The sequence below is a fragment of the Arthrobacter sp. 3Tela_A genome (assembly GCF_049311025.1).
Lineage (GTDB): Bacteria > Actinomycetota > Actinomycetes > Actinomycetales > Micrococcaceae > Arthrobacter_B.
The window spans coordinates 1-48,292 of the sequence record NZ_JAXIOM010000026.1 but is presented as its reverse complement, the minus strand read 5'-3'; the positions used below and the strand labels follow the sequence as shown (position 1 = coordinate 48,292).

The window sequence follows — 48,292 nt, the reverse complement described above, 5'->3', positions numbered from 1 at the left end:
GGGTGGGACCGTTGGGATCGCCGGGGGACACGTTGAAGCTGGGGGCGTTGGGGTAGAGCAGCGCCTGGTTTGCGATCTCGCCGGCTGCGGTGACCTCGGCCGTGAGGATCACCTGGACCTCGGACGTGTGGTTCGCGGCAAGTACCGTGCGGCCGGCGGCGGTGAATTCCACGGTCACCTGGTTGGTGGCCGTGTTGTGCGCCACCGTGTAATGCGTTCCCTCGGTGATGGCGGTTCCGTTGGTCAGGCTGACGTGCGCCCGGACGTACTGCAGCTTGGAGTCCAGTGCATCAACGATCTTGTAGCCGTCAATGACGGTCTCGTTGGGGATGTCGCCCGTGATGGTGAAATCGACCTCGTCCCCAACCTTGGTGTCCGCGTTGTCAGTCACTGTCTTGGACAGTGTGGACACGGAGTTCTTCGGGTACACATGCACGTCGTAAAGCCAGCCGTCCCGCTGGTTGGGGTCCGTCAGCGGAACGGTGACCAGGAACGGGGCAGCGGGGGTGACGCCCGCCGGGTAGGACGTCTCCGTGACCAGGTACAGGCCCAGGTCCAGGTTGTCGAAGAAGGCAGAGCCGGTGCCGTCCGTCACGGCAGCCACGGGCGCACCGAGCGTGTAGGAGGCAGCAGTGATGGACCCGGCCGGGTTGGCCGGGTCGAAGACCTTGCTGACGTCTTCGGCCGCCTGCCAGCCGGCGTTCGAGGCCAGGTTCACCGGGTTCACCTGCTCAATCGTGAACTCCACGCCAGCCAGCGGCGTGAGGCTGTCCAGCCCGCTGGTCACTTCGGTTCCGTTGCCGGGCAGCCCGGTGGCGGTGTCCGGCTTGTGGAACTTGTGGACTGTCAGCGAACCCTGCTGTGTGGCGTCCACGACGGGTGATGCATGAGCCGGTGCCGAGACGCCGAGCAGGGCTGTCAGCACGCCGGCGGTCAACGCCGCAGCGCTGCGCCAGCGGAGTCCCCTCTGCTTTGTTTCCAAGGTAATGCTCCTCATGTTGGGTGCCCTCACGGATGGGAGAGGCGGGTGGATTGTTGGACTAGGTGTTCTGCCGGCGGCGCGGCAGGAACCGCGGCAGGAACCGCGGCAGGAAAAGGGACAGGGCTGCTGCTGCCAGCAGCAGGCCACCCGCGATCAGGAAGGACACCGTTCCGCGTCCGCCTGAGTCGGGCAGTTCCAGGGCAGGGACGTCCCGAACCGTGATCTGGTAGCTGCCTGTTCCCGGATCCAACGCTGCGGAGGCAACACCGTTGCCGGCACCGCTGAGAATTGCCACGGTGCCGTCCGCTGCGACGGAGAACTGCACTGGCTCGGCCAGGAGGTTGAAGCCGGCGGGTGCCCGGGTTTCCTCCAGCCAGTAGGTTCCTGCCGGGATGCTTGCGGCCCGGAAAGCACCGGTTTTTCCGGAGACTGCGCTCAGCTGGCTCCCGGGGAGTTCACGCCCCGGTTCGCCGGCGTCGTCCTGCCGGAGCGTCCAGGCGGAGCCGTCCATCGGGACCCAGCCGGCGCCGGCGGATTCACCCATCTTCTGGACCAGGAGCGCAGGATTCGTGGTGTGTGTGGTGGTGCAGACACCACACCGTACGGCGCCGTCGACGCTGCTGGTGCCGGTGACGACGTTTCGCAGTGTGGCCGCCAGAGCGTCCTCCCTGACCGTGACCGAGTAGGTGAGCTCGGCGCTGCTGCCGGCGGGCAGGGAGACTGGACCTGCGGTGAGGATCCCGTTCGCTGCTGGATCCGGAACCGGGACAGCAGCGGCACCGGCCACGGAAAAGCGCGCGGACCCGGGGACGAACACGGCGTTGTCGAGGACGTCGCTGAGGTCGTCGCTGATCACCACGCCGCTGGCCGCCCCTGCCTGGTTTTGGGCGGTGACGGTGTAGCTGATGGTGTCGCCGGGAAGGACGGTTGAGCCAGTGGCCGGCACGGCGGCCTTGGAGAGCAGCACGTCCGTTACGGGGTGGGTGGTGCACAGAGAATTCCCCGGCTGGCAGTCCGCGGGCGGCGGGTTATCCCGCCGGCCGACGGCGTTGGCCAGCAGGGCGTCGCCGAATCCGTTTTCCCGTACCTTCACCCGGTAGCTCACCTGGGCCTGGGACTTTGCTGCCAGGGTTCCGGTGAGCCGCAGGGTCTGGGCGGCCGAATCGAAGACCGCGGAGATGCCTGCCGGGACGGCGATGGAGGACTCATCGAGGACGGCGTCGTCCAGCACGGATCCCAGGTGGTCGGTAAAATCCACTGCGGCTTCGCGGTCCGCGGTGTTGGACAGCGCCAAGGTGTAGGTCACGTCGCTGCCGGGCAGCACGGCGGTGCCGCTGGCAGGATTGGCGCTCTTGGCCAGGGTTGCCTCCGGGGTGACCGGCAGCAGGTGGTCCTCCACCTCGCCGGTAGCTGCGGCACCGGTGGGGAGGGAGATTTCACCGGCATCCGCTGCGATGCGGAAACGGGATCCGACGGCGGTGGAGCCGGTTGCAGGGGCAACTCCGGTCCAGGTCAGAGTGGCCTTGCCTCCGGTGACCGTCGCCTGGGCGCGTTCGGCGGCGTCGAAAACGCCGTTGTTGTTCCAGTCGATCCAGGCTGAGACCGTTTTGCCCTCGGCCCTGCCGGCATCGACGGTGACGGAATAGTCCTGGGCACCGCTGACGATTCCCGGCGGGGCGGACTCGCCTGTGAGCTGGGCCCATCCTTCGTCCCCCATCGCGGTCTTGGAGGTTCCCAAGCCGCAGGGGCCGGTACTTTCCGCGTTCCCCGAACCGGAGGTGTCATCCCCGGCCCAGGGCGCACGGTTGTCGCGGCCCTGCAGCGGGTCGTGGTCGGGGTCGCCCGGGACGCAACCGAGGTAGGGATTGCCGAGGGCGGTGTTGAAGGCAACACCGGGGGCTCCGGGCTGGCCGGTGAAGGCCATTGGATTGGTTCCGACCGCTGTCCAGTCGGTGAGGTGGACGGCTGGTCCGTAACTGGCGGGGGCATCGCCGAAGTCCATTGGCAGCATGACGCCGACCATCACGTTCTGCATCCCGGTGGCCGTGATGTCCGCCCGGATTTGGGTGGCACCGCGGGAGACTCCGATCGGTGCAGTCCCGCGGGTGCCGCCTCCCCACTCGGTGTACCAGGGGCCCATGGTCCGTGTTCCGAAACCGCCGTTGGCTACGGATGAAGTCCACATCCCGGCTCCGGCCCGGCTGGAGTTGTCGATGTTCTGCCAAGGCGCACCGTTGGTGGTGAGGACGTTGCGCTCCTTGTCCCAGTGGCCCGCACTTTCGCCGTCGGTAACCACTACGTCCACGGCGACGGGCTGACCGCGGAATGTCGCGGAGAGATCGAGTGTGAAGGAAACGGTGCTGTTGTCATCGCTGGGGGTGATGACGCTGTACTGGGTCCCGGTGTCGTATCCGTTGTTCTTGAGCTCGGCCCACTGAGGATCCTGACTGGTGACGTGCACGGCACGGGTGCCCGAACTTCCGCTGCGGGGGCCCGCAGTGATTTGTCCGAAGGTCGCAGAGATTTCAAAGTCCTGAGCGGGTTTCTCAACGACCTTGGTTCCAGTCTTTGCCTTGAAATACGGGCGGCCGCGGAAGATACCTGAGCCATCGGTGCTCCCGGGAACGGCCTTGGACCAGTCCAGCCAGTAGATGGAACTGGTATACCGGCCGCCGCCGGACGCGGTGGCGGCATCGGCCTGGCCGGGAACTACGAGCGGCAAAGCGGCAACGCACAGGAGCACAAGGATGCCGGCGATGCCTGCGCTGAGCCGGCTGCGTATGCGGGACAAAAGGGTTCCTCGATCTCTGCTGGGAGCATGCGGATGCCGGCACATCCGGGTGGACGCACCGTGCGGAAAAGGTAGGGGATCAGGGTCCATTCAACGCGCGCGTATCGGCCGTCCCGTGCCGGGAATAGGTTGAGGAGGGGCGGTTCACCCTCTTTTTAACCCAATAACCATTGACAGCCTGCTTAGCACATGGCAACATTTGCGCACTTTTTGAGGTTGCCGTTGCCTGTACATGACGCCAAACCCGTAAGCTGGCAGGAAATGAGCACGATAATTGACCGGACCAGCCCCGTATGGGAACGGGTTTCGGCCAGCTTGGATCCGGCGGCCCGGCTGCTGGTGGTCATCGGGCCCAGGGGGTCCGGACGGCGGCGGATAGCTAGTTCCTGGCTGGAAGGCGCAGGCCAGCTGGTGGACTTCAGCGAGATGCCCCCGGGCACCACTCCGGCGGACGCCGTCCGCCGGGTGCTCACAGTGTTGGAGGGCTCAGGTCCGGCCCGGATTGCGGCGATTCTTCCCCCGGTGCCGCAGGCCTTCGAGCTGGCCCTGCGGCCAGACGCACAGCTGCTGCGCGGACCGGATCTCTTCCTGACCGTGCCCGAAGTTGAACGGCTCGCAAGGGAGCTGGGCACCGGGACGGCGCTGTCCGGAACCCGGGTGCCGGGACCGGCAGCGAAAACACCGGAGCAGCTGTGGCGGCTGACCGGCGGCTGGCTCTACGGGGTGGAGACACTCCTGAAAGATCCTGCCGCCGAGACGCAGGTGGCTAACGTCCTGGGCCGCGCCATCGCACCATGGGTCGCGTACCTTGACCCAGAGGGGCTGCTGCCTGAAGCGGCGTTCCTGCCCTTTTTTAGCGACGACATGCTGCAGGCGTTCTATGCCCAGCGGGCTGACCGGGTTCCCGGGGCCGCGCAGCTGGTGGAAGCCTGCCTCATCCACCGTTCCCCGGATGGGGACTGGATGATGCCTGAGCTGGCCCGCAGCGAGCTGCGGGCGTCCCTGCAGCGGCGCAGCCCTGACCGGGCGGAGCAGCTGGATGCGCTCGCGGTGTCAGCGCTCGCTGAGGTCAGCGAGCCGGGCGCCGCCGTCCTCGCCGCCGTCGAACGGCGGGCGTGGCGGGGTCTGTGGTCCGTGCTGGAAGAGCATTGGGTGGACATGTTCATGTCCAACCCGCGGATGCTGCGCTACGCCGCTCAAAAGATGCCTGCGCGTTTCGCCCGGAGCGACCTTTTCACGGCTGCACTCAAGATTCTGGCCGCTGCCGGCAAAGACCGCATGAACGTTCCGTTTCCCGCCGCGGCGCCGGTTTACGGGCAAGACCGGACGGCCCAGAATCTCCGCAGGCTGACGGAGCAGCAGTTCCGGCGGCCGAACGCGTTCGCAGTGACGGCGGGACTGGTGGAACTTAGCTTTCTGCGGATACAGGGACATTACGAGGAGTCCGGGCAGTGTGGAGAACGCCTGCGGCGGGTGGTTTCAGAGGTCGCTGCAGCGGAGCGGGTGCGGCCCGTTATGGCCGGGATGGCCGAACTGCACTGCGGTATCTCGCTGCATATCGCTGATCGGTTGATTGAAGCCGCGAATGCCTATGAGGCAGCCATGCACTGGGGTGCCTGCGCCGACAATGCGTTTGTGCAGGCAAATGCTGCCGCCAACCTCGCCCTTGTTCACGCGCAGGCGGGAAACACCCAGTCGGCCCGTGACTGGGCTGACCGCGCGGATACGTTCCTGCCCCGCACCAAGTGGGGAACCAAGATGGTGGGCCGGGGCGCCCAGCTGGCCCGGGTGTACATCGCCTGGCATGAACTGGACCGGGCAAAGATGGAGGCTGCGCTCAAGCTGCTGCCCCCGGAACCGGACCATGACGAGTTCTGGCCGGTCCACGCGGAGCTCCTCACACTGTGGGAGAGGTACTTCGGTTCGGCCGACGCCGGGTTGCACCGGCTCAACGACCTGCGCAGCACACGTAAGTATGCCGCCCAGTCCCCGCTGGCGGTCCGTACCCTGGGACACGCGGAGTTCGTGGCCCGTGTGTCGCTTGACCCGTTGGCAGCGCCTCGGAAAGCTGCGGATTCCCCTGAGCTGAGGAACCTGCAGGCCTACCTGGCCATCCAGACCGGCGATACCGATGCAGCACTGGCCGTTCTGCAGCGGACCCTCCCCGCTCCTGAAGGAGGCTGGCGGATCCGCTGCATTGCCCGGAACCTGCAGCTGCTGGCCAGTGTGGTCCCCGGACCGCTGGGGGCCGACGCGCTGGAAACCATCCGGACGAACTACGTGGCCGGTGGCGAGCCCATCGATGTGCTGTGGCTTTGGCAGGAGGCGCAGAACCGGGACGGGCTGCGGGAAGCGTTAGGCCTTACCGACGGGGAAATCCGCCGACTGGACACTTTTGCGGTTTCCCGCCGGGGCCGCGTCGAAGACAGAATGTCCCTGACGGACCGGGAGCTGGAGGTCCTGGCCGGACTCCGGCTGGGCAAAACCCGCATGCAGATGGCTGCCGAACGGCACGTATCCGTGAACACGGTAAAGGCGCAGACCACCTCCCTCTACCGGAAACTGGGCGTCACCACCCGCCATGAGGCCCTGCAGAAAGCAAAGCTCTGGGGATACTGATCCAGCGCTGGTTCAGCTAGTTCGTCCGGTAATGCCCCGGCCACTCATCGGCCGGGATACGGGTGATGTCCTTGACCTCACCGATGGTGCCCCACTCGTTCAGGCCAAGCCGGGAAAGCGGACGGAGCTTATCGATGCGCGGGTGGGCTTCGGCATCGAGCACGTCAGCTTGGATGGCGGCCCGGGTGATCTCGCCGTAGACCACAAAACAGTCGCCCACCGGGTGGATTTCATGCAGCTTGCATTCCAGCGCCACCGGCGAGCCGGCCACTCGGGGCGGACGCACGGTTGCGCTGGGCTCGGAGGCGATCCCGGCGGCGTCGAACTCGCTGACATCTGCAGCAAAGCCGGTGCCGGTGGCGTTGATCGCCTCAAACAGGTTCTCCGGCGCCAGGCTGATCACGAATTCACCGGTTTCGCGGATGTTGCGCAGCGAGTCCTTCTCTCCCACCGAGGTAAAGGAGACCACGGGCGGGTTGACCGACGCGATGGTGAAGAAGGAGTGCGGGGCCAGGTTCTCCACACCGCTGGCGGAGAGTGTGGAGACCCACGCGATGGGCCGCGGCACCACCACGGAAGTGAGCAGCTTGTAGAAGCTCCGGCCGCCCATAACGGCGGGATCGAAATCCGTTCTCATGCTGTTGAGCTTATCCCCGTTTGCGCGCAGCCCCGGCAGCCATAATGGGGTGCATGAGCATCATCAAAATCAACGCGATCACTGTCCCCGCCGACTCCGGCGATGAACTGACCCGCCGCTTCGCCGCCCGCGCCGGAGCCGTGGACAATCAGGACGGGTTTGAGGGCTTCGAGCTCCTGCAGCCCACGGACGAAAGGACCACCTGGCTGGTCATTACGCGCTGGCGGGATGAGAAATCCTTCCAGGACTGGGTGGCCTCCAAGAACTTCGGGCACGGGCACGGACACCGCGAAGGAGCCGACGCCGAGCGCCGTAAGCCGGTGGGCGTCAGCGCTGAACTGTGGAGCTACCGGCCCGCAGGCGGAAGCACTCCGGAGGCATAGGCACCGGCACAAATCTCCGGGCCGGCGTTCCCAAATGCCGGCCCGGCTGGAATCGTGGAAGAGGGGTTTGTTGGCAGACCTACACGAAACCAGGTGCAGCATGGAACTGATTCCGGGAAACACCCTTCTGACCGCTTCGCCCGAGGAGGGCCGCAAACTCGCCCTGGAACTGGCGCTGCACAGCATTTACGCCATTCAGCCCGACGAGAAGGTCCTCAAAGCGGGAAGGGACGTGTACTCGACGGATCCGGAGGAACTCATAGCGTCGTCGCATGTGGTGGCCATTGAATTCGCCACCATCGCGGCGGCCAACAACTACTGGCGGTAAACCCTGCTGGGCCCCGCGCGGCGAGCCGGGCCCGGCTGCGGCGGTAAGTAAGATGACGTGCACACCGGCCACCGGATCCGGCCCGGCTTCGGCACATCTACGGGGGAATCATGAGCAGCGTTCAGTCCGACGGCACCGGAAATACCGGAAAGCGCCGCTCACGGCTGCTTGCCATCATCATCGCCGTCGTGGCCCTGGCTGTTGCAGCAGCAGCACTTTTTGTGGCGCTTCGCCCGGACGGTTCCGCAGCCGGCGATGCGGAGACCACGCCCTCGGCCGCCCCGGCGGCCACCGAGACTGAAGCCACGCCGGAAGAAACTGTGCTGGCCTCACCCGAGCCGGAAGAACCTGCGGCCCCGGAGCCCGCAAGCTACACGACGGCGGACGGCATGTTGAAGTTTGACCATCCGATTGGCTGGACGGTCCAGCCGCTCTCATCTCCGTCCAAGGACACCTACAACCAGACCGGTGAGGCGCTGGAAGTCGTCAACGCAGACGGGCAGACGATGGCCGAGCTGATCACCGGAGTGGTTACCGGATTCGTGGCGGTACAGGGAGTTCCCTACGTTGAGTTCGACTATGAGCCGATCCCCGGGCTCGAGGATAAGGAATCCGGGCGTGGCGAAGCGCCGGCTTTCGTTTTCCACGGACTCGATCACGCTGCCGGCTTCGAAGCGGACATGGCCATCACCGGTTGGGGCCGGCAGACCGATCCGGAGTCAGCGGTGCTCCCGCACGGATTTGAGTTCATCCCAGGGACCAGCGGTGCGTTCTTCAACCGGCCGATGGGCCCGGACACTGTTCTCCCAGTGGACCCCGCACTCACCGGAGCCCCGCGGCTGGAAGCCTATATGCAGACCGAGGAATATAAGGAGATCAAGGCCATGATGATGTCCCTCCGCTTCCTGCAGTAGGCGTCCGGCCTGCCTGACGGATCAGGTGGAGGCTGCGATGTTGTGGTTGCGCCGGAACAGATTCTCCGGATCCACGGCGGACTTGAGCGCGGACAGCCGGGCGAGCTTTTCCCCGGAGTACACACCCGGAGCCGCCTGGGCGGGATCCTCGGCGCCCATAAAGTTCACGTACTGGCCGCCGCCCGCGAATGGCTCTGCGTCCCGGGAAAGTCCGCGGACGAACGCGGTGTGGTGCGCGTCGTCGGCGGCGTCGTTCCAGAAACCGTAGATGTTCAGCCAGTAGCGGGCGTCGCGGACCGGGAACGAGGTCGCGTCCTCCGGTACCCGGCCGAACGCACCGCCCATGTGGTGAAGATCGAACCCGGTGCCGCGCCAGGACTGCTCCCGGGCACGCCGGGCCAGTACGTCAATGAGCCCGGCGTCCAGCGAGTTGAAGGACGTGTTCTTCCAGTAGGCGCGTGATCCGTGCGGAAACAGGTCATCCACGGCCGACTGCCAGTCCAGCCACGGCACCGGCTGCACCAGCTCGGCATCCGGGGCGGCGAGGTCCCGCAGCCGGTCGACGACGGCGGCGGCCGCTTCCTCGTCCTCGCCGGCCCAGGCGAAGCCCACCGCCATGATCGGGTCCTCACCCTGTTCCCATTCCGGCGGCGGCACCAAAAAGGAAATGATCGTGGTGAGTTCATCCGGAACGTCCGCGCTCCAGGCTGAGAAGGCATGCAGCGCGTTCTCGAACCGGTCCGCCTTGTAGATGAGGTTGCCGCTGTAGACCTCCGCCGGCAGCGGCCACGCCTGGAATGTTAGCGAGGTGACGACGCCGAAGTTCCCGCCGCCGCCGCGCAGCCCCCAGAACAGCTCCGGTTCCTCCTCCGCGGAGGCATGAACGGCGGTTCCGTCCGCGAGTACGACGTCGGCACCCAGAATGTTGTCCACGCTCAGTCCGTGGGAGCGGGTCAGCCACCCCACGCCGCCGCCCAGGGCCAAGCCGCCGACGCCGGTTCCTGACACGACTCCGAGCGGAACGGCCAGCCCGAACGGCGCCGTCGCCAGGTCGATGTCGCCCAGCGTCGCGCCGCCACCGGCCGTCACGGTTTGCGCGATCCGATCGACCTCCACACTGCGCAGCCCGCCGACGTCGAGCACTATGCCGCCGTCCACGGTTCCGTTGCCGGCCACGTTGTGCCCGCCGCCGCGTACCGCCAGCGGCTGCCCGGTCCGGTGGGCAAACGCCAGGACCGGCGGGACGGGGGGGGGGGGGGGGGGGGGGGGGGCGCCGCCCCCCCCCGCCCCCCGCGCGGCAGGCTGCACGTCCACCATTCCGTTCCAGACCTGGCGCTGGGTGTCATAGCCGCTGTCGCCGGGCAGCGTCACAGTCCCGGTGATGGCGTCAGCCAGCGCGGGGTAGAGACTGGAGGCGGGCTGCGGCCAGGGGACAGCCGGTGCAGTTGTGGCGGTTGCTGGGGTTTCGGTCATGGTCCATCGCCTGGGGACAAACCCGGCCGTCCTGACCGGGACGGGAAGAAGCCGTGAGTGGCTTTACGCCTATTCTTGGCCTCCCCCGGACCGGGTTCAATGACTTCCCCAAACCGCAGCCGGCGCTACCGCCGGTGATGCACCTCCTGCAGTCCGTACACCGGAGTGGGCAGGCCTTCCATCCGTGCCTTCAGCTGCAGGGCCAGGAAGATCGAGTAGTGCCGGCTCTGGTGCAGGTTCCCGCCGTGGATCCAGAGGTTCTCCACGTTGGTGGGCTTCCACATGTTCCGCAGCTCGCCCTCCCACGGTCCCGGGTCCTTGGTGGTGCCGGAGCCGTAGCCCCAGCATTTGCCCACCTGGTCGGCCACTTCGGGGGAGATCAGGTCCGCCAGCCAGTTGTTCATTGACCCGTAGCCGGTGGCGTAGACGATGATGTCTGCCTCGAGCTCCGTGCCGTCGTCGAGCACCGCCGCGTTGCCGGTGAGCTTGGCGACCTGGCCCTGCTTCAGCTTCACCCGCCCGTCGATGATCAGCTGGGATGCGCCGACGTCGATGTAGTAGCCGGAGCCGCGCCGCAGGTACTTCAGGAACAGGCCCGATCCGTCTTCACCGAAGTCCAGGTTGAATCCGGCGTCGCGGAGCTGGTCGTAGAACCCGGCATCGTGCTCGGCGATTCTCTCGTAGATGGGGATCTGGGCGTCGGGCAGGATCCGGTAGGGGAGCGAGGCGAAGAGCATGTCCGCTTTCTCGGTGGTGGTTCCGGCGGCCAGGGCGCGTTCGGAGTAGAGGTCGCCCAGCGCGAACTCCATGAGCGAGTCGCTGCGGACAATGTGGGTGGAGGAACGCTGCAGCATGGTCACGTCCGCGCCGTGTTCCCAGAGGTCCGCGGCGATGTCATGGGCCGAGTTGTTGGAGCCGATGATCAGGGCTTTCTTCCCGGTCTGGTCCCCGCCTCCGGGGTATTTGGAGGAGTGGTACTGCTCGCCGAGGAAGGCGTTGGCGCCTTCGAACTCGGGGACGTTGGGGTAGCCGGAGACGCCCAGGGCGAAGACGAGCTGCTGCGGACGCAGCGTCAGGTCCTCGCCGCGGCGGCGGACCCGCAGTTCCCAGGTGCCGGCGTCGTCGTCATACTCGGCGCCCAGGCACTCGGTGCCGGACCAGTAGTCCAGCTCCATGAGCGCGGTGTAGTGCTCCAACCAGTCGCCGATCTTGTCCTTGGGTGCGAAGACCGGCCAGTCATCGGGGAACTTCAGGTAGGGGAGGTGGTCGTACCAGACCGGGTCGTGCAGGGCGAGGGACTTGTACCGTTTGCGCCAGGAGTCGCCGGCGTTCTCGTTCCGCTCGATCACGATGGTGGGCACATTCAGGCGCTTCAGCCGCGCCGCCAGTCCAATGCCGCCCTGACCGCCGCCCACGATCACACAGTACGGCTGTTCTTCGTAGCCGAGCCGGTCCTGGTGGTCCTGTTTCCGTTCGAGCCAGGATTTCCGGCCGCGTTCCACCGTGTGCTCCACGCCCTTGGGGCGTTTGGTTCCCTTCTGCTCCTCGAAGCCTTTCAGCTCCTGCATGGTGGTCAGCAGCGTCCAGGCCTTTCCGTCCCGCAGACGCAGGTGTCCCCATCCCCGGGCAGCGGCCGTCTCGAAGCTGATCCAGGCTTCGGCCACGCCGTCCTGGTCGGACGCCGGCTCGGTGAGCTGCCAGTTGGCCGGCTGCACCTGGTCCAGGACGGCGTCGAGCATGTCAGCGATCTCGCGGCGTCCCTCGAGCGTTTTGAGGTTCCAGGTGAAGGAGACGAAGTCGCGCCAGAGTCCGTCCTCTTCGAAGAGTTCCGCGGCCGCTCGCGTGTCCCGGCCGGTCAGGGCAGTGTTGAAGGCGTCCAGCCAGGTTTCGACGGCGGCAGATTCACCCATGTCCCACTCCTTTGTGGTTGCGTTTTGGAGGTTCCAGTAAACGCCTCGCGCCCGACGATAGGTAGGGTCCCAAACGGATTTCCCTGTTCCCGTCTGCCTCGGCCCCCGCATCGAGATGGCAGAAACTGCACGTTTCAGCGCTGTAACGAGCCCTAACTGCCATCTCGATGAGCGGGGTTAGGCTGGAAGCAGTCGAACCCAAGGAGAAAAAGTGGCATCCCTGCTGACCCCGCTCATCACATCCGCCGGCCTGATCGGCGGCTACAAGACCGCCCGCGACACCGGCAACCGCCAGCTTGGGGGAGCCGTCCTCGCCGCCGCGGGTGCTGCTGCCTTCGCGCTGTGGAAGCGCGATGCCGGGACGGGCACCGCCGTCGCCCTCACCACCACCTACGTGGCGGCCTTTGGCCTGTCCCACCCGCTGGCTAAGAAGCTGGGCGCCTGGCCGTCCGTCTACACCGTCACCGCGGCAACGGCGCTCGCGTCGCTGGTTTTCGGGCGTAAGAAGTAGCCTGCCCTCCTCCCATCGAGATAACAGAAACTGCCCGTTTTGAGGGACAGTTTCTGCCATTTCGATTTGGAGGGACGACGGTGACCGGGGGCCGGACGCCGTTACCGCCAGCCGGCGCCGGGCGCCACGAGCTTGACGATGTTCTCCAGCAGTGCCGCGTTGTAGTCGACGCCCAGCTGGTTCGGAACCGTGACCAGCACGGTGTCCGCGAGCTGGACGGCGGCGTCGTCGGCCAGTTCCTTGGCGATCACGTCCGGTTCGCCCACATAGCTGCGCCCGAACCGTGCCAGTCCGCCTTCGAGCCGTCCCACCTGGTCCTTGGCGTCAGCCTGTGCGCGCAGACCGAAGTAGCGCCGGTCCTGGTCGCTGACCAGCGGGATGACGCTGCGGCTGACGGAGACCTTGCCCTGCCCGGGGTGTCCGGCGGCTTTCCAGGCCTCGTGGTACGCGTGGATCTGCTCGGCCTGCAGTTCATCAAAGGGGACGCCGGTATCCTCGGTCAGCAGGGTGGAGCTCATCAGGTTCATACCCTGTTCGCCGGTCCACTTCGCCGTCGCGCGGGTTCCTGAACCCCACCAGATCCGGTCCCGGAGGCCAGGGGACTGCGGTTCGATCGGCAGCAGGCCGGTGTGCCCGGTCATCTGAGGATTCGCCGGCGCCATGCCCTGTCCGGTGATGGCGGCACGGAAGATTTCGGTATGGTGGCGGGCCATATCGGCGTCGGTCTGCCCTTCGCCGGGTACATAGCCGAACGACTCGGCGCCCCGCAGGGCAGGTTCGGGGGATCCCCGGCTGATGCCGAGCTGCAGCCGGCCACCGCTGATGAGGTCAGTTGCCGCGGCTTCCTCAGCCATGTACAGCGGGTTTTCGTACCTCATGTCGATCACGCCGGTGCCCAGATCGATGCGCTTGGTGCGGGCTGCCATCGCGGCGAGCAGCGGGAACGGGGACGCCTGCTGCGGCGCAAAATGATGCACGCGCACAAACGCTCCGTCGGCGCCGACCTCTTCAGCCGCGACGGCAAGGTCAATGGCCTGCAGCAGCGCATCACCGGCCGTGGGCGTCAGGGAACCCGGGACGTCCTGATAGTGGCCAAAGGAAAGGAATCCAATCTTCTTCACATGAGGATCAGCGCCCGGGGTGCTGCGGATATTCCGGACCGGGGTTTCCGGGTTCCCTGTCACATCCCACGCAGCCCGTCTAGACTCGCGGACCATGGAAAACGAACTTGTGGAACTCGAAACGGCCGGTTGGCATGCGCTGTCCACCGGTCCGGAAGAGGCAACCGCCTTCTACTCCGAGGTGCTGTCGAGTCAGCCCGTGGTTATGCTGACCAACGGCCTGCGGATCACCGACCGGCAGCAGATCGTCGACTCCATGGGTGGGCCGCCCTGGACTGCCTTCGAGATCATCGAACCCCGGGAGGATTACCTAGGGCCCGACGTCGGTGTCCTCACCTACAAGGTGCGGGCCGACCGCGACGGAACCCCGTACACGGCCCTGCTCAGCAGCGTGTATGCCAGGGAAAGCGGCGAATGGAAGCTGGCGCTGCACCAGCACACGCCTTTCTAGCGGGCGGTGATCGTCAGGGAGCGCGTGCGGAACAGACTGCTGGTCAGTGGCTCGAGGTACCTCGCCGGGATTCGAGCACCGGACGGATCAGTGCGTCGGACACGGTGCCGGCTGCCCAGGAATAGATGCTCTTGTGCAGCACATCCACGACCTGGTCCTGCCGGTCCCAGGTGGGCGGCGGGGCGCCGACGCCGGTGGCGTTCTCCAAGGTTTGGTCGGTAGCCAGACGCACCACCGTGTGCCAGGTGTTGGCCAGCGGGCCGCGGATGCCTGTTACAGACCAGATGCCGCGCAGCGCGCCGAGCGCCGCACCGGTGCCCCAGTGCATCGTGTGGTTCCAGGCCGCGGACTGCGGCTCGTCGCCGGGTTTGCGCCCTAGCAAGGTGAGGAGGGTGCGGGCGGGCACGTAGGAGTTGGGCCGGTGCGTCAGGGCTTGTTCCAGCTTCTCAGCTGCCGTCATGGCGGCGACTCCGGCCAGACCGGCGACGGTGCCGGTGGCCGCTGCCTTCAGCAGCGTTCGTCCGCGTGGTGGGGTCATGGACTGCCTCCTTGCTAACGGGTTGGCGATGCTTCCTACCACCATAACGACCGCGCACCGGGGGCAGAGGCACTATGCCGAAGTCGAAACCCGCTCCGCAACCAGCGCCTGTAGGTCAGCAACGGAACGGCCAGCGAGCGTTTCCCAGCGGGTAATCCCGGGTTGTACGGGAACGTCGACGGCGTTGGGCACAGCAATGGTTACGGCGCCTGAGGCCTTCGCAGATGCCACACCGGGCAGGGAATCCTCCACGGCCACAATCCGGTTCAGGTCCAGGGACGTGCCCAGTTCCTCGCCCATCAGCTTCGCCGCCAGCAGGTAGGGCTCCGGATCAGGCTTGCCATTGGCGACCATCTCACCGGTCACCAGGAAACGGAAGGTCCCTTCCGGCAGCTGGTCGGCAATGACGCGGGCCAGCAGTGACTCACTCATGGTCACCATGGCGCACGGGATTTCGGCCGCATACAGCTCGGCCAGCAGCTCGCGGGCTCCGGGACGCCAGGGAATTTCCTGCTGGACGGAGCGGACAACGCTGTCCAGCATGGTGTCGAGGATTTCCCGGATCCCCAGGTCCGCTCCCGCGGCCTGCAGGGCACGGGCCGAATCGGGCAGGGCGTTACCCACCAGCTCCATGGCCTGCTCGTCGCTCCAGCTGACCCCGAACCGTGCCATCAGGTCCTTCTCGGCGGCGAACCAGTACGGCTCGGTGTCCACCAGGGTTCCGTCCATATCCCATAGGACTGCCTGCAGAGTGGGATGTGGCGACAAAAGGTTCCTCCTGGACGGTGGCCGCAGGATCCTGCGGAGTATGAAGCGGACGGGCACGGACGACGGCGATTACCCAGACTGATCGTGGCAGGACGCCGCAGTTCCGTCAAAACCTGCGTCCTGTCCGGCCGGCGACGGACTAGAGTGCTTCTGCCTTGCGCCGGCTGCTGCGGGCAACGAAGTAAATGGCCGCAGGAACAGCCGATATCGCCAAGCCCGCGATCATCAGGAACCACGTGGCGCCGTTGACGGGACTGGTCCGTCCTTCAAGGTACGGGCTGAGAACCACGATTTTTTCGGGAGCAGCCGGATCGGCATACAGCTCCACAATTTCCCCTGGCTGCCATTCAGGCTCGGGATATCCGTCTTTAGAGTGCGACCGGTGTTCCACCGTCCCCGCGAATGAACTCCCGTCCACCGAATAGCTGACAACCGCTGCTGTCTCGGTTGTGTAGGACCTGTCGCTGTTTCTGGGGTGGCGTGTCGACGTCTCGGTTGAAACCGATTGCACCAGGCCCTGGATCTGGACCCCCTCTGTGGAGAGCCGGTAGTACTCCGTGTTGTCGAGTACCGTTTTCACGGTCCAGCCACCGAAGACGAGGAGGGACAAAATGGTCAGGGCACCGGTCACCCGCTGCACCACCCGCATATTCCGTGCCAGCCGCTTCCCATTCCAACCTGGGGCGAAGTAGCCGTTGCCGGCGCCGTCGTTCAGGTAGATTCCGCGCCATGCGTGGCGGCCGTAGGCCACCTCCATGGCGTACTTGCTGGTATTGCGGTGAGGGGAGCGGGTCCAGCCTTCGGGTACTTCGAACGGCTTGGGCTGCATCGGCGCCCTGTCCGCCTGTGGCCTGTTGTCGCTGTTTTGCACCTTGGCAGAATACCGAAAGGCTGGGAACGTTTAACCTTCGGCTACAGCTAGCGGCCAGGGGTGTGCCCCCGCATAAACTCCAGCACCGGCGCGGCCAGTGAAGCACCGATCACGTCCTGCGGCCGTTTGTTCCCGGCGACCTCGAACATGTGGTTGCCGCCTTCAATACGCTCGACGACGGCGTTGGCGCCGATCTTCTCGGCCACCGGTTCCAGCTCGCCCGGCAGCGCGAACGGATCCCGGGTGCCCTGCAGGAACAGCATCGGCAGGGTGAGCCCATACAGGTGCTCGTCGCGCAGCTTCTCCGGTTTCCCCGGCGGGTGCAACGGGTACCCCAGGAACACCAGGCCCGCAGCCTGCATCCCCTCGGCCACGGCCATGGAGGCCATCCGGCCGCCGAATGATTTGCCGCATGCCCAGACCGGCACTCCGTCGGCGTTATCCTCGGCAGCGAACATCACTGCCCGCCAGGCCGCAATCGCGGCCGGAGCGCGGTCCGGGAACTTCTTTCCGGCTTCGCGGTAGGGGAAGTTGAACCGCCAGGTGGCCACACCGGCGTCGTTCATTGCATCGGTAAACCCGGTGAGGAAGGGATGCTCCATACCTGACCCGGCGCCGTGCGCCACGACCATTGACGCCCAGGCGTCGTCGGGCTGCGCGAAAACGGCGCTGACGGTTCCTTCGCCCACCGAGACGGTGAGGTGCTCCTGCTGCACTGGCATGGTCTCCAATTTACGGGACGGGGATCTGCCGCTCACCTCAGAGCGGCAGGCCGCCTTCTTCCTTGACGGTTTTCATCACGATGGTGCTGGTGAGCTTTTCGACGCCGGGCAGGCTGACCAGCACGTCGTCATAGAACTGCTGGTACGCGGGAAGGTCTGCAGAGATCACCTTGAGCAGGAAGTCCGGGTCCCCGAAGAGGCGGTCCGCTTTCACGATCTGCTCGTGCCGGCCCAGCTCCTCCTCGAACGTCAGCATCTGCGCCCGGTTCCGCAGGGTCACGAACACCAGGGTCTGGAACCCGAGCCCGACGGCGGCGGGGTCCACCACGGCGCGGTAGCCGGTGAGCACGCCCCGGCGTTCAAGCTCCTTGATCCGGCGGTGGCAGGGCGCAACCGTCAGCCCGACCTCCGCGGCCAGCGCCGTCGCACTCATCCGTCCGTCGATTTGGAGCAGCCGCAAGATTTCATGGTCAATGGCGTCAATCACGCAAAAATCGTACCGTGATCGGCTGAATCCGAGCACATTCCGGTCAGCACTTCGCGCGCGGATCTTCCTAGGCTTGAGGAATGGATTTTTCGCAGCTCGCGGGTTTCGCGGCCGTATCGATCACCCTGGCCATGACCCCGGGGGCTGACTGGGCATACTGCATCTCTTCCGGGCTGCGCGCCCGCCGGGTGGCGCCCTCCGTCGCCGGGCTCTGCGCCGGCTACCTGTTCCACACCGCGCTGATCGTCGCCGGGCTCGCGGCGCTGATCGCGGCCTCGCCCGGGCTGCTCACCGGCCTGACGCTGGCCGGTGCGGCCTACCTGCTGTGGTTGGGCATCTCCACGATGCGGTCCTGGCGTGCCGCCGGGTTCACAGACGGAAGTACGACGCCGGTGCCCGCGGCCAACGCCGCGCCGGAACCTGCCTCGGTTGAGGGCTCCGGTTCCGTGGCCCTGGCCGTCCGCGCGCCGGTCCGCTCCCGCCGCGCCGTCGAGCGCCGCGAGTTCCTCAAGGGGCTGGGCACCTCCGGCACCAACCCGAAGGCGCTGCTGCTCTATCTGGCACTGATTCCGCAGTTCGTGGATCCCACAGCATCGCTGGCCCTGCCACTGCAGTCCCTCGTGCTGGGGCTGTCCCACTTCGGGGTCTCCGTGCTCGTCTACACCCTGGTGGCACTCGGTGCCCGGCGGCTTCTGCGCTCCCGGCCCGCAGCTGCCCGCGTCGTCACGCTGGCCAGCGGCATCCTGATGGTGTGCGTGGCACTGGTCCTGCTCGGCGAGCGGCTCCTGGCCTGACCCGGCCCCGACCGATCGAGATAACAGAAACTGCCCGCTCAAACGGGCAGTTTCTGCCATCTCGATGGGGAGGCTAGGCGGAGGACACCGCCGCGACGGCCTGCCGTGCCAGCGCCTTCAGGCTGAAGCCGGGAGCAGTAACCTCCTCAGGCGACGGACTGATTCCGGCCACGAGCAGCTTCCGCGCGCCCATATGCTCCCCGGGCGAATTGACCGACTCCACGGCAGCCAGCCGTCCGTTCCGGAAACACAGCACGGAGAACTTCCCGGAGTCCGGGTCCCCGCTGAGCACGGTCCGGTCCCCGGGTGCGGACAAGCCGGCGATCTGCAGCCGCAGGCTGCCCTGGTTGCTCCAGAACCACGGCAGGTCCGTGTACGGCTCGGCCGGTCCGAGGATGGTCCGCGCCGCATGCCGTCCCTGGTCCGTGGCGTTCTGCACCGACTCGACCCGGATCCGCGCGCCCGCATGCACCGACGGGAAACTGGCGCAGTCACCCACCGCCAGGACCGACGGATCCGAGGTGCGCAGCGCGGCGTCGACCACTATGCCGTTCCCGGTTTCCAGCCCGGCCGCGGCCGCCAGCGCGTCATTGGGCACGACGCCGATGCCCGCCACCACCAGATCGGCCCGGTACCGGGTGCCGGTCGTCGACACCGCCCAGCCGACCCTGCCGTCCATGCCCGGTTCAAAGGAGGCGATGCCTTCGTTGAACTGCAGCCGGATCCCGGCACCCGCATGGGCCGCCGCGAACCAGGCACCCATCGCAGGGCTCAGCGCCCGCCCCATGGGTCCCGGCGCGAACTCCAGCACCGTCACCTCGCAGCCGCGCGCCTTCGCCGCGGCAGCAATTTCCAGCCCGATGAAGCCGGCGCCGACCACCACCACCCGCCGGGCCGCAGCGAGATCCGCGTGCAGCCGCTCGGCGTCGGGCAGTGTCCTCAGCAGATGCACCCCCGGCAGGTCAGCGCCCGGGCAGGTCAGCGCCCGGTTCGCGGTGCCGGTGGCGAAAACCAGGTGCCGGTAGCCCAGCTGCTCTCCGTTCCCCAGGGTCACGGTCCGGGCCGTGCGGTCCACCGCGGTGGCCCGCACACCGCTGCGCAGCGTGATCTCCTTGTCCGCAAAGAACGACGCCGCGCGCAGCGGCAGGGGAGCGGGGCTGCCCTCCGGTGCCAGGTAGTCCTTGGACAGCGGGGGACGCTGGTAGGGCAGGCCCGGCTCGTCCGCGATGACGGTGATGTCCTCCCGGTAACCGCCGGTGCGGAGCGAATCCGCGACCTGCAGTCCGGCCTGCCCGCCGCCGACAATGACTACGGACATCTCAGACCTGTTCCGCAGGGACGTCGACGACGATCCCGTCCAGTTCCGCACAGGCCTTGATTTGGCAGCCGAGCCGGGAGAACTCAGTCCGCTCGGCGGTGGTGCAGTCCAGCATCTCCTCTTCGTCATCGCTGGGTTCCGGCAGTGCCGCGGTGAACTCGGGGCGGACGTACACGTGGCAGGTGGCGCACATCGCCTGGCCGCCGCATTCCCCGACGATGCCGTCCACTCCGTTGGTGACGGCGGCGCGCATCAGGGATGTGCCCGGCTCCACGCTCACCGTGGCAGGCGTACCGGAGGGCTGGACAAAGGTAACGGTATTCATGGTTCTCCTAGGAAAGGCGGGGTTAGCCCCAGCGCACGGGCATCTTGAGCATGCCGCGGAAGACCCAGCCGGCGTCGACCGTCTCTGCCGACGGGTCCAGACACAGCTTCGGGAAGCGGGCAAAGAGGGCGGGCAAAGCTACCTGGGCCACCTGGGCGCGGGCCACCCAGGTTCCGGCACAGAAGTGCGTTCCGCCGCCGAAACCCAGGTGCGGTTTTTTGGGCCGGTGGAGGTTGTAGGTTTCCGGATCCTCGAAGACCGCTGGATCGCGGTTAGCGGCCCCGAGGACGACGCCGATGCGGGCTCCCTTGGGCAGGCGGATCCCCTCCAGGACGGTGTCGCGGGTAGCTTCCCGCGGGTACATGCCGATCGGTGCCACCCAGCGCACGGACTCCTCGAAAGCCGCCGCGTACAGTGCGGGGTCTTCCTGCACCGAGGCCAGCTGGTCCGGATTCACCAGCAGAGCCCAGACCGTGGTGCCCAGGACGTCCCTCGGTTCGTTCAGGCCGCCGCCGATGGTCATCTTCAGGTTGGCGCGGATGGCTTCCAGGGGAATCGGCATCGAGGCCAGCCCGGAGAGCAGTGAGTGGTCCGGATTCTTCCGGAAGTACGGCAGCATCTCATCGATCGCGGCGTCCACCTCGGCGGAGGAGCGGGCGCTCTTTTCCCAGACCTCGGCGTCGTCTGCGTAGTTGCCGGTGCCGTCGATCATCGTCTGGCTCCAGCGCTGCAGATCCTGCTGCGTGGCGTTGCGGAATCCGCAGATCAGGCGCAGGTTTTCGGCGGCGTAGGGGGCTGCGTAGTCCCAGACAAAGTCCGCTCCCGGCCCCTTGGCCTCCAGCTCGCCGAGGTATTTGTCATTGTTCGCCTCGAAGAGGGCTTTCCAGTGGTTCTTGATGGTGCCGGGACGCAGTGTGGACCCATAGGAGTCCCGTTCCACGCGGTGCTCCGGATCGTCCTTGCGCAGCATTGAGTGGCCCATGGACCGCTTCATCAGCGAACCGGTTTCATCGGCGGAGAACGTCTCGTCATCCTGCTCGATGGTGTGGCAGGCGGCGTAGCTGGTCACCATGTAGCGGTTTACCGCGGGCACCCAGTGCACCGGGGCTTCCTCGCGCATCCGCCGGTAGATCGGGAACGGGTCCCGGTACAGGTCGGGGATGGTGACCCAGTCGGCCACGGGGGCTTCGCGGACTTCAGCCGCGGCCGTGGACTGCGCGGCGGAAACGGCGGGTGCGCCGTCGGCACTCGCCGGCACCCCGGCAAAGGGACAGCCGGGGGACTGGGTGGTATCCGGGGTGGTCATCGGTGATCTCCTCGTATGCGTGGCGGCGGCACCCGCCTGGGTTCCAGTGTGCCGTGCGTCATATCCCCGGTAAAGTACAAGAAAACTTTGAATATCCACGCTTTGAGTGAGGTTAGGCATGCTCCGGTACACCCTGCGGCAGCTGGAAGTGTTCGCCGCCGTCGCGGACCACGGCAGCATTGCGGCCGCGGCGGAGAGCCTGCATGTCTCCGAGTCCGCGGTGGCGGGGGCGCTGAACAATCTGGAGCGGGCCTTTGGTGCGCAGCTGGCGATCCGGCGGAAGGCGCACGGCATCACGCTGACCACGGCCGGGCAGAACGTGCTGGGCCGGGCCCGAAACCTGCTGGTGGACGCCGTGGACCTGCAGCTGCACGCCGGCGGCACGGACGCCGAGGTGCGCGGTTCGCTGGTCCTGGGCTGTTACCTGACGCTGGCCCCCACGGTGCTGGCCCGGCTGATCGAACACTACGGACGGCGGTATCCGCTGGTGGAGCTGGACTTCTACGACGGCCCGCAGTCAGAGATCCACCGCCGGCTGGCGGAAGGACAGCTCGACGTCGCCATCGCCTACGATCTCTCGCTTCCGGCGGGACTTAACCGGCAGCCGCTTTTCGCCGCGGAGCCGGCGGTGGTGCTGTCCGCGGAGCACCCGCTGGCGGAGCGCACCGAACTGTCCCTGGCCGACGTCGCGCCTGAACCGATGATCCTGCTGGACGTTGATCCCAGCCGGGAGAACACCATGACCATGTTTGATGCCGCCGGCCTGACACCGAACGTCCGGTTCCGGACCACGGACTATGAGGTGACGCGCTCGCTGGTGGGACGCGGGATGGGCTACGCGATCCTGGTCCAGCAGCCGGCCGGAGCACTGTCCTATGAAGGCCGCCCGCTGGTGGTGCGGCCGCTGAGCCCAGCGGCGCGTCCGGTGCCGGTCTCCATGGTGTGGCCCGCTGCCCTGCGGCCGTCCCGGAGCGTGGCGGCGATGCTCGGCCTCGCCGCGGAGCTCTACGGCTAACCCCATCGACGGGAAGGAGGGGCGGGAAAGCTAGGCGGCGAGGTCGGCCTTCAGCGGATAGCCGCGGCCTTCAAGGATCACCTGCGCGGCCAGGCCGCGGTCCGGGTTCACCACAATGGGGGCCATCAGGTTGACCGTGACGCGCTCGCCGGTCTGGGCCACGAGCAGCAGCTGCCCGTGTCCGCCGGCGCCCAGGCCCAGTTCCAGCAGCTGCGCTTCGGGAATCTCCGGCTCGTAGCCCGGAACAAATGCCGAATCGATCAGGAACAGGCCCAGCTCCGGGTTGGACTGTGCCTGCAGATTGAACAGCCCGGCCGCGCCGTCGACGCCGTTGAGGTCGTATTCGGTTTCAGCGCCCAGCCCGGGCGGCGGCGTGGTGAAGCTCAGCCGGCTCACCGCAGGAAGTCCATCAGCGAGTTGGGCAGCACCTTGGCTGTGACCTGCAGGGCAGCTTCATAGTTGATGCGCTGCAACTGCAGTTCCAGGGCGGTCTCCGCCAAATCTGCGTCTTCGATACCGGCCCGGGAGGCCTCCAGGGTGAGCTGCTTATCCACGTTCGTCTCCTCAGCCCGTTCCAGGCGGGCGTGTCGGGTGCCGATCTCGGCATGCGCCGCAATGATGTTCTTCAGGTGTCCATCCAGAATACCGATGCTGCCGGACACATCCGTATTGGCGCGCAGGTTCGCGGCCAGGTCATCGATCGCACGGAAAACCGAGTCGGCGCCGGTGCCGAACACCGCTGCGCCGTCGGCGTCCACCCGGACGGTCTGCCCTTCGCCCACGGAACGCAGCACGGCGCTGTCCGGGCTGCCGGTGAACACGGGCTCGGCGCCGTCGCGGAAGGCGACGCCGGCGTCCGAGTTTCCGGCGAACACTGTCCGGCCAAGGTAGGTGGTGTTGGCCTGCGCCAGCAGGTCCGCGCGGATGCCTTCCAGCTCCAGGGCCAGGGCTTCACGGGACTGGTCGGACTGCGAGCCGTTGGCTCCCTGCAGCGCGAGGTCCTTGGCCCGGTTCACCAGTCCGGTGGTGAGGGACATGGACGATTCGATGACCGCCATCCAGCCCTTGCCGTTGTCGATGTTGCGGGCGTACTGCGCAGACCGGGCCTGCTCCCCGCGGACCGTCAGTGAATCCGACGTGCCGGTGGGATCGTCCGATGGACGGGAGATCTTCTGCATGCTGGTGGCCTTTTCCTGGATATCCGCCATCCGGGAGGACGCCGCATTCAGGTTCCGCTGCGCGGTGGCCATCATTGACTGGCTGGTTACTCGGTTAATCATGGTTACCTTCCTACAATCCCTGTGCGGTTGATCAAGGTGTCCAGCATTTCGTCGATTGCGGAGATGACCCGGGCGTTTGCCTGGTAGGCCTGCTGGTACTGGACCAGGTTCACGGTTTCCTCATCCAGGCTGACCTCGGTGCGGGACGCGAGCTCGGTGACCGCGCCGAAGTGGAAGTTCTCCGCCAGGGTGCCGGACTGCACCGCGGAACGGGCCGCGACGCCGGTCCGGGTCACGAAGTCGTTCCAGAACATGTCCGGGGAATCCGGTCCGGTGCCGATCAGGGAGATGTTTCCGGCGTGGGTGCCGTCGTACCCGTCAGCTCCGGGCAGCGCCGCAGCAATTCCGGAGGCATCGGTGGGAACTACGCCGATGCCCTTGGCCGCCGGCACCCCGGCAGCGAAGGAGAAGAAGTCCAGGCCGGTCCGTCCGTCCGGTGTGGCGCCGGCACGGTGCGCGTCATTGACCATGCTGCCGAGCTTGAGGGCAAACGCGTTGTACGACGCCGCTGCCTCCGCGATCGGTCCGCCGGTTCCGGACGCGTCAGCCGGGGCGAGCACTGAAACGGTGCCGGCCATCTGCCCGCCGGTGGCGTTCACCGCGGAAACGGCGCGGCCCACCCACTCCAGCCGGGGCGGATCGGCGTCGGCCCCTTCGAGGCTGCGGGCGCCGGCGGCGGTGACCGTATAGACCTGCTCACCCTGGACCAGGGCGTTGCCGCCCACGAACACGTCCAGCATGCCCGCGGACCCGGGAACAGCGGTACCGCCGGCCAGATCGGCGATCTGCGCTGCGAGCAGGGCCCGCTGGTCGATCAGTTCGTTGGCGGTGCCCCCGGAGTTCAGGGTCTGGCGGATCTGGCCGTTGAGCTCACCCAGCTGGGCTGCTGCGGCGTTCAGGTCGATCGCCATTGAGTCCAGGCGTCCGCGGTTCTCCGCCCACTGGTTCTCCAGCCCGGCGTATCCGAGGGAGACCAGCGAAGTGAGGGAGTTCGCTTCGGCCAGCAGTACCGAGGACGGCGCTGACTGGTCCATGGAGTTGGACAGGTCCTGCCAGGAGGACCAGAACGCTTGCAGCCGGGCGGAAATGCCCTTGGCCCCGGGTTCGCCAAGGTTCAGTTCAATGTCCGTCAGAGCCTCGGCGCGGATGTAGGTGTACCCGGCGGTGGACGCGGTGGCCCGCACGCGGTTCTCCGCGAACACGTCCCCCAGACGGGCTATCGAATCAACGACGACGCCGCTGCCCGGCTTGGGAGGGGTGGTGAACAGGCCTGCGGGGCCCGGTGCGCCGGCGGGAGAGGTGACGACCCGCTGGCGGGTGTAGCCTTCCGTGCCCACATTGGCCAGGTTCTGCCCGGTGACGTTCAGGCCGGTGTTGGCTGCTGAGAGACCGGTATATGCGGTGTTGAGTCCGCCGAATGTGCTCATTGCCGTCCTTAGAGTTTCTGATCCAGCAGGGATGCGCTGCCCGGGGCTGCCTCGGAGCGTCCGGAGCTGTTGTAGAGGCCAGGCTCGCGCTGCATGGTGGCAATGGTTTCCTGGCTGGAGCGTGACGCTGCCCGCAGGAACTGCTCATTTGCGTCCCGCAGTTCCTTGATCCGCCGGGTCTGGCTGCCCAGGGCTGCCAGGTGGGAAAGGAAAATGTCCTTCCATGCAGACGGGGCTGCCGCTGCCAGGCCGGGCAGGCCGGTGCCTTCCGGCAGCTCCCACTCGGTGATGACTTCCGCCGCAGCCATGTCCCGCTGCAGGGATATGGACTGGAGCTGCTCCACCACCTGTTCCACCTCGCGCGTGGCGTGCTGGATCCAGCGGGTACGGCCGGCGGTCAGCAGGAGCTGCTCTTCTTCCAGCTTGAAGGTAAGCAGGTCAAGCAGCGTCCTCTCTTTCCACAGCACTGATGACAGTTCCTGTGCCCCCACGCGTCCAACGTCCTTTCGATCCCCGCCCCGGCGGTGTTCGGGCAAGACACGAGTTGCCTTACGTATTAGGAATCGGCAGGACGGGGTTCCGGGTTAGCTGCAGCACGGATCCGGACGGGCTATCCGGCGGGAAAAGAGACAGAGAAAAGAAAAAGAAAAAAAGATCAGCACAGTTGCTTACCGTTCCGGCACCGGATGCCGAGATAGCTGGTATCGGCCCACGGACGGGCCAACAAGTAACGCCCAATCACGGAGGAAACCACAATGGGTATGCAGATCAACAACAACCTGATGGCCAACAACTCGCTGCGGAACGTGAACAACACGCAGGATGCACTGTCCAAGTCCCTGGAGAAGCTCTCCAGCGGCCTGCGCATCAACCGTGCTGCTGACGACGCCGCCGGCCTGTCCATCTCCGAGGGCCTGCGTTCGCAGGTTTCCGGCCTGGCCGTTGCCCAGCGCAACACCCAGGACGGCATTTCCGTTATCGGTGTTGCCGAGGGTGCACTGCAGGAAGTTCACACCATCCTGCACCGCCAGCGCGACCTCGCTGTCCAGGCTGCCAACGACTCGAACAGCGTTGAGTCCCGCAAAGCCATCACCACCGAGTCCAAGGCACTGACCGACGAACTGGCTCGCATCTCGGCGACCACGAACTTCAACGGCATCAACCTGCTGGACGCTACCGCGGAAGCTAATGGCCTGACCTTCCAGGTCGGTGCCGGCGCTGATCCGACGACCGAGCAGATCAAGATCAGCCTGGTCGACATCTCGAAGATCGCAACCGACCAGACGAAAGCTCAGGTTGCTGCAACCCCGAGCGCACCCGCCGGGGTGGACGCTGCCGGTGCCGCCACCCCTGCTACCGCCTACGCTCCGGCAACCGGCGGCCTGGACTTCACCGACGCTACGAAGGCCGCGGGTTCGATCAGCATCCTTGATGCGCAGATCGAGAAGATCTCTGAGGCACGGTCAGACCTGGGCGCTTCCCAGAACCGCCTCGAGTCCGCCGGCCGCTCCCTGGCTGTTGCCAAGGAGAACCTGGGCGCTGCCGAGTCCCGCATCCGCGACACCGACATGGCTGCAGAAATGGTCAACTACACCAAGGCCAACATCCTGCAGCAGGCCGGCGTTTCGATGCTTTCCCAGGCCAACCAGTCCGGCCAGGCCGTGCTGAAGCTCCTGGGCTAAACCCATCAGCTGAATCCGGGCAAACCGCCGGTGGAGGCCGGGAGAGGCCTAGCCCTTTCCCGGCCTTCCGCCGGCGGTTTTCCTTTACCCACCCAAACTTCAACCTGATCGGAACATCATGGCGATTGCCCTTCCCGGACTTGCCAGCGGCCTGGACTCCGCGGCGATTATCGCTGCCACCATGGACGTGGAGCGCCTGCCGAAGCTGAGCCTGGAGACCAAGGCGGCCTCGGCGTCGAACTATGTCTCGGTCCTGAAGACCCTGAACGGCAAAGTCTCCGACCTGCTCACCGCAGCGCAGGCCCAGACGAAGCCGGATGCCTTCAGCCTCTTCACCACTACGTCCTCCTCACCTTCGGTGAAGGTGACCGCCGGTTCCGCGGCGGCGGCGGGAGAGCTGGACATCACCGTCACCTCGGTCGCAGCCAGACACTCTGCCGTGGCTGCCCCCATGACAGCCTGGGGTCAGAACCCCCCGGTCCTCACGTTCGCCACCGCCGCGGAGGAGGTCACCGTGACCGCGGACTCGGATTCCCTGGACGACGTGGTGAAGGCCGTTAACGCTTCCGACGCAGGAGTGACCGCCACCAAGGTTTCCGCTGGAAACGGCGAGTTCCGGCTGCAGTTCACGGCGAAAGAAACCGGCGCGGAGAACGCATTTGAGCTCAAAGACTCTTCCGGCGCTGCTGTTCCCACCACCTTGATCCGGCAGGGCTCGGACGCCTCCATCACCCTCTTCGCCGGCACGGACGCCGAGCAGAACATCACATCCTCGGCCAACACCTTCAAGGACGTCATGGCCGGCGTGGACATCACGGTCAGCGCTGTGAGCGCTGAGCCGGTGTCAATTGCCGTCAGCCGCGACGCTGATGCCGTCGCCTCCCAGGCCTCGAAGCTGGTGGACCGCGTGAACGACGTCTTTGGCTACATCAAACTCAAGACCTCCGTCAGCCAGACCACCGATGCCACAGGCAAATCCACGGTCAAGGCCGGCGACCTGACCTCGGACAGCCTCACCCGGACGGTCACCCAGCAGGTGCTCACCGCTGCCATGGACCCGGTGAACGGCATGTCCCCGTCAACAATCGGCATCAGCCTCACCCGCGACGGCCTGCTCGCCTTCGACCAGGCCAAGTTCACCGCCGCCCTCGCGAATGATCCAAAGGGAACTGAGGAGATGCTCGCCGCCATCGCCGGCCGCCTGGCCGACGCCTCCACCTCCATTTCGGACAAGTACGACGGTTCCCTATCCCAGAAAATCAACGGGCAGGACACCGTCCTGCGGAACCTCAATGACCAGATTGCCAACTGGGATACCCGGCTGGCCAAGCGCGAGGAATCCCTGGCCCTGCTTTACGCACGGCTAGAAGTTTCAATGAGCCGCCTGAACTCGATGATGACCGGTCTGGCTTCCTCGCTGGACAACCTTCCGACCTGGGGGAATGAGAAGAAGTGAACGCAGCCGCATCACGCAGCCAGTACCTGAAGGACCAGGTTATGAGTGCCACGCCGGCGCGCCTGCTCACCATGCTCTACGACCGGCTGCTGCTGGACCTTAAGCGGGCCGAGGACGCCCAGGTCCGCGGCGACTGGGCAGCGGCCTCCGAGCAGCTGGTCCACGCCCAGGCCATCATCACCGAGCTGCAGACCTCCCTGAACCGCAAGGTCTGGGACGGAGCCGAAGGCCTGTTCGCCGTATACACGTATGTGGCCAACGCCCTGGTGAACGCCAACATGACGCGGGACGTAAACCTCACCCGCGAAGCGATCACCATGATGGAACCGCTGCGGCAGAGCTGGCACGAGGCTGCGGCCGCACTGGGTCCCGGCTCAACAGGAGCCATTGGTGTTGCCTGAGCGCTCCTCCGCCGGCGAACCCGGCGAACCCAGCGAACCCCCCGGAACCCAGGAAGACCAGGAAACCCAGGGCGCCCGGGAAACCCCGGAAATCCACGGCACCCTCGAAACCCGGAAATCCCGGGAAGATCAGGAAACCCGCGGCGCCCGCGAAACCTGGGAAACCGTCCTGGACCGGCTGGAAGAAGCCGTGGAAACGGCGGCCCGCACCATGGAGGATCCGCTGGCAGCACCGCGGATCGAACTCTGGTCCCCTCCGCAGGATCCGCTGCCCCCGGAGCTGGCGGCCCGGACTCAACGCCTGATCGAGGCGCAGAAGGCCCTCATGGAACGAATGGAGAGCCGCAGGCAGGAAGCCGGCAAGCAGATGGGCGCCCTGCGCCGGGTTCCCGGTGTCGGAACGGCCGGACCCTCGCTCTACCTCGACGTCTCAGGCTAGCTTCAACCTGCGCGGAGCCGCCCGCCGCCGTGGACGTCTCCAAGCCCCTCCGCTTTGGGACTTCCCTGCCACTTGGGGACTTTCCTGCCGCGGCGCCGCGCAGGAATGTCCCAAACCGGCAGGAATGTCCCAAAGTGCAGTAAACCGGGACCCTGAACCTGTCCCAAAGGGGAGGCATGTCCCAAACCGGAGGAAACCCACCCCCGGGGACCTGCCCAAAGGGGAGGAATGTCCCAAAGTGCAGTAAACCGGGACCCTGAACCTGCCCAAAGCCCAGGAATGTCCCAATCCGGAGGCCTGTCCCGAACCAGTGCGCCAGCAGACTCCACAGCAGCACCAAACAACAACAGCACAACCCGCCGCCAAACGCAGGACCGGCCACAGCCACAGCCGCAGCTGCACCACCTAACGCCAGTGGGGAAAGTGCCGATATTTCCTTACAGAGCACGGATAGCTCGTCCCCCCAAGGCCAAGGATGGCCGCCCCCACCGAGAGTGTCAGGTTTTGGCTGTGTTTGATTCCGTATCATCCCTTGCCCTGCAAAGTGCCTTGAATGGCCTTTCCCTGCGTCAGCGCGCTATCGCAAACAACATCGCGAATGTGAACACCCCCGGTTACACCGCGCAGCGCGTCTCCTTCGAGGCTGAACTTTCCCGCGCCGTGGCCAAGGGGACCGGAACGGTTGCACCCGCCATGGCCCGCTCGCTGGAGCCGGTCAACCTGGAGGGCAACAACGTCAACCTGGACACCGAGACCATTTCAAACGTTGATACCGTCCTGCGCTTCCAGTTCGCCGCCCAGGCTGTGGGCGGGGAAGCGAACTCCCTGCGCACCGCGATGAGGACCCAGTAATGACCTTCGATGCGATCGGCATTGCCGGCACCTCCATGAATGTCCACCGCAAATGGCTCGACGCCGTGGCGGACAACATTGCGAACGTCAATACGGCCAAGTCCACGGACGAGGAAGCGTTCCGTGCCCGCTACCTCCGAGCCCAGGAAGGTGAAGGCGTCTCCGGTGTTTACGTGGCCTCCGCGGAGTTCGGCGACGCCGAGGGCCGCATGGTCTACGAACCGGAACACGAACTGGCCGACGCGGACGGCTACGTCCGCTACCCGGACATCGACCTCGGGGAGCAGATGAGCGCCCTGATCATTGCCCAGCGCGGCTACCAGGCCTCCGCCGCCGTGGTGGAGCGGGCCCGGTCAAGCTATGAAGCCGCCCTGCAGATTGGAAAGAACTGATGCCCAGCACTATCGCCGCCGTCCAGGCCGTTGCTCCGTCCGCCTACCTGGATGCCTCCGCAGACGCCTCCGCCCCCGCGGCCCCGGCCGGAACGAACGGCCCGGCGTTCGCTGCCCAGCTGGCCGGTGCCGTGGACAACGCTCAGGCGCTCTCCTCCGAATCCAAGACGCTGGCGATCCAGGCCGTCACCGGGGACCTGAACGATGTCCACCAGGCCACCATTGCCTCCACCCGGGCCAGCCTCACGCTGGAACTTGTCGCAGCCGTCCGCAACAAGGGCGTTGACGCGTTCAACGAGATCATGAGGATGCAGGCCTGATGCCCCCAAAGATCAAAGCTGCGCTGACCAGCCTCAGCGCCTCGGCCGGCGGGTTCTCCGTGGCCCAGAAGACGATTGCGGGCATCGGCGCCGCGGTACTGCTTATGGGCGGGATCTTCCTGTACCAGTTCATGACCAAACCTTCCATGACCCCGCTGTTCTCCGGGCTGTCCTCGGCGGACGCGAACGCCGTCGTCGAGCAGCTGCGCTCAAACGGCGTCGCCTACGAAATCACCGGCGGCGGGGGCACCATCATGGTGCCGGACGAAGCCGTCTACGAAGAACGCATGAAAGCTGCCACGGCAGGCATACCGGCGCAGAAAACCGGCGGCTACTCGCTGCTGGATGACATGGGCGTCACCAGCTCCGAGTTCCAGCAGGACGTCACCTACAAGCGGGCGCTGGAAGGCGAACTGGCCGCCACCATCAGCTCGCTCGACGGCGTGCAGAACGCCTCCGTGCAGCTGGCCCTGCCCGAAACCACGGTCTTCGTGGCGGAGAAGGGCAAGGCGACGGCGTCGGTCTTCGTTGAAACCCAGGCCGGCCGGAACATAAATGATGACCAGGTGCAGGCAATTGTCCACCTCACCTCCGCCGCGATCGACGGGCTGGACGCCGAGAACGTTGCCGTCATTGATTCGCAGGGCAACGTGCTCTCCGCCGTCGGCACCGGCGCCACCGGCTCCGCGGACAAGCAGGCCTCCGACTACGAGACCCGCGTGGCAGCCTCCGTGCAGTCACTGCTGGACCGGGTTGTGGGCTCCGGCAACGCAACAGTCGCCGTCGCCGCGGACATGAACTACGAATCCGGAAACCGGACCGCGGAAACCTTCACCGGTGCCGGCGCGGACGTTCCGGCCCTGAACGAACAGAGCGCCACCGAGCAGTACACCGGGGGCGGCGGACCCAACACCGCCGCCGGAGTCCTGGGACCGGACAACATTGCCGTGCCCGGAGACGCCGCGAACGACGGCGAATACACCTCCGAGTCCACCACCAAGAACAACGCCGTCAACAAGGTCACCGAAACCACGATGATCCCGGCAGGCACGCTGAACCGGCAGACCGTCTCCGTGGCCATCAGCCGGGAAGCGGCCGCGGGAATCAACCAGGCCGCCCTGATGGGCCTGGTCCGCAACGCGGCCGGCATCGACGCTGAACGCGGGGACGCGGTCACCCTCGAAATCCTCCCGTTCAACAACGCCGACGCCGCCGCAGCGCAGGAAGCCCTCGCGGCAGCCGAGGAAGCCGCGGCCGCGGAACGGCAGGCAGAGCTGATCCGCAACCTGGTGACCATCGGATCGGTGGTGCTGGCGGTCCTGATCCTGCTGGTGATCTTCGCCCTGCGCAGCCGCCGCACCTCCCGGCAGGCCCTGGACCTGGCACCGCCCATGGACCTCGGCGAACTCGACGACGGCACCTCCCTGGTCTCCGCCATCCCGCTGGAACCCACACCGACCACCAACAGCATTCCGGTGATCGAACCGCTGGCGCAGGAACTGAGCGACGCCGGCATCCGCCGCGAACAGGTCCAGGCACTTGCCGTCTCGGAACCGGCCAAGACCGCCGAATACCTGCGGGCACTGATCGATAACAGGACGAGCGTATGACAGCGACCACCACGGCCATCGACCTGACCGGCATCCAGAAAGCCGCCGTCGTCCTGATGCAGCTCGGCCAGAGCGCCGCCGTCGAGGTTATGAAGCACCTCAGCGAGACGGAAGCAGAGGAAGTTGCCGCCGAGATTGTGCGCCTGCGACGGGTCAGTCCGGAAGTTGCTGAACGAGTCATGGAAGAGTTCCACACGCTCTCCATCTCCGGCCGGACACCCGCGCGCGGCGGGCAGGAACTGGCCGAAGGGCTGCTGGAAGGCGCCTTCGGTGCAGAGAAGGCCTCCGGACTGCTCGGACGAATGAACGCCACGCTGGCCGGCCGGTCCTTCGAATTCCTCGAAGACGCCGAACCCGGGCAGCTGCTGGGCATCCTGGACGGTGAGCTGCCGCAGACCATCGCCCTGGTGCTGGCCCACCTGCGCCCCGCAGCGGCGTCGGCCGTTATTGCCGGCCTGCCCGAGGGCACCCGCACCGAGGTCGCGCACGCCATCGCCACCATGTCACCGGCCGCACCCGAAGCTGTCACGATCGTCTCCGACGTCCTGAAGGTCCGGGCCGGCGCCGTCGTCGCGCCCCGCGAAGCCGCTGAGGTTGTGGGCGGTGTGCAGCCGCTCGTGGACATCATCAACCGCTCCGACGTCGCCACGGAGAAGGCGCTGCTGGCCGGACTGGATGAGCTGGACCCGCTGCTTGCGGAGGAAGTCCGTTCCCGGATGCTCACGTTCGCGGACATTGTGAAACTGGACGCCCCGCACATCCAGTCGATCCTGCGCTCCCTGGACCTGCGGGTGCTGGCCACCGCCATGAAGGGTGCGCCCGCCCAGGTCACTGAGGCGATCTACAAGAACATCTCCGAGCGCAAACGGGAGAACCTGGACGCCGAGATCGAGAACCTCGGTCCGGTGCGGATGAAGGCCGTCGAAGAGGCCCGCTCCGAGATTGTCCGCCAGATCCGCGAGCGGGAAGCCGCCGGGGACATCGATGTGCGCCGCGGCGAGGAGGACGAGTTTGTCTTCTGAGGCGTTCAGCGCGCTGGCCTACCCGGTGCTCCGGGACGAGGCTACGGTACGGATCCAGGAGCAGGCCCGCGTCCGCGGCCATGCTGCCGGATACGCCGACGGCGCTGCCCTGGCCCGCGCGGAAGCCGCCGAAGCAGCGGAAGCGGCCCGGCAGGCTGCAGCCGCCGCGGAACAGCAGGCCCGGGTCCGGGTGAACGAACTCATCAGCTCCCTCAACACGGCAGTGGATGCCCTCCACGCCCGCACCGTGCCCGTGCTGGAAGCCCTCGAACACCAGCTGGCCGACGCCGCCGTGCAGATCGCGGAAGCCCTGCTGGGACGCGAACTGGAAACGTCAGAGGACTCCGCACGCTCCGCCCTGCACCGGGCCCTGAACCCCGCAACACCCGCCCCGGTGCACACCATCCGGATGAACCCGGCGGACCTCGCTGCTGTCCCCGACGAGTGCCGGAGCCAGATCCGGGCGGTTCTGGTCGCGGATCCGTCCCTGGACCGGGCTGACGCCGTGGCCGAATACCCTGACGGTTACCTCGACGCACGCCTGTCCACCGCGCTGGCCCGGCTCAAGGCAGCCCTGGCGGAGGACGCATGACTTCCACCGCCTACCGGCCCGCCGCCGTTCCCTTCGCCCGGGCGCTGAATGCTGCCAGGCCGCAGTGCACCGGCACTGTCAGCGCCGTCGTTGGCCTGGGTGTGGAGGTATCCGGCCTGGACGCCTCCATCGGTGACCTGCTCACCCTGGGCGAAGCCGGTACCGACGCGGAGGTCGTGGCGGTCGGCAGCGGCAGACTGCAGTGCATGCCGCTGGGCCGCACCGCCGGCCTGGCTGCCGGCGACCCGGTACGGGCCAAGGGCAGCCCCATCCGGGTTCCCACCGGAACCGGCCTGTTCGGCCGGGTACTGGACGGGATCGGCCGGCCCATCGACGGCAAGGGCCCGCTCTCCGTCACCGGAACGGCAGCCGTTGAAAACCGGGCGCCCAACGCCATGGCCCGGGCACGGATTTCCGAACAGCTCGCTACGGGCGTGCGGGTGCTGGACACCCTCACCACCATCGGCAAGGGCCAGCGCATGGGCCTGTTCGCCGGCTCCGGCGTCGGCAAGTCCTCCCTGCTGTCCATGATCGCCCGGGGCACCGAAGCCCAGGTGTCCGTGATCGCCCTGGTGGGGGAGCGCGGGCGTGAAGTGCGCGAATTCCTCGAAGACGACCTCGGTGCCGAGGGCCTGGCCCGCTCCATCGTCGTCGTGGCCACCAGCGATGAACCGGCCATGATGCGCCTGCGCGCCGCCTACACGGCTACCCGCATCGCGGAGTCCTTCCGCGACGCGGGTGCGGACGTGCTGCTGATGATGGATTCACTCACCCGGGTGGCCATGGCGCAGCGCGAAATAGGTTTGTCGGCAGGCGAACCCCCGGCGACCCGCGGCTATCCGCCGTCGACGTTCTCCGTCCTGGCGCAGCTGCTGGAACGCGCCGGCACGGACGTAAGCGGATCAGTCACCGGCATGTACACCGTGCTGGTTGACGGCGATGACCACAACGAACCGGTGGCCGATGCCGCCCGGTCAATCCTGGACGGACACGTTGTCCTGGACCGTAAACTCGCCGTCGCCGGGCACTTCCCCTCCATCGATGCACTGGGGTCCATCTCCCGGGTGGCTTCCAAGGTGTGCACCCCGGAGCAGGCGGCAATGGCCTCTCTCCTGCGCCGGGTCATGGCGGCCCGCCGGCAGGCACAGGACCTGATCGACGTCGGCGCCTACCAAAGCGGGGCCAACCCGCTGGTCGACGCCGGAATTGCCCACGCAGATGCAATCAACGCCTTCCTGCAGCAGCGCATGGATGACCAGACGCCATTCGGTGAATCCTGGGCCCGGCTGCAGGCGCTGACCCAACCACTAGGAGGACTCTGATGGCACAATTTCCGCTGGCCGGACTGCTGCGCCTGCGCGGCATTGAGCTCGACGCCGCCTCCGGGCGCCTGGCCGGAGCCAACCGCCGGGTCCAGGAGAGCCGGGAACGCCGCGCCCGCTCCGTTTCCAGTCTGGGTGCCTGCGACACGCATCCCGCTGACGGCCCCGCACTGCTGGCCATTGCCGCCGCGCGTTCCGCAGCGCGGTCCCAGCTCGCCGCGCTGGACGCCCTGATCACAACCGCCGACGCCGAACAGCAGGCCGCGCAGGCACAGTACCGGGCGGCGAAAATGCGGACCGTGCCGCTGGAGAAAATGGCGGCCCGGCACCAGCTGGAGCAGACCGCGGCCGAACTGAAAGCCGAACAGTCCGCGCTGGACGAATCAGCCATCCGCCGGACCTCGTCCCGGTGAGCACCTCAATGAACATGACAGCACCGAAGGAAAGGACACCCCGTGCCGGCAATTGAAGCACTGGGACGGATCAGCGAGATCCGGGCAGCGATTGCAGAGCTGAGCACCGCTCCGGTGGCCCGCCCTGCCGCTGCCGCATCCGCCGCGCCGTCGTCCGCCGCCGGCTTTGCCGGAGTGCTGGCCGGACTGGCTTCCCCGGACGCCGCCGGCCAGGCGCCCCTCTCCGGGCCGCTCACCGGGGACCAGGCCGCGCTTGCGCAGCAGGTCACCGCTGCCGCTGAAAAGTACATCGGCCTGCCGTATGTGTGGGGCGGAAACGATCCGGCTGTGGGACTGGACTGTTCCTCCTTTGTGCAGAACGTGTTCAAGGACCTGGGCTACTCGCTGCCGCGGGTCACGTATGACCAGATCAACCAGGGCCGCCCCGTCGGGTCGCTGGCGGAGGCGCAGCCAGGTGACCTGCTTTTCACCCACAACACCGGCCACGTGGCGATTTATCTCGGCAACGGAAAGGCCATAGACGCCCCGCAGCCGGGCCAGACCATCCAGATCCGGGATGCCTGGGAAAACGACTCCAACATCACTGCCATCCGCCGCATCCTGCCCGACGCCGCTGCCTCCACAGCGCCAGCCCCTGACCTTGCCGGCGTGATCGCCTCGGCACAGGCCAGCCTGCTGGCAGGTGCCCGGTGAACCTGTCCGTCACGGTGGCCGTCCCCGCACCGGCCATTCCCTCACAGGCAGGACCCGGTGCCGGCGCGGCCGCCGGCGTGGGAACCGGTGCGGGAAGCGGCAGTGCCGGAGCCTTCCAGTCCCTGCTGGAAGCCCTCGCCGTCCTGCCGGGGAACCGCCAGGTCCCGGGCACGCCGGCTGCCGTCCTGCCCGGGGACGGACCCGAAGACCCCGCGGCGGAGACCGGCCAGACGGATCCGGAGACGGCTGGTTCCGCTCTTCTGCCGGACGGTACAGGTACCGCGCCTGCTGGTTTCAGCTACGGCGCAGGAACCGCCGCCGCGGAGGCGCCCCAGGTGCCGGCTCCGGACGCGATCGGAACGGACTCTGCGGCGGAGCTGCATCCGGGTTCCGGCATGGCTGCAGCAGGCACGGCCGTCTCCACCGTCCTGCCAGCCGCAGCGGCCGTCGCCGCGGGTGCTTCCGCCGCAGCCGCACCGGGAGTCCCCGCTGCCCCACATCCGACCCGCACGGTCGCAGCTCCCGTGCCGGTTCCGCCCACTGGAACCCCGGCAGCTGCGGACCCGGCGCGCCCGGCCACCCCCGCGCCGCCGTTCCCGCCTGCCGCCCTCCGCGAAACCGGACAGGTGCTGCGCCCTTCGGCGTTCCCGCTTCCGGCTGCATCCACTGAAGCTGCCGGGCACCCGGAATGGCTGACCGGAACGGCAGCATCCAGCCAGGTGCCCGGCGTGGTCCCGGCCGTTCCTCCCGCCGCCCAGGCTGCAGGAACTGCGGCGGCAGCACCGCCGCTGCCCGCCGCCGCGCCGCAGCTGCACACCCAGCTGGCGAAACCCGTGTTCAGCCTGCTGGCCGCTGGGGACGGCGAGCACGTTATGACGCTCAAGGTCACCCCGGAATCCCTGGGCACTGTCACCGTCCGTGCGGTCATCGGAGCCGACGGCGTCCGGCTGGAACTGTTTGCCGCTGACGCCGGCCGGGAAGCTGTCCGCGCTGTGCTGCCTGACCTGCGCCGGGAACTGGCCGGATCCGGATTTAATGCCTCGCTTGACCTGGGCAGCGGCTCACGCCCGAACGGGGAGACCGGCCAGGACCAGCACCGCGCCCCCGGCCGCGGGGAAGTGCCGGAGCTTCCGGCTGCCGCTGTCCGCCCGCAGGACCCAGCGCCATCCCATCCCATTCCGGACGGGGCTTCGGCCCTGGACATCCTCGCCTGAGAAAGCCAAGGAGCACCTGTGCCCATCGAAAACGTAACTACCGTCCCGGCAGCCGCCGGCGCGAGCCTGTACGCCGCACCCGCGGCCCGCACTCCCAAACAGTCCATGGACGGGGACCTGTTTATGTCGCTGCTGGTTACCCAGCTGCAGAACCAGGACCCGTCTTCTCCGATGGACACAAACGCCATGATTTCCCAGTTCACTGAACTGGCCATGATGGAAAAAACCGATGCACTGGCTGCCACCAGCGCCGAAGGCTTCAGCCTGCAGATGCGCATGGCGGCTGCGTCCCTGATCGGGCAGGCCGTCTCCTACACCGGCGATGACGGCCAGGACGTCTCCGGCACGGCCCGGTCCGTCTCCTACACGCACGGGGTTCCTACCGTAAACGTTGACGGAACCGATGTTCCCCTTGACTCCATTTCCGCCGTATCAGCTGCAACTGCCTAACCAGAAAGGCTCCACCATGCTTCGCTCCCTTTACTCCGGCATCTCCGGCCTGAGCGCCCACCAGAAAATGCTCGACGTCACCGGCAACAACATTGCCAACGTGAACACCACGGGCTTCAAGTCCTCCGCCGTCCAGTTCCAGGACACGCTCTCGCAGCTGGTGTCCGACGGTTCCGGCCCCACCGGACAGATTGGCGGCCGGAACCCCGCGCAGATCGGCCTGGGCGTTCAGCTGGCCGGAATCAGCACCAACTTCACCCAGGGGTCCACACAGTCCACCGGCAAGGGCACGGACCTGATGATTTCCGGCGACGGTTTCTTCGTCACGTCCAAAGCCGGGGACACCATGTACACCCGGTCCGGCGCGTTCTCACTGGACCAGGCCGGGAACCTGGTTTCCTCTGACGGCGCGTTCGTCCAGGGCTGGGGCGCCGTGAACGGCGTCATCCAGAACGGCGGACCCACCTCGAACATCGTCCTCTCCGGCCAGACCCTGGCTCCTGCCGCGGCCACGACCGCTGCCGTCATGGCCGGGAACCTGCCCGCGGAAGCCGCGGCAGGGGACCAGTTCGTACGCGAGATCGAGGTGTACGACGCCGCGGGTGCCGCCAGCAGCCTCTCCGTCACCTTCACCCGCACCGCCGCCGGCTGGGACACCTCCGCCGCCCTGGCGGGCGGGGCCACCGCCACCGGAGCCATGACGTTCACCAACGGCGTCCTGACCGGCGGCGGCACCCTGAACGTCGGGGGCATCGGAATCGACCTCAGCACGGTGACCGGTTACACCGGGATGAACACCATCGCCGCGAAGTCGCAGAACGGCTCTGCTGCCGGAACCCTGGAGTCCTTCTCCATCGGAGCGGACGGAACCATCACCGGTTCCTTCAGCAACGGAACCAAGATCGCCGTCGCACAGCTGGCCATGGCCACCTTCGACAACCCCGGCGGACTGGAGAAGGCCGGAAACACGTCTTACGCAGCGTCCGTGAACTCCGGCAACGCGATCATTGGAACCGGCGGATCCGCAGGATTCGGCACCATGTCCTCAGGTTCGCTGGAAATGTCCAACGTGGACCTTTCCCAGGAATTCACCAACCTGATCATCGCCCAGCGCGGTTTCCAGGCGAACTCGCGCATCATCACCACCTCTGACTCCGTCCTGGAGGAACTGGTGAACCTCAAGCGCTAACCGCACTCAGGGACTCGCACGGGGTCCCTGATCCCGGTTAGGCCCCCCAGCTGCCTGCCCCGGTGCTGCCGTCCCCCGCGGCGGTACCGGGGCAGGCTTCCTTAAGCAGCGCGCACGGTCCCTGCTGCTGAGGACGGGGCTGCTAACTTCAGCGCTCCCGGTGCCGATATTGCCTGTAGGGAGGTTGGCTGAAGCGGCCGGCCCCGGCACCAGACAGGGCACCATGATCATTCTTACCCGGTTCAACGGAGCGCAGTTCGCGGTCAACCCGGACTTAGTTGAACGTATCCAGTCCAACCCGGATACAACGCTGGGAATGATCGACGGCACCTCCCACGTGGTTCGCGAGACGCTTCAGGAAGTCATCGAACTGGTTCGCGACTGGAAAGCCAGCGTGCTGCTCCGGGCCCGAGAACTCGACGCCGATCCGGAGCGTCCGGCTCTGCGTGTCCTGCCCCCGACACCCACCGGAAAGTGACTGTCCCATGGATCCCGCAACACTAATCGGACTGGTCATCGCCTTCGGCTCGCTGTACGCCATGATCGCCCTGGAAGGGGCGCACGTCAGCGCGATCCTGCTGCCGGCGCCCATGATCCTCGTCCTCGGCGCCACGATCGCCATCGGCATCGCCTCCTACACCGTTCGGGACAGCATCTCGGCGTTCAAAGCCGTCCTTCCCGCCGTGCTGGGCAAGCCGGCCAAGGTCGGCGAAAGCATCAAGGACCTGGTCCGCTACGCCGAGGTCGCCCGCTCGAAGGGCCTGCTCGCCCTGGAAGAAGCCAGCACGGAAGCCCGGACGGAGTTCGAGCGCAAGGCGCTGCAGAACGTTGCCGACGGTACCGACCCCGAAGAACTGCGGGTCATGCTCGAGGACGAAATCGAGAGCCGGCATGACCGCGGGCGCACCAACGCCAAATTCTTCGCCGCGCTGGGCGGATTCGCGCCCACCGTGGGCATCATCGGCACCGTGGTGTCCCTGACCCACGTGCTGGAGAACCTCTCCAGCCCGGAAAACCTCGGCCCGATGATCGCCACCGCGTTTGTGGCCACGCTCTGGGGCCTGCTCTCCGCCAACTTCATCTGGCTTCCCATCTCCGCCCGCATTGAACGGATGAACGAGCTCGAAAGCAAAGCCATGACCGTGCGCATGGAGGGAATCCTGGCAATCCAGAACGGTATGCAGCCCCTGCTCCTGGGTGAACGGCTCACCGCACTGGCCGGCGATGCCGCCGCAGACGGCAAGGCGCGTGAGCGTGAGTCCGTTCCGCTGAGCAGGCTCTCGGACGCAGCATGAACCGGCGCCGCCGCGTCAACCGGGGCACCCCCCATCACGTTGACGAACGATGGATGGCTTCCTACATGGACATGGTCACCGTCCTGATGTGCCTGTTCATTGTTCTCTTCGCCATGTCCACCGTGGACCAGGAGAAGTACGAGCGTCTCAAGGAGTCCCTGGCTACTGGCTTCGGTGACACGCCCAGTGAGCTGGTCGACGCATCGGCAGGCATGGTGGTTCCGGAGGAAAGCGCCGGGGAAACCACCGAACTCTTCTCCGACCTGGAACTGGCCCGGCTGGAGGTCCAGGAGATGAACGCCCTGCAGCAGGACCTGCTGGGTGAACTGGACACCCTCGGCCTGGGGGACAGCGTGCGGTTCGCCATGGGCGAGGACGGACTGACCATGCGCATGGTCAACTCGGAGGCCTTCTTCGGCCCGGACTCGGCCACGCTCCTGGACACCGCGGTGCAGGTCCTGGACCGCACCGCGCCGGTGATGGCGGAGTCCGGACGGCACATCTCCGTGGAGGGGCACACTGCGGCTCAGCCCGGTGACGCACCGCTGCTGGACTGGGAACTCTCCAGCGAGCGGGCCGTGAACGTGGTCCGCTACCTGATCAGCAACGGCGGAATCGCGCCCACCGGAATCGACGGTACCGGCTACGCCGGTTACCGGCCGCTGATGGAAGGTTTCTCCCCGGAAGCCATGCAGGCCAACCGCCGCGTGGACCTGGTCCTTCATTCGGACGAACCCGATTCGGTGCGTGCCCTGATTCCGCGGGTGCTGGCTGAACAGGGCCAGTAAGTCCTTACCCGCCGAAAGAGGCAGCCGATAGTGGAAACAGTGAACGCTGACCAGAACATGCGCCCGGGTATCCGGCACCAGGCCCAGGCCGTGGAGGTGTACGACTTCCGCCGGCCCACCACCCTGGCCCGGGAACACTCGCGTGTGCTTGAACTGGCTTTCGAGTCCTTCGCCCGGCAGTGGGGCACACAGCTCAGTGCCAAGGTGCGCGGCAAGTCAACGGTCGTCAGCGAGTCCGTGGCAATGCTGACCTATGACGAATACGTCTCCTCCCTGCCCGGCACCACCACCATGGTTCTCGCCGATGTGCAGGGAACGGATTCACGGGCCGTGCTGCAGTTCCCCATCACCTCGGTGCTGTCCTGGATCATCCGCCAGCTGGGCGGAAACGGCTCGCAGAAACCGCCGCTGCGCAAACTGACCCCGGTGGAGCATTCACTCGTCTCGGCCCTGGCCACCGATGCCCTCGCGGACCTGCAGTACTCCCTTGGCGGGCTTATGGCTGAACACGGGCTGCGCGTGGCTTCCATCCAGGACAACTCACAGTTTGCCCAGGCAGCCGCGACCACTGACCTGATGATCGTGGCAAAGTTCACCGTCAGCGTTGGAGAGGACACCTGCGAGGCCAGCGTGGCGCTGCCCGCGGACGTGATCCTCCAGCAGCTGGGCGCACTGAATCCCATGGACACCGAGAGCGACGCCGCGGAACGGATCCGCGGCCAGCTTGGCGAAGTGCCGGTTTCAGTCGGACTCCGGCTGCGTTCCATTCCGGTCAAGCCCGGTCTGGTGCTTGGCCTGAAGACCGGGGACCTTATTCCGCTGCCGCACCAGCGCAGTGAACCCCTTTACGTCTCCGTCGAGGAGCATCCCCTGTACCGCGCGGCTGTTGGATCCAACGGTTCCCGCCTGGCCGCCGCGATCGTTTCCACCGAGGAGCACTCCAAATGATCACCACTACCCCCACTGCCGCAGCAGAAGCACTTGCCGCTGCGCTGCCCGTAACCTCCGCCGTGACACCCGTGCTCGTTCCGGGGGCCGTGGCTCCCCAGGCCGGTGAAATCCTCAGCGCCAGCTTCGTCGGCAACCCCTCCGCTGACCTGGCGCTGGCCCTGACCGACCCCTCGGCGATCCTCGGCGGAGCCGGCAACGGGCTGCTCGCCCTGAGCGACATGCTGCGCCCGGCCCTGGAAGCCGCGGCTTCCACCCTGGGAACCGGTGTCCTCGGCGAAGCTTCGGTGTCCGGAACTGACCCCGTGTTCACCGACGCCGACGCGTCAGTCTTCTCGCTCCAGACCGCCGCCGGGACCCTGGGGTACTTCGCAGTACGGGTCCGCGGCAACGCATCCGGTGCAGCTTCCGGCCTGCAGCCCCTGACCATTCCCGCCCTGGAGAAGCACCTCTCCCGGATCAACGACGTCGAAATGACGCTCACCGTGGAAATCGGCCGCACCCGCATGGCAGTCCGGGACGTCCTGAGCCTGGAACCGGGCGGAGTGATTGAACTGGACCGCTCCGCCGGCGCCCCGGCGGATGTCCTGCTGAACGGCCGGCTCATTGCCCACGGCGAGGTCGTCGTCGTGGACCAGGACTACGCGGTGCGGATCACCCGGATCCTGGACCTCGAGGGCCTGAGCTGACCCGTGGACTTCCTCATGATCATGAGGGTGGTCCTGTCCCTGGCCGCGGTATTCGGACTGCTCTGGTTCTTCCAGCGGAAGATGGCGCGCGGCGCTGGAGCGCAGGAGCGCCGCATCACGGTGGTGTCCAAGCAGGGCCTTACGCCCAAGGCTGCAGTCGTCACGGTTGATACCGAGGGACGGCGCTTTGTGCTGGGCGTGACCGAGGCGTCAGTGAACGTACTTTATGAAACGGCGGCGCCGGAAGAACCCGCCGCAGCCCCGGAAACCCCGGCCAAAGCCGGTCCCCAAAGCTGGGAAGCCGTCTCCGGATCCATCCTGGACCCGAACGCCTGGAAACAGCTGTCCGGTGCCCGCCGGCACAGGCGCAGGCACTAATGGCCGCAACCATCCTGCGCCGGAGCGGGACGCTGGCGCTGGCGGTGTTCTTTGCCGCCGTCCTGCTTCTTCTGGGTGCCGCGGCCGGCCACGCCACCGTCCTGGACCCGGCTCCGCCCGCCGTCCCGGAGCTGCCGGCCGAACCCGGAGATCCGGGCGGACTGTCGGTGGAAATCAACGGTCCGGACGGCACCCCCTCCGGTGCGATCGTCACGCTGCTGGGCATCACCCTGCTCTCCGTGGCACCGTCCCTGCTGCTGATGCTGACTTCGTTCACGAAGATCTTCATTGTCCTGGCGATCACCCGGAACGCCCTCGGACTGAACACCACCCCGCCCAACCAGGTCATCGCGGGCCTGGCCCTGTTCCTCTCCCTGTTCATCATGGCTCCGGTGATCGCCGCGGTGAACGCCGACGCCATCCAGCCCTACCTGGACGGCTCAGTCGACTTCACCACTGCCGTGGAGGCCGCCGGCGGCCCGCTGCGCGAGTGGATGCTGCGCTACACCCGGGAAGAGGACATTGCCCTGATGTCCCGGGCCGCAGCCCTGGAAAACCCGGCGACTCCAGCCGACGTCGCCTTCACCACGCTGATCCCCGCGTTCGTGCTGTCCGAGCTGCGGGCTGCGTTCATCATCGGCTTCGTGATCTTCATACCGTTCCTGATCATCGACCTCATCGTCTCCGCAGCCCTGATGTCCATGGGCATGATGATGCTCCCGCCGGTGATGATCTCCCTGCCCTTCAAAATCCTGCTGTTCATCCTGGTGGACGGCTGGGCGCTGGTCATCACCGCCCTGGTCCAGAGCTATTCGGGAGGCTGACGTGGATACAAACGCAGTTCTGGACATTGGGGTGCAGGGGCTCTGGACAGCGGCCAAACTGGCAGCCCCCGTGCTGCTGACCGCCCTGGCAGTGGGTTTTGGAATCTCCCTGATGCAGTCGATCACCCAGATCCAGGAAGTCACGCTCTCCTTTGTGCCCAAGGCCGTGGCAGTCTGCGTGGCCCTGCTGGTCTGCGGCCACTGGATGATCCAGGAGATGGTCCACTTCACGAACGAACTGTTCGAGAAGATACCGTCCCTGCTCAGCGGAGGATGACGTGGAAATCACCCTGGACTTCGCGTGGCTGGAGGCAACCATGCTCGCCGGGGTACGGATGGCAGCGTTCGTGGTAATCGCCCCGCCCTTCTCGTACCAGGGATTCCCCATGCGCATCAAGGCGATCCTTGCCCTGGGCCTGGCGCTGGCCGTCTCTCCGCTGGTGACGCCCGGGTACCAGATCCAGTCCACCGGCGGGTTCTTCACCGCCCTGGTGCTTGAAGTCCTCACCGGTGCCGCGCTGGGTTTCCTGGTCTATCTGGTCTTCGCGGCCGTGCAGACCGCCGGGGCGCTGATCGACCTGCAGTCCGGCTTCACCATGGCCCAGGCCTTCGACCCCGGACAGAACGTGGTGGGAGCGCAGTACACCAAGCTCTTCAACATGACTGCGATCGTGCTGATGTTCACCTCGGACGCCTACCAGCTGATCATCGCGGGCCTGGCCCGCTCCTTCAACGCGCTGCCCGTAGGCGGCGGACTGACCCTGGACGCCGAACTCCTGGTCACCGGCGTTTCGCAGATGTTCCTTGCCGCACTCCAGATTGCCGGGCCGCTGGTGGTGGTGCTGTTCCTGGCCGACGTTGGGCTGGGCCTGCTGACCCGCGTGGCGCCGCAGCTGAACGCCTTCGCACTCGGCTTCCCGCTGAAAATCCTGATCACCCTCACCATGGGCACCTTCCTCTATCTGGGGCTGCCCGGCGTCGTCTCGTCCCTGACCGACCGCGCCCTGGACCTGATGGGAGGAGCAGCCGGTGGCTGAGGATACCTCGGAAGAACGGACAGAGGAGGCCACCGACAAGCGGATGAAGGAAGTCCGCGAGAAGGGGCAGCTCCAGCGCTCCCAGGACATGACGGCCTGGGTTGGAGTCGGGGCCGCCGCCGTCATGTTCCCCGTGACCATCGAACGGGCAGCTGCCGCCGGCACCGACCAGCTTTTCAGCGTCCGGCAGGTCGCCGCGGCGCCCAGTCCGGAACTGGCGCTGGAACTGTTCGGGATCTCCCTGTCCTCCATCGGGTCCACGCTGGGACCGCTGCTGGCCGTGACGGTCGGTGCGGTGCTGACCGCCGCAGCACTGCAGGGCGGGATCCGCTTCAAGAAGTTCAAGGGCAAGTTCGAGCAGTTCGACCCGGTGAAGGGCTTGAAGAACACTTTCGGTACGCAGGCACTGTGGAACGGGGCCAAGGCCCTGCTGAAAACCGCGGTCGTGGGGCTGGTGCTTTACGTGGTGGTCCAGCAGATGGTTCCCGTGCTTATGACCGCCGGCGGCCTGCCCGTCTCCGAGCTGCTCGCCGCGGCGGGCGGGGGAGTGGGCTCACTGATCCAGTTCGCCGTCGCCGCCGGAGTGATCCTGGCGCTGGCGGACGTCCTGGTGGTCCGCAAGCGGAACCGGAAGAAAACCCGGATGACCAAAAAGGAAGTCAAGGATGAGAACAAGAGCGCAGAGGGTGACCCGCTGATCAAGTCCCAGCGCCGCGCCAGGCAGCTGGCCATGAGCCGGAACCGCATGATCTCAGCGGTGGCCGGCTCCGACGTCGTGATGGTGAACCCGACCCACATTGCCGTGGCACTGAAGTACGAACCCGGTAAATCCGCGCCGCGCGTGGTGGCCAAGGGCGCGGGAACCATTGCGGCCAAAATCCGTGAGAAAGCCGACGCCGAAAGGGTGCCGATCGTCCGCGACGTCCCGCTGGCCAGGGCCCTGCACAGCCAGTGCGAGGTGGGGGATGAAATCCCGCCGGAGCTGTTCGCCGCGGTGGCCGGCGTCCTGGCATTCGTCCTGTCCCTGAAACGCCGGGGCACGCTGGGTGGATTCCATTCCCCCGCCGGTCCGGGAGGAACCTACCTTGCCGCCTAAACCCGCACCTGCACCTGCCCTACGTCCCGCCGCCCGTCCCACCGCCCTGACAAACGGGCCCGTGCCATTCAAGGAGCACCGGTGAAAAACCAGAAACTGGCCAAACTGGCCGTGCCGATCGGCGTCGTCGGCATCATTATGCTGCTGATCATGCCGGTGCCCGCCGGTCTGCTCGACGTGCTGATCGCCGCCAACATCCTGCTGGCGCTGACCATCCTGCTCACCTCCATGTTCGTGAAGAAGCCGCTGGACTTCAGCGTCTTCCCGTCGCTGCTGCTGGTGGCCACACTCTTCCGCCTCGGCCTGAACGTGGCCTCCACCCGCCTGATCCTGGGTGAGGGGCACGCCGGCGCGATCATCCAGGCCTTCGGTCAGGTGACGGTGGGCGGCTCCCTGGTGATCGGGTCCGTGGTCTTCCTGATCCTGGTGGTGATCCAGTTCATCGTGGTCACCAAGGGTGCAGAGCGCGTTGCTGAAGTCGGTGCGCGGTTCACCCTGGATGCGATGCCGGGCAAGCAGATGGCGATCGACGCAGACCTGAACGCCGGGCTGATCACTGATGAGGAAGCTCGTCAGCGCCGGGCGGAGGTGGCGGCCGAAGCAGATTTCTACGGTGCCATGGACGGTGCTTCCAAGTTCGTCAAGGGCGACGCGATTGCCGGCATTGTCATTCTGATCATCAACATCATCGGCGGCATTGCCATTGGCACGGCGATGAACGGCATGCCGATCATGGACGCCCTGGAGATGTACGCGCTGCTCACCATCGGCGACGGCCTGGTCACCCAGATTCCCGCGCTGCTGATGGCCGTGGCCACCGGCATGATCGTGACCCGTTCCAACGCCGAAGAGGACATGGGCTCCACCTCGGCCAACCAGCTGAGCCAGTCCCGGAACGCGCTGGCCATCACCGGTGCAGCCGCCATCGTGCTGGGCCTGATTCCCGGGATGCCCAAGGCACCGTTCTTCCTGATCGGCGCCGCCCTCCTGATCGCCGCCTGGCGCATCGGCAAGAAGGAAGCGGATGAGGCGGCCGCCGTGAAGGCCGAGGCGGAGGCCCCCGCCGCGCCGCGGGAAGAGACCACCGAGGACATCATTTCCCGCATGATGGTGGACCCGCTGGTCATCACCCTCTCCCCGGACCTGGTGGACATTGTCTCCGGCAGTGATGACCTGCTGGGAAGGGTCCGCGCCCTGCGCCGGAAGGTCGCCATGGAGATCGGCATCGTGCTGCCGCCGGTGCGGACCCGGGACAACATGGACCTGCCGCCGTCCACATATGCGATCCACATCGCCGGTGTCGAAGCCGCCCGCGGCCAGGCGCCGCGCGGAAAGATCCTCGCCCTGGGCGATGCCCTGGAAGCACTGCCCGGCCCGTCCGTGGTGGAACCGGTCTTCGGCCTGGCCGGCAAATGGGTGCCGGCGGAAATGGCGCACGCTGCTGAGATGAGCGGTGCCACCGTGATCGACCGAGTCTCGGTGCTGGTCACCCACCTCTCCAGTGCGGTGCGTCAGAACGCCGACCGGCTCCTGTCCCGCGAGGACGTGCGGGTGCTGACCGAGGCCGTGAAGTCCGCCAGCCCGTCCACGGTGGAGGAACTCACGCCGGGGCTGCTGTCCCTGGCCGAAATTCACCGGGTGCTCCAGGGCCTGCTGAGCGAAGGCGTGCCGATCAATGACCTGGTGCGGATCTACGAGGCGCTGACCCTGCAGGCCAAGACCTCCACGGCACCGGAATCGCTGATCGAATCGGCGCGCCGGGCGCTGGGCGCCGTCGTCGCGACTCCGTACATCGCGGACGGCAAGCTGGCCATCATCATGATCAATCCGATCCTGGAGCAGCAGATGCTGGAGCACATGCGCCGTTCCGAGCTCGGCTCCCAAATTGTGCTGGCACCGGATCAGGTGGACTCCGCCATCCAGTCACTGCGCACCATTGTGGCCGGCGCCGAACGGGAAGGACGCAGCCCGGTTCTCGCCTGCGCCCCCGAGCTGCGCGCCGCCGTCCGGGCGCTGGTCTCACATCAGGCAGGTGGACTGCCGGTGCTCTCCTATACGGAGCTGACCAGTGCAAACGTAGCTTTTGAGACCGTAGGAGTGATGAGTGCCGGTCAAGAGATTCCAGCTTAGCGGCGCCACCCTGGCCGCTGTTCAGGCCAAGGCAGCCGAGTTTGGCCCGCAGGCGAGGATCGTTGCAGCGGACCGGGTCCGGGTGGGCG

Annotated in this window: 53 protein-coding genes; 35 read left to right on the top strand and 18 right to left on the bottom strand. The window is 66.7% G+C overall.

Annotated features, from left to right (window positions below; translation table 11 throughout):
• Together TVC13_RS09575 and TVC13_RS09570 are read right to left on the bottom strand one after the other, a co-directional pair.
• The coding region (locus TVC13_RS09575; RefSeq protein ID WP_422400987.1) for a SpaH/EbpB family LPXTG-anchored major pilin at positions 1 to 982 on the bottom strand (982 nt) is incomplete at its 3' end.
• A 58-nt stretch (positions 983 to 1,040) separates the two neighbouring features.
• Entirely contained in the window at positions 1,041 to 3,773 is a 2,733-nt protein-coding gene (locus tag TVC13_RS09570; protein ID WP_422400986.1) for a CshA/CshB family fibrillar adhesin-related protein, read from the bottom strand.
• A gap of 261 nt (positions 3,774 to 4,034) precedes the next feature.
• Between TVC13_RS09570 and TVC13_RS09565 the strand changes: the two genes are divergently transcribed.
• Positions 4,035 to 6,392: a response regulator transcription factor gene (locus TVC13_RS09565; protein WP_422400985.1), complete on the top strand. Its 2,358-nt coding sequence runs from the start codon at positions 4,035 to 4,037 to the stop codon at positions 6,390 to 6,392.
• Between the two features lie 16 nt (positions 6,393 to 6,408).
• Here TVC13_RS09565 and TVC13_RS09560 read toward each other — a convergent pair whose 3' ends face one another.
• Positions 6,409 to 7,029: a flavin reductase family protein gene (locus tag TVC13_RS09560; protein ID WP_422400984.1), complete on the bottom strand. Its 621-nt coding sequence runs from the start codon at positions 7,027 to 7,029 to the stop codon at positions 6,409 to 6,411.
• Between the two features lie 53 nt (positions 7,030 to 7,082).
• Here TVC13_RS09560 and TVC13_RS09555 point away from each other — a divergent pair, with 53 nt between their 5' ends.
• The 3 genes from TVC13_RS09555 (at position 7,083) to TVC13_RS09545 (ending at position 8,654) form a co-directional block, all read left to right on the top strand.
• A complete protein-coding gene (locus TVC13_RS09555; RefSeq protein ID WP_422400983.1) occupies positions 7,083 to 7,412 on the top strand; it encodes an antibiotic biosynthesis monooxygenase family protein in 330 nt (109 codons plus the stop codon).
• A 100-nt stretch (positions 7,413 to 7,512) separates the two neighbouring features.
• Positions 7,513 to 7,740, top strand: coding sequence for a hexameric tyrosine-coordinated heme protein (locus tag TVC13_RS09550; RefSeq protein WP_422400982.1), 228 nt, complete (start codon positions 7,513 to 7,515; stop codon positions 7,738 to 7,740).
• Positions 7,741 to 7,850: 110 nt separating this feature from the next.
• Positions 7,851 to 8,654 (top strand): hypothetical protein, encoded by an 804-nt coding sequence (locus tag TVC13_RS09545; protein WP_422400981.1) that lies wholly within the window; start codon positions 7,851 to 7,853, stop codon positions 8,652 to 8,654.
• A 21-nt stretch (positions 8,655 to 8,675) separates the two neighbouring features.
• On the opposite strand, the gene TVC13_RS09540 is transcribed toward TVC13_RS09545, so the two are convergent.
• Together TVC13_RS09540 and TVC13_RS09535 are read right to left on the bottom strand one after the other, a co-directional pair.
• Positions 8,676 to 10,127: an FAD-binding oxidoreductase gene (locus TVC13_RS09540; RefSeq protein WP_422400980.1), complete on the bottom strand. Its 1,452-nt coding sequence runs from the start codon at positions 10,125 to 10,127 to the stop codon at positions 8,676 to 8,678.
• A gap of 125 nt (positions 10,128 to 10,252) precedes the next feature.
• Positions 10,253 to 12,037, bottom strand: coding sequence for an NAD(P)/FAD-dependent oxidoreductase (locus TVC13_RS09535; RefSeq protein WP_422400979.1), 1,785 nt, complete (start codon positions 12,035 to 12,037; stop codon positions 10,253 to 10,255).
• A 211-nt stretch (positions 12,038 to 12,248) separates the two neighbouring features.
• On the opposite strand from TVC13_RS09535, the gene TVC13_RS09530 reads away from it, so the two are divergent.
• Positions 12,249 to 12,548 (top strand): hypothetical protein, encoded by a 300-nt coding sequence (locus TVC13_RS09530; protein WP_422400978.1) that lies wholly within the window; start codon positions 12,249 to 12,251, stop codon positions 12,546 to 12,548.
• Positions 12,549 to 12,649: 101 nt separating this feature from the next.
• On the opposite strand, the gene TVC13_RS09525 is transcribed toward TVC13_RS09530, so the two are convergent.
• Positions 12,650 to 13,669 carry an LLM class flavin-dependent oxidoreductase gene (locus TVC13_RS09525; protein WP_422400977.1) on the bottom strand — a complete coding sequence of 340 codons (1,020 nt, stop codon included), beginning with the start codon at positions 13,667 to 13,669 and terminating at the stop codon, positions 12,650 to 12,652.
• A gap of 94 nt (positions 13,670 to 13,763) precedes the next feature.
• On the opposite strand from TVC13_RS09525, the gene TVC13_RS09520 reads away from it, so the two are divergent.
• Positions 13,764 to 14,120, top strand: coding sequence for a DUF4440 domain-containing protein (locus TVC13_RS09520; protein WP_422400976.1), 357 nt, complete (start codon positions 13,764 to 13,766; stop codon positions 14,118 to 14,120).
• A 43-nt stretch (positions 14,121 to 14,163) separates the two neighbouring features.
• Here the strand turns inward: TVC13_RS09520 and TVC13_RS09515 are convergent, their stop codons facing one another.
• From TVC13_RS09515 to TVC13_RS09495, 5 genes are all read right to left on the bottom strand, one after another.
• Positions 14,164 to 14,658 (bottom strand): hypothetical protein, encoded by a 495-nt coding sequence (locus TVC13_RS09515; protein WP_422400975.1) that lies wholly within the window; start codon positions 14,656 to 14,658, stop codon positions 14,164 to 14,166.
• A 72-nt stretch (positions 14,659 to 14,730) separates the two neighbouring features.
• Positions 14,731 to 15,426 (bottom strand): HAD family hydrolase, encoded by a 696-nt coding sequence (locus TVC13_RS09510; RefSeq protein ID WP_422400974.1) that lies wholly within the window; start codon positions 15,424 to 15,426, stop codon positions 14,731 to 14,733.
• Positions 15,427 to 15,565: 139 nt separating this feature from the next.
• Entirely contained in the window at positions 15,566 to 16,297 is a 732-nt protein-coding gene (locus tag TVC13_RS09505) for a DUF3592 domain-containing protein (protein WP_422400973.1), read from the bottom strand.
• Between the two features lie 47 nt (positions 16,298 to 16,344).
• Positions 16,345 to 17,019 (bottom strand): alpha/beta family hydrolase, encoded by a 675-nt coding sequence (locus tag TVC13_RS09500; protein ID WP_422400972.1) that lies wholly within the window; start codon positions 17,017 to 17,019, stop codon positions 16,345 to 16,347.
• Positions 17,020 to 17,056: 37 nt separating this feature from the next.
• Positions 17,057 to 17,506 carry an Lrp/AsnC family transcriptional regulator gene (locus TVC13_RS09495; RefSeq protein WP_422400971.1) on the bottom strand — a complete coding sequence of 150 codons (450 nt, stop codon included), beginning with the start codon at positions 17,504 to 17,506 and terminating at the stop codon, positions 17,057 to 17,059.
• Positions 17,507 to 17,586: 80 nt separating this feature from the next.
• On the opposite strand from TVC13_RS09495, the gene TVC13_RS09490 reads away from it, so the two are divergent.
• Positions 17,587 to 18,300: a LysE family translocator gene (locus TVC13_RS09490; RefSeq protein WP_422400970.1), complete on the top strand. Its 714-nt coding sequence runs from the start codon at positions 17,587 to 17,589 to the stop codon at positions 18,298 to 18,300.
• A 73-nt stretch (positions 18,301 to 18,373) separates the two neighbouring features.
• Here TVC13_RS09490 and TVC13_RS09485 read toward each other — a convergent pair whose 3' ends face one another.
• From TVC13_RS09485 to TVC13_RS09475, 3 genes are read right to left on the bottom strand one after another with little or no spacing between them, the layout of a single operon-like run.
• Positions 18,374 to 19,618: an NAD(P)/FAD-dependent oxidoreductase gene (locus TVC13_RS09485; RefSeq protein ID WP_422400969.1), complete on the bottom strand. Its 1,245-nt coding sequence runs from the start codon at positions 19,616 to 19,618 to the stop codon at positions 18,374 to 18,376.
• A 1-nt stretch (position 19,619) separates the two neighbouring features.
• Positions 19,620 to 19,943: a 2Fe-2S iron-sulfur cluster-binding protein gene (locus tag TVC13_RS09480; protein ID WP_422400968.1), complete on the bottom strand. Its 324-nt coding sequence runs from the start codon at positions 19,941 to 19,943 to the stop codon at positions 19,620 to 19,622.
• 22 nt (positions 19,944 to 19,965) lie between these two features.
• A complete protein-coding gene (locus tag TVC13_RS09475) occupies positions 19,966 to 21,249 on the bottom strand; it encodes a cytochrome P450 (RefSeq protein ID WP_422400967.1) in 1,284 nt (427 codons plus the stop codon).
• A gap of 118 nt (positions 21,250 to 21,367) precedes the next feature.
• Between TVC13_RS09475 and TVC13_RS09470 the strand changes: the two genes are divergently transcribed.
• Positions 21,368 to 22,264, top strand: a complete 897-nt coding sequence (locus TVC13_RS09470) for a LysR substrate-binding domain-containing protein (protein ID WP_422400966.1) — start codon at positions 21,368 to 21,370, stop codon at positions 22,262 to 22,264.
• Positions 22,265 to 22,294: 30 nt separating this feature from the next.
• On the opposite strand, the gene TVC13_RS09465 is transcribed toward TVC13_RS09470, so the two are convergent.
• From TVC13_RS09465 to TVC13_RS09450, 4 genes are read right to left on the bottom strand one after another with little or no spacing between them, the layout of a single operon-like run.
• Positions 22,295 to 22,660 carry a flagellar assembly protein FliW gene (locus TVC13_RS09465; protein ID WP_422400965.1) on the bottom strand — a complete coding sequence of 122 codons (366 nt, stop codon included), beginning with the start codon at positions 22,658 to 22,660 and terminating at the stop codon, positions 22,295 to 22,297.
• Positions 22,657 to 23,544 carry a flagellin gene (locus TVC13_RS09460; protein ID WP_422400964.1) on the bottom strand — a complete coding sequence of 296 codons (888 nt, stop codon included), beginning with the start codon at positions 23,542 to 23,544 and terminating at the stop codon, positions 22,657 to 22,659. The genes TVC13_RS09465 and TVC13_RS09460 overlap by 4 nt, the downstream gene beginning before the upstream one ends.
• A gap of 2 nt (positions 23,545 to 23,546) precedes the next feature.
• Complete coding sequence (flgK, locus tag TVC13_RS09455) at positions 23,547 to 24,971, bottom strand: flagellar hook-associated protein FlgK (protein WP_422400963.1); 1,425 nt, start codon at positions 24,969 to 24,971, stop codon at positions 23,547 to 23,549.
• Positions 24,972 to 24,979: 8 nt separating this feature from the next.
• Positions 24,980 to 25,462: a flagellar protein FlgN gene (locus TVC13_RS09450; protein WP_422400962.1), complete on the bottom strand. Its 483-nt coding sequence runs from the start codon at positions 25,460 to 25,462 to the stop codon at positions 24,980 to 24,982.
• 264 nt (positions 25,463 to 25,726) lie between these two features.
• Between TVC13_RS09450 and TVC13_RS09445 the strand changes: the two genes are divergently transcribed.
• From TVC13_RS09445 to TVC13_RS09315, 27 genes are all read left to right on the top strand, one after another.
• A complete protein-coding gene (locus TVC13_RS09445) occupies positions 25,727 to 26,653 on the top strand; it encodes a flagellin (RefSeq protein WP_422400961.1) in 927 nt (308 codons plus the stop codon).
• Positions 26,654 to 26,771: 118 nt separating this feature from the next.
• Positions 26,772 to 28,109: a flagellar filament capping protein FliD gene (gene fliD / locus TVC13_RS09440; RefSeq protein ID WP_422400960.1), complete on the top strand. Its 1,338-nt coding sequence runs from the start codon at positions 26,772 to 26,774 to the stop codon at positions 28,107 to 28,109.
• On the top strand, positions 28,106 to 28,510 hold the full coding sequence (fliS, locus tag TVC13_RS09435; protein WP_422400959.1) for a flagellar export chaperone FliS: 405 nt from the start codon (positions 28,106 to 28,108) through the stop codon (positions 28,508 to 28,510). The genes fliD and fliS overlap by 4 nt, the downstream gene beginning before the upstream one ends.
• Positions 28,500 to 28,949 (top strand): hypothetical protein, encoded by a 450-nt coding sequence (locus TVC13_RS09430; RefSeq protein WP_422400958.1) that lies wholly within the window; start codon positions 28,500 to 28,502, stop codon positions 28,947 to 28,949. The genes fliS and TVC13_RS09430 overlap by 11 nt, the downstream gene beginning before the upstream one ends.
• A gap of 510 nt (positions 28,950 to 29,459) precedes the next feature.
• A complete protein-coding gene (locus tag TVC13_RS09425; protein ID WP_422400957.1) occupies positions 29,460 to 29,801 on the top strand; it encodes a flagellar basal body rod protein FlgB in 342 nt (113 codons plus the stop codon).
• Complete coding sequence (locus TVC13_RS09420) at positions 29,801 to 30,193, top strand: flagellar basal body rod protein FlgC (protein WP_422400956.1); 393 nt, start codon at positions 29,801 to 29,803, stop codon at positions 30,191 to 30,193. The genes TVC13_RS09425 and TVC13_RS09420 overlap by 1 nt, the downstream gene beginning before the upstream one ends.
• Positions 30,193 to 30,513, top strand: a complete 321-nt coding sequence (gene fliE, locus TVC13_RS09415; protein WP_422400955.1) for a flagellar hook-basal body complex protein FliE — start codon at positions 30,193 to 30,195, stop codon at positions 30,511 to 30,513. Before TVC13_RS09420 ends, fliE begins: the two co-directional genes overlap by 1 nt.
• Positions 30,513 to 32,123: a flagellar basal-body MS-ring/collar protein FliF gene (gene fliF / locus TVC13_RS09410; RefSeq protein WP_422400954.1), complete on the top strand. Its 1,611-nt coding sequence runs from the start codon at positions 30,513 to 30,515 to the stop codon at positions 32,121 to 32,123. The genes fliE and fliF overlap by 1 nt, the downstream gene beginning before the upstream one ends.
• Complete coding sequence (gene fliG, locus TVC13_RS09405) at positions 32,120 to 33,145, top strand: flagellar motor switch protein FliG (protein WP_422400953.1); 1,026 nt, start codon at positions 32,120 to 32,122, stop codon at positions 33,143 to 33,145. Before fliF ends, fliG begins: the two co-directional genes overlap by 4 nt.
• Complete coding sequence (locus tag TVC13_RS09400; protein WP_422400952.1) at positions 33,135 to 33,737, top strand: FliH/SctL family protein; 603 nt, start codon at positions 33,135 to 33,137, stop codon at positions 33,735 to 33,737. The genes fliG and TVC13_RS09400 overlap by 11 nt, the downstream gene beginning before the upstream one ends.
• Positions 33,734 to 35,059, top strand: a complete 1,326-nt coding sequence (locus tag TVC13_RS09395; protein ID WP_422400951.1) for a FliI/YscN family ATPase — start codon at positions 33,734 to 33,736, stop codon at positions 35,057 to 35,059. The genes TVC13_RS09400 and TVC13_RS09395 overlap by 4 nt, the downstream gene beginning before the upstream one ends.
• A complete protein-coding gene (locus TVC13_RS09390) occupies positions 35,059 to 35,472 on the top strand; it encodes a flagellar FliJ family protein (protein ID WP_422400950.1) in 414 nt (137 codons plus the stop codon). Before TVC13_RS09395 ends, TVC13_RS09390 begins: the two co-directional genes overlap by 1 nt.
• Before the next feature lie 42 nt (positions 35,473 to 35,514).
• Entirely contained in the window at positions 35,515 to 36,165 is a 651-nt protein-coding gene (locus tag TVC13_RS09385) for a C40 family peptidase (RefSeq protein ID WP_422400949.1), read from the top strand.
• On the top strand, positions 36,162 to 37,379 hold the full coding sequence (locus TVC13_RS09380) for a flagellar hook-length control protein FliK (protein WP_422400948.1): 1,218 nt from the start codon (positions 36,162 to 36,164) through the stop codon (positions 37,377 to 37,379). Before TVC13_RS09385 ends, TVC13_RS09380 begins: the two co-directional genes overlap by 4 nt.
• A gap of 18 nt (positions 37,380 to 37,397) precedes the next feature.
• A complete protein-coding gene (locus TVC13_RS09375) occupies positions 37,398 to 37,829 on the top strand; it encodes a flagellar hook capping FlgD N-terminal domain-containing protein (RefSeq protein WP_422400947.1) in 432 nt (143 codons plus the stop codon).
• A gap of 16 nt (positions 37,830 to 37,845) precedes the next feature.
• Complete coding sequence (locus tag TVC13_RS09370; RefSeq protein WP_422400946.1) at positions 37,846 to 39,018, top strand: flagellar hook protein FlgE; 1,173 nt, start codon at positions 37,846 to 37,848, stop codon at positions 39,016 to 39,018.
• A 223-nt stretch (positions 39,019 to 39,241) separates the two neighbouring features.
• Positions 39,242 to 39,496, top strand: a complete 255-nt coding sequence (locus TVC13_RS09365) for a flagellar FlbD family protein (protein ID WP_422400945.1) — start codon at positions 39,242 to 39,244, stop codon at positions 39,494 to 39,496.
• Positions 39,497 to 39,503: 7 nt separating this feature from the next.
• Entirely contained in the window at positions 39,504 to 40,313 is an 810-nt protein-coding gene (locus TVC13_RS09360) for a motility protein A (protein WP_422400944.1), read from the top strand.
• Entirely contained in the window at positions 40,310 to 41,101 is a 792-nt protein-coding gene (locus TVC13_RS09355) for an OmpA/MotB family protein (protein WP_422400943.1), read from the top strand. The genes TVC13_RS09360 and TVC13_RS09355 overlap by 4 nt, the downstream gene beginning before the upstream one ends.
• 30 nt (positions 41,102 to 41,131) lie before the next feature.
• Positions 41,132 to 42,049: a flagellar motor switch protein FliM gene (locus TVC13_RS09350; protein ID WP_422400942.1), complete on the top strand. Its 918-nt coding sequence runs from the start codon at positions 41,132 to 41,134 to the stop codon at positions 42,047 to 42,049.
• A complete protein-coding gene (gene fliN / locus TVC13_RS09345) occupies positions 42,046 to 42,738 on the top strand; it encodes a flagellar motor switch protein FliN (RefSeq protein WP_422400941.1) in 693 nt (230 codons plus the stop codon). Before TVC13_RS09350 ends, fliN begins: the two co-directional genes overlap by 4 nt.
• A 3-nt stretch (positions 42,739 to 42,741) precedes the next feature.
• Positions 42,742 to 43,116, top strand: coding sequence for a FliO/MopB family protein (locus TVC13_RS09340; protein WP_422400940.1), 375 nt, complete (start codon positions 42,742 to 42,744; stop codon positions 43,114 to 43,116).
• On the top strand, positions 43,116 to 43,940 hold the full coding sequence (gene fliP / locus TVC13_RS09335; protein WP_422400939.1) for a flagellar type III secretion system pore protein FliP: 825 nt from the start codon (positions 43,116 to 43,118) through the stop codon (positions 43,938 to 43,940). Before TVC13_RS09340 ends, fliP begins: the two co-directional genes overlap by 1 nt.
• Before the next feature lies 1 nt (position 43,941).
• Positions 43,942 to 44,217 (top strand): flagellar biosynthesis protein FliQ, encoded by a 276-nt coding sequence (gene fliQ, locus TVC13_RS09330; protein WP_422400938.1) that lies wholly within the window; start codon positions 43,942 to 43,944, stop codon positions 44,215 to 44,217.
• A 1-nt stretch (position 44,218) separates the two neighbouring features.
• A complete protein-coding gene (fliR, locus tag TVC13_RS09325; protein ID WP_422400937.1) occupies positions 44,219 to 44,977 on the top strand; it encodes a flagellar biosynthetic protein FliR in 759 nt (252 codons plus the stop codon).
• The gene (locus tag TVC13_RS09320) at positions 44,970 to 46,073 is read left to right on the top strand and encodes an EscU/YscU/HrcU family type III secretion system export apparatus switch protein (protein WP_422400936.1); all 1,104 of its coding nucleotides are present in this window, start codon (positions 44,970 to 44,972) and stop codon (positions 46,071 to 46,073) included. The genes fliR and TVC13_RS09320 overlap by 8 nt, the downstream gene beginning before the upstream one ends.
• 138 nt (positions 46,074 to 46,211) lie before the next feature.
• The gene (locus TVC13_RS09315; protein ID WP_422400988.1) at positions 46,212 to 48,203 is read left to right on the top strand and encodes a flagellar biosynthesis protein FlhA; all 1,992 of its coding nucleotides are present in this window, start codon (positions 46,212 to 46,214) and stop codon (positions 48,201 to 48,203) included.
• Positions 48,204 to 48,292: the final 89 nt, after the last annotated feature.

Coding starts and splice junctions, on each gene's coding strand:
- TVC13_RS09560 (WP_422400984.1), bottom strand. CDS start 7,029: ATGAGAACGGATTTCGATCCCGCCGTTATGGGCGGCCGGAGCTTCTAC.
- TVC13_RS09565 (WP_422400985.1), top strand. CDS start 4,035: ATGAGCACGATAATTGACCGGACCAGCCCCGTATGGGAACGGGTTTCG.
- TVC13_RS09315 (WP_422400988.1), top strand. CDS start 46,212: ATGCTGCTGATCATGCCGGTGCCCGCCGGTCTGCTCGACGTGCTGATC.
- TVC13_RS09365 (WP_422400945.1), top strand. CDS start 39,242: ATGATCATTCTTACCCGGTTCAACGGAGCGCAGTTCGCGGTCAACCCG.
- TVC13_RS09390 (WP_422400950.1), top strand. CDS start 35,059: ATGGCACAATTTCCGCTGGCCGGACTGCTGCGCCTGCGCGGCATTGAG.
- TVC13_RS09470 (WP_422400966.1), top strand. CDS start 21,368: ATGCTCCGGTACACCCTGCGGCAGCTGGAAGTGTTCGCCGCCGTCGCG.
- TVC13_RS09480 (WP_422400968.1), bottom strand. CDS start 19,943: ATGAATACCGTTACCTTTGTCCAGCCCTCCGGTACGCCTGCCACGGTG.
- TVC13_RS09490 (WP_422400970.1), top strand. CDS start 17,587: ATGGATTTTTCGCAGCTCGCGGGTTTCGCGGCCGTATCGATCACCCTG.
- fliF (WP_422400954.1), top strand. CDS start 30,513: ATGCCCCCAAAGATCAAAGCTGCGCTGACCAGCCTCAGCGCCTCGGCC.
- TVC13_RS09535 (WP_422400979.1), bottom strand. CDS start 12,037: ATGGGTGAATCTGCCGCCGTCGAAACCTGGCTGGACGCCTTCAACACT.
- fliP (WP_422400939.1), top strand. CDS start 43,116: ATGGCCGCAACCATCCTGCGCCGGAGCGGGACGCTGGCGCTGGCGGTG.
- TVC13_RS09370 (WP_422400946.1), top strand. CDS start 37,846: ATGCTTCGCTCCCTTTACTCCGGCATCTCCGGCCTGAGCGCCCACCAG.
- TVC13_RS09540 (WP_422400980.1), bottom strand. CDS start 10,127: ATGACCGAAACCCCAGCAACCGCCACAACTGCACCGGCTGTCCCCTGG.
- TVC13_RS09485 (WP_422400969.1), bottom strand. CDS start 19,618: ATGTCCGTAGTCATTGTCGGCGGCGGGCAGGCCGGACTGCAGGTCGCG.
- TVC13_RS09460 (WP_422400964.1), bottom strand. CDS start 23,544: ATGATTAACCGAGTAACCAGCCAGTCAATGATGGCCACCGCGCAGCGG.
- fliE (WP_422400955.1), top strand. CDS start 30,193: ATGCCCAGCACTATCGCCGCCGTCCAGGCCGTTGCTCCGTCCGCCTAC.
- TVC13_RS09355 (WP_422400943.1), top strand. CDS start 40,310: ATGAACCGGCGCCGCCGCGTCAACCGGGGCACCCCCCATCACGTTGAC.
- TVC13_RS09395 (WP_422400951.1), top strand. CDS start 33,734: ATGACTTCCACCGCCTACCGGCCCGCCGCCGTTCCCTTCGCCCGGGCG.
- fliD (WP_422400960.1), top strand. CDS start 26,772: ATGGCGATTGCCCTTCCCGGACTTGCCAGCGGCCTGGACTCCGCGGCG.
- TVC13_RS09420 (WP_422400956.1), top strand. CDS start 29,801: ATGACCTTCGATGCGATCGGCATTGCCGGCACCTCCATGAATGTCCAC.
- TVC13_RS09360 (WP_422400944.1), top strand. CDS start 39,504: ATGGATCCCGCAACACTAATCGGACTGGTCATCGCCTTCGGCTCGCTG.
- TVC13_RS09555 (WP_422400983.1), top strand. CDS start 7,083: ATGAGCATCATCAAAATCAACGCGATCACTGTCCCCGCCGACTCCGGC.
- TVC13_RS09550 (WP_422400982.1), top strand. CDS start 7,513: ATGGAACTGATTCCGGGAAACACCCTTCTGACCGCTTCGCCCGAGGAG.
- fliN (WP_422400941.1), top strand. CDS start 42,046: ATGATCACCACTACCCCCACTGCCGCAGCAGAAGCACTTGCCGCTGCG.
- TVC13_RS09545 (WP_422400981.1), top strand. CDS start 7,851: ATGAGCAGCGTTCAGTCCGACGGCACCGGAAATACCGGAAAGCGCCGC.
- TVC13_RS09445 (WP_422400961.1), top strand. CDS start 25,727: ATGGGTATGCAGATCAACAACAACCTGATGGCCAACAACTCGCTGCGG.
- TVC13_RS09475 (WP_422400967.1), bottom strand. CDS start 21,249: ATGACCACCCCGGATACCACCCAGTCCCCCGGCTGTCCCTTTGCCGGG.
- fliG (WP_422400953.1), top strand. CDS start 32,120: ATGACAGCGACCACCACGGCCATCGACCTGACCGGCATCCAGAAAGCC.
- TVC13_RS09520 (WP_422400976.1), top strand. CDS start 13,764: ATGGAAAACGAACTTGTGGAACTCGAAACGGCCGGTTGGCATGCGCTG.
- flgK (WP_422400963.1), bottom strand. CDS start 24,971: ATGAGCACATTCGGCGGACTCAACACCGCATATACCGGTCTCTCAGCA.
- TVC13_RS09515 (WP_422400975.1), bottom strand. CDS start 14,658: ATGACCCCACCACGCGGACGAACGCTGCTGAAGGCAGCGGCCACCGGC.
- TVC13_RS09500 (WP_422400972.1), bottom strand. CDS start 17,019: ATGCCAGTGCAGCAGGAGCACCTCACCGTCTCGGTGGGCGAAGGAACC.